The sequence below is a fragment of the Paenibacillus sp. V4I9 genome (assembly GCF_030817295.1).
In the GTDB taxonomy this organism is placed as follows: Bacteria; Bacillota; Bacilli; order Paenibacillales; family NBRC-103111; genus Paenibacillus_E.
Genome location: NZ_JAUSZE010000001.1, coordinates 2651113 through 2708359, shown reverse-complemented (window position 1 = coordinate 2708359; position 57247 = coordinate 2651113). Strand labels below are relative to the sequence as shown.

Here is a 57247-nt window from a genome sequence, read left to right as displayed (position 1 = left end):
GTGCGATAGAAATGCCCATTTTCCGTAAGTAAGTAGCTGTATGTATTCTCTTCAGGCATCGCATCAATGATAATCGGATTCGTCATGTAAGGTACTTTATTGATCTCATAGTATCGGAAACCTTCCACATACGCTCTGATTGTCTTGAGCTTAACCGGATCCTGCTCTCCTGTAATGACGATGGGTTCATTAATGAGATAGGAAATTTGCGGCGTTTCTTTCCAGCTCTTTTTCAATTCTTCTTCGCTGACATAGATATCCTCTGAATACTTCTCCTTCGCTTTCCGCAATCCGCTGGTAGAAACACCCATTCGGTCCAAATCTTTCAATCGGTAATACGTCTGATCCGTCATATTAACGAGAACCGGATAAGTCGCCCCTAAGTAGTCCAAATATTGTGGATACGGGTACTGCAGCACAATTTCTGTATAATTCGTTTCGTTGCCTTCCGCAGGCTGCTGAGGATTAACACGGGAATTCAGATAGATTGTTTTCGTACTATCCTTCCAATTCACAACCGCTCCCAGGTAAGTTCCTAGCTCCTTCACAGGCAAATAACTGGAATTATTATAAATTAAAGGCGGATTCGTCAGCTTCACTTCTTGCCCGTTCACCACGACTTTAAAATCATTTCTTAAGTAAGCATCAACGCGCTGCAGCACATCCTGTGCGTAAACACCTGCTGTGAAACAAGTTCCCATTAAAGTGCCAAGTACCGCAATTTTGGACCATTTTGACATCCTCATAAGTATAAATTCTCCTGTCTTCCTAATGGATAGTTACCACATATTTCGGCATGGTTCCACTTTTTTCCTGCTTTTCTGCCATAAAATCGGTCCAATGGCCTACTTCCTTTCTACGAAACTCGTAATCATTGCGGGAATACGCGAATTGCTTTAGAATAATTGAAAACGTAATTGAAAAGAGGAATTAAACAGATGAGTTTCACTGGATTTGCACAGCATGATTTCGATACCTTTGCTGTAGAGGGTCTTGATGGACGTATGGAAGCCATTCGAGAGCGCATTCAGCCTAAATTCAAAGCATTAGGTGATTCTTTGGCCCAGGATTTGTCCGTCCTTTCCGGTACAGAAATGTTCCTACATATCGCTAAACACTTAAGACGCAAAGTGAATCCCCCAGTTGATACATGGTTGGCAATTTGTCCAAACAAACGAGGGTATAAACAGGTACCTCATTTCCAGGTTGGTCTATTTGATGATCGTGTATTTATTTGGTTAGCACTTATCTATGAGCTTCCGAATAAAAGTAACATTGCGACTACCTACATGAAAGAAATCGACCGTTTGCAGAAGGAGATTCCATCCGATTTCGTTCTTTCCTTCGACCATATGAAAAAAGACGTTACCTCTCTTGCCGATTTAGACCGCAGCGGCTGGAACGACGCACTCATTCGTTTCCGCGATGTTAAAAAAGCGGAGCTGTTAATCGGCCGCAACCTCAGTTTCAAGGATCCAGTGCTAGTGAAACCAGCTGAACTTGAATTGCTTATTAAACAAACCTTTGAGAAGCTTATTCCCCTTTACCAGATGGCTGTGAACGCAAAATAAATCGGATTTATGGAAATTTTTATGTGGGACTAAGGTTCCTTTAAAGTAAAATTAACCCCTCCTGCACAGACTAAGCGCTGTAGTCCTAATCCAACAGGAAAGGAGGGATCCAACAAGTATGAACCCTACGTATATGAAAAAGCTAATGGTGAGCTCAATTGCTCTCACAATCGCTCTTGGCTGCAGTGCTCTTCCCTCCCTAACGGCTGCGGCTCAATCTCCTTCCGAAGATCAGGAGCAAACGATTCGTTTGCATCAGACCGACGAGAAGGAACAAGGCGGTCATCGCCGAAAATGGCCGATTGTCGATGAGTCTGCTACTGTCATCGGCATTGACAAAGAAGCGCTCGTTAAAGCACTGAAGAGCGGCAAAAGCATCGTTGAAGCAGCCGCTGACAAAGGCATCAATGAAGCCGACTTGACGGCCAAACTGCAGCAGCTTCGAACAGGTAAAATTGAAGCGGCTGTCAAAGACGGCAAGCTGACAGCAGATCAAGGCGAACACATGAAGATGAAGCTCAGTGAGCATTTGAAGTTCATCCTCAACGAGAAAAACTTGTTAGATGGTCATGATGGCCGAGGGAAGTGGCATAAGTTTGGACTGAAGCCGGATACAGAGAAGCTCGCTAAGACTCTCGGTCTGAGCACGGACGAACTTCACGCCCAGCTCCGCTCCGGTAAATCGCTGGCTGAGATTGCCCAGTCTAAGGGCATTTCGAAGGACAAGCTTGTGGCGTCCATAAAGGACCAATTAACCCCATCTATTGAGAAATGGGTTGACCGAAAAAAAGACGCGAAAGTCAAAGACTGATAGATGTAAGTGATAGCAAAAAGGCATTCCTCTGGGATGCCTTTTTGCTGTTTTAATTTATAAATCCATTTCAAAATAAATATTAAAAATGAGTGATTACTCACTTCTCAATTTTAATAAGATCGCGTATGATAAGTACATCAATACAAATGAGTGATTACTCACTCTGAAAGAGGTGCAAATCTATGACAACGGACATATCTATTCAAGTGCATAGTGTCAGCAAGCAATTTGACGAAAAGGTTGTTCTGAATGGCATTACTCTGGCTGTACCTAAAGCCCATATTTTCGGATTGCTCGGCCCTTCCGGATCAGGGAAAACAACGCTTGTACGTATGATTGCTGGCATTGATGTACCCACTTCTGGTACCGTTCATGTGCTTGGGCAGCAGATGCCCCAGTTAACGATGCTATCGCAAATCGGTTACATGGCGCAATCGGATGCCCTTTATGCAGAACTAACCGCTCAGGAGAATTTGGAGTTTTTCGCTTCTTTGTATGGGTTAACGGGTACAAAGCGCAATCAGCGCATCCATGACGTCATGGAGCTTGTTGATCTAGGCTCTCATTTGAAGAAGCAGATTTCCAACTATTCTGGAGGAATGAAGCGCCGCTTATCGCTCGCTATCTCTTTGCTGCATGAGCCAGGCATTCTAATTCTTGATGAGCCTACAGTGGGAATTGATCCCTTCTTGCGGAAATCAATTTGGCAAGAGTTGACGCATCTCAGTAAGCAGGGTACAACGATTCTCGTGACTACTCACGTGATGGATGAAGCTGACAAATGTCATCAGCTTGGGATGATCCGTGACGGCAGACTCACGGCTGTAGGAACACCGGATGAGTTGAAACAGGAAACTTCCTCCGCAACGATTGAAGAGGCATTCTTATATTATGGAGGTGTCAAGCAATGAGAATTCGTGCGATTGTGATCCGTATTTTACGCCAGTTCTTTCACGACAAACGAACTTTAATGATGATGCTTGTAGCTCCAATGTTAATTCTTTTTATGATGTCATTAGTGTTTAACGGCAACACCTATGTCCCTAAACTAGGCGCTGTCAATATCCCCGCTCCGCTCATTCAAAAACTGCAGGATCAAAATGCTGAAGTAATTGTCTACACGGCAGATGATGCCCAAACTGAGCTAGAAGCTGTACATTTAGATGCCGTCATTGCGATGAATGGGACAGCGCCGCAAGTGACTCTGGAAGGAAGTGACCCCAGTAAAAATAGAGCTGTGCTGTTCTTGCTGCAAAAAGCATTGCAAAGCGTCGTTCCAGCGAACCCCAACGTTAACTCAATCTCCAATTTACAAGCGCCAATCATCACCTACTTGCATGGCTCTGCCGATATGGCGGCTTTTGACAATTTCGGTCCTGTTCTCATCGGGTTTTTCGTCTTTTTCTTCGTCTTCCTGCTATCTGGCGTTTCCTTCTTGAGGGAACGAACCGGCGGAACCTTAGAACGACTGCTGGCTACACCGCTTCGTCGTTGGGAAATCGTTGTCGGCTATATTCTAGGCTTTGGTATATTTACAACACTCCAAGCAACGCTCATTGCATGGTTCGCCACTAGTGTGCTGGGTCTAATGATGGTCGGCTCTTTCTGGTATGTTTTGCTGATTACGGTCCTGCTGGCACTGGCTGCCCTATCACTAGGAACGCTGATTTCAGCTTTCGCAAACAATGAATTCCAGATGATTCAGTTCATTCCGCTTATTATCGTACCCCAAGTGTTCTTCTCAGGCTTATTCAGTCTCGATACGATGTCTGTATACCTTCGCTGGATCGGTGTCATTATGCCGCTTAAATACGGAGCTGATGCCCTACGGAATATTATGATCCGCGGTGCTGGTTGGGATCGCATTTGGTTGGACGTTCTCGTGTTAGCAGCATTCACGACTTGCTTCATGATCTTAAACATAGTGGCACTCAAGAAGCACCGTAAGATATAATGTTAGGATGTCCTATGTTACAATGCCAGTTTTGCTAAATGAAGAGGTGAATACATTGTCCCAAATCGAGCCATGGTTAACTGAACTTCTGCGTCTAAATGACGAAGAAGAGAAGATGACCGATAAACAGATAAAGATTGTTCAAGCGGCCGTTGAGATTTTCTCTGAGAAAGGGTTTGCAGGCTCCTCGACCAGTGAAATTGCCCAAAAAGCTGGCGTAGCGGAAGGCACCATTTTCCGTCACTATAAAACGAAAAAAGAACTGCTGCTCTCGATCGTTGCCCCCATCATGACGAAGCTCATTGCACCGTTTGCAGTGAAAGACTTTACCAATGTGTTGGAAGCTGATTATCCCGATGTTGAACAATTCTTACGCGCTATCACGGTGAACCGATTAGAATTCGCCCGCAAAAATTTTCCTGTTATTAAAATTTTCATGCATGAAATCCCTTTCCATACAGAGCTGCGTGAACAATTTAAAGAAACAGTTGCCGTATTAGTGCTGGAAAAAGCTTATAAAGCCATTCGTCATTTTCAGGCTGAGGGTCAATTAATCGAACTTCCCGAAGCAACTAGTATGCGGTTGATTGCCTCTACGATTATTGGCTTCCTGATTGCTCGATTTTTGTTAATGCCGGATTCGGAATGGGATGAACCCCAAGAAATCGAGCACACGATTAACTTCATCATGCACGGCTTATCGCCTCGCAAGCCATAGCTAGGCGTTACACAGAAAAAAGCTGCACAGCAGTCTTCCCCTATTCGGGAAAATAGTGTACAGCTTTTTTTGCATTTGTCAGGCGGTTTGCTGCTGCGCGCGCGTCTGACGATCTACAAGTACGAAGCGCTGCAGCAGCAGGATCGCTGCTAAGCAGAGTACGCCGCCGATAATGAACGGCAGCGAATGCGCGATAGCGAATACCGCTCCTCCAAGGAGCGGGCCCGCAATGCGGCCTAGACTGTCCATAGAGGAGCTGAGGCCCGTCGCAACGCCCTGACCGACTTTCGTGCGCTGTGTAATCAGCGACGTCACACACGGGCGTATGAGGGCGTTACCTGCGCCGAAGACCGAGAGATAAATTGCAGCGGTCACCACGCTGCTAGAGTACAGCAGCAGGAAGAACCCTGCTGCCGATAGCAATAACCCAATGCCGATCACACGCTGCTCGGCTCCCTGTTTGACCAAGCGGCGTACAACGCCGCCTTGGATTAAGGCGCCAACAATACCGCTGGCTAAGAACATCATGCCGATATCGAATGGCGTTGCGCCAATCTTGTCCATTTGGTAATACTGCAGTGTCGCTTCCAACCCTGCCAATGTGAAAGATACGAAGAATGATAACACATAGAGATACTTCGATGCCCCAGCGAAAGCTGTCCATCTAGATGGAGCTTTCTCCTTCACGGAGGTGCGTTTGTCAACTGACAGCGATTCTTTAAGTATAGCAAATGCAAAAACAAAGGAGGCTAGTGCGAGTCCAGATGCTACAAAGAATGGAAGGTAGGTCCCCCATCGACTTAAAATCCCGCCGATAGCTGGACCGAAGATAAAGCCTAACCCAATCGACATCCCCACCATACCCATGCCTTTTGTCCGATTCTCAGCAGTTGTAATATCAGCTACATAAGCCACTGCGCAAGCCGTTGCTGCTCCTGAGAATAATCCGCCGAGAATGCGGGATACGTACATGATCCACAGATTACCGTCAGCGAATCCAAATATCAAAAAGCTAACACTAAACCCAAGAAGACCAATTAAAATAATCGGTCTGCGTCCTATGCGATCCGATAGTCCTCCCCAAATGGGGGACATGAGAAAAGAGGCTGCGGAATAAACCGACAATAGCAGCGCGTTATGATATTCAGCGCCTGCACCTTTAACAACTTCCGGCAGTACAGGAATGATGATCCCGAAACCTACGAATATAGTCATCAATAACAGCATGATGATTCCGATCTGTTTATTCATGATGCTTATAATCCTCCAAACGAAACATTTTTCCCTTATCGTACCATACCTTTTTTGGGGATGGAAATGAACATTTGGAGAACAAGCAGCAGTATTAGAACAAGGCCACTCATCAAGAATGGTGCATGATAGCCATACACATCCCAAATCTTACCGGAAACGATCGGCCCAATGATCATCCCCAGTCCTTCAATCGTTAGGAAGAAGCCCCACACTGCGCCTCGTTTCTCCGGTGGAATGGCTGAAGCAATAAGCGCATTCCAAGAAGGAATAATGAAGGCATAGCCCGCCCCAAGCACTGCAACCAAAGCATAAAGCATCATCATTGACTTCGCGAAGGTAAACAGCAGGAGTGCAGAAGCGCTTAGCATAAATCCTGGTACCAAAAATGGGCGAATGCCTAGACGATCAACCAATTTCCCCATCGGAACTAAGAAAATGACAGTTACAGCTCCGCCCGCAATTAGAAACATGCTGTACTGAAAAGATGTAAGCATCAATACCTCTTTGGCATAGAGTGTGAGAATGGGTGTCAGTATACCAAGAGCGAACGTTTGCAGGAACATCGCGGGGAATAACAGCGGGCTAACAGACATAGAGCGCTGTACTTCACTTAAATATGTTGTTATCCGATTCCAGAGTGGCGCAGCAGCATGGTTAGAAACCAACGCTTTCTCTACCCTGCCCTCTCCATCCGTTCTTACCACGCCATTCTTTCTTGGAAGCATGAGCGCAACGATAACGACAACCGTCATACAACCGATCAATAATCGAAATGCGGTGTTGTAGTTATTTTCGCCAACGAAAAAGTTAATAGCTACCGGTCCCAGTCCAACGCCTGAGAGCCAAGCCATATAGACAACGCTCATGATCGTGGCTTTACCATCATCGCCGGCCACTTCCGTCGTTCCTGTGATCACACAGGGCCATAATGGCGCCGTACCAAAGCCAAGAAGCGCACATCCAACGATCATCCATATATACTGGGAAGTCGTTGCAATTAGAATGACCGAAACAAATGTCAGGAGCACACCGGTAAGCATGGTTGTTCGGTAACCCAACTTGTCAATAATCCAGCCAACGGGTGTACGAAGCACATTATCACCAATATATTGAGCAGCTAGCGTCCAGCCGATAATAAATGCGGAAGCACCTAATGTCGTTTTCATATAAACGGGTAAAATCGTTAAAAGTAAAGCTCCCTTCACAAATTCGACGACAAACATAATAATTAACAATTCGATCACAAATGGGGAAAACAAGCGATTATTCCGCCATTTTTGTATCCAAACCATATGATTTCTCCTTATTTTGGCGTATTTTAACAAGTTGCTGTTAGTTTTACCTGAACTAGCACAAACTATTTTGAGAAAACCTTTATCGAGGTAATTCAAAGATGAGCGACCGCGTTTATAATGTAGGTTTTATCGCCAATAAGAAAGTAGGTTTTCGGAACCGAAAACCTACTTTTTCTTATGTGGACAAAAAATTAGCTTGCATGAAATCTCTATTTTGATATACTCATTTTGTTTGTTGCATTGTTCGACAAGCAATCCACTATAGAAGGGAAGCGATAATCAGGTGGATCATACCCGTACCCCCCTGTTCACTGCACTGCTCACACATGCTGAGAAAAATCCAATTCAATTCCATATTCCAGGCCATAAAAAAGGAGTCGGCATGGACCCGGAGTTTCGTTCCTTTATTGGGGACAACGCGCTGTCTATCGACCTCATCAATATAGCACCGCTGGATGACCTTCATCAACCAATGGGCGTGATTGAAGAAGCCCAGAAGCTTGCTGCAGACGCCTATGGAGCGGATCACACGTTCTTCTCCGTCCAAGGGACAAGCGGCGCCATTATGACCATGATTATGACCGTTTGTTCGGAAGGCGATAAAATTATCGTTCCGCGGAATGTACATAAATCCGTCTTGGCCGCGATTATTTTCGTAGGCGCTAAGCCCGTGTTCATCCAACCTGCCCGCGATAAAAACTTAGGTATTGATCACGGAATTCCGACACGTTCTGTTCGCCGCGCACTGGAAAAGCATCCAGATGCCAAAGCTGTTCTAGTCATCAATCCAACCTACTATGGTGTATGTACCGATCTTAAAGAGATTGTTGACCTTGTTCATAGCTATAACATGCCTGTCCTTGTGGATGAAGCACATGGCGTGCTCATTCATTTCCATGACAAATTGCCAATGTCTGCGATGGAAGCCGGAGCCGATATGGCCGCGACCAGCGTGCATAAGCTAGGTGGTTCCATGACACAAAGTTCAGTACTCAACGTGAAAGGGAATCGTGTTAATCCAAAGCGAATCCAGACCATTATTTCGATGCTTACAACAACTTCAACTTCCTATATATTGTTAGCCTCATTAGATACTGCACGCAGACATTTGGCGTTAAATGGCTATGCAATGGCCGAGCGCACGATAGAACTTGCACAGTACACAAGAAAACAGATCAACGAAATCAGCAACCTCTACTGCTTCGGGGAAGAGATTCTGGGTGAAGAAGCGACTTACAACTATGATCCGACGAAAATATGCGTTCACGTACGCAAGCTTGGCATCACTGGCTTTGAAGTTGAGAACTGGCTGCGCGATCATTACAATATTGAAGTCGAAATGAGCGACATGTACAACATACTGTGTCTTATAACGCCGGGTGATACCCAAGAAAATGTAGATACCTTACTGGAAGCCTTACGCGAGCTCTCTCATATGAATGATGATGTTGTTGAGGTGAAGGAAGTCGTCATCAAAGTTCCTGCGATTCCACAATTAACCTTAACACCACGGGACGCCTTCTATGGCGAAACCGAAATACTCCCATTCAAAGACGCTGCTGACCGCATTATTGCTGAATTTATTTATGTGTATCCGCCCGGAATTCCCATTTTGCTTCCAGGTGAAGTGATAACCCAAGAGCTTATTGATTACATTGTGGAGCATGTGGAAGTTGGGTTGCCTGTAAAAGGACCTGAGGACCGCAGTGTTCAAAATGTGAAGGTTATCGTAGAAACACAAGCGATTTTCTAGTATCCTCCTAGAGGTGTGTATATATTGTAAAACCGTTTACATGATGCTATGATGTTGGTGATGTTTAGCGAATGAGGTGAACAAGGAATGGCTCAAAGCGCTTATATTAAATTCGTAACAGGATCCACAGTTGCCGCACTCACCTTAGATGAACTAAAGGAAAGGCTGCTGCATTACCGTGATCAGCTCAGTCAGACAGCCAAGCAGCTTGGCTGGGAGTATGATGAGGCCGGATTCCCTTATACCATTGAGACGAAGCCGGAAGGCGAAGGCAAATGGTTCTACCTGAAAGGTATCAATCCTTTATACAAATATATTGTGATTGGTGTTGGGAATGAGCAGATCCAAGAGAAAGAGCAGCATTATGTGCAAGTCGTGTTGCCCGACGACGCCACGCATGGCGACAAAAGCAAGGGCAATGAATTCTGCAAATACCTTAGTAAACTGCTGAAAGCTGAACTTCATCTATTTAACGGCAGAATCATGTATTTCAATCCTAGAAAATGAATGTATGCAAACAGAAACCCCCTAACAGATTATTCTGCTAGGGGGTTCTTATGTATAGCTCTTATTCTTCGCCTTCTTGAGCTACGATCTCATTGTAAATAGTCACTACACGTTCCCACTCTTCTTCATCTTCAATGTTGACAAGGAAGGCATCGTCGTCCTCTTCTTCAACACGGAAAATAACACCGTCAGCTTCAGGATCGTTGCGATCGAGCAAAACAGCATAAGCCTGCTCTTGAGATTGGAAGGTGTAAACCATCACCATCTCATGCTCTTCACCGTTCTCGTCCGTTACGATAAAAACATCTTCCCCTTGCTCGTGATCGTGGTCACAGTCCGGGCCGTGTACATGATCATGCTTATCATCGCTCACAGGCAGAACCTCATTTCGTCGAATAATTAGTTACCTAATTATCCTAACATTTTCATAATAAGAGGTCAAACCACTTTCGAGTTTGCTTTTCCTACTCGGATTGAATCTGCTTCTCTGATACGACTGAGTAGTCGTTAGAACCATCTTGCTTCATAGCAAATTTAACGACGTACGTACCCGCCTCATTAAAAGAAACGCCATACAAAGGTACTTTCAGCCAAAACGATTCTTTGGATTCTGAGATTGATTTCACAACCGGTGTAATCACGCTCTTCCCACTTGGTGATACAACAGAAACCCGTACAGAATTAATGCTTGTCTTCAAATTATCAACTTGAGCAAAAACGATAAAATCTGCTTCTTTGCCGCGCTCTACAACACCAAAAGGAACGATGGCGGAGTCTTTACGCACCTCAGTCGTAAAGAACATGTGTACATTTGGTTTGTATAAGTAGGCAGTCTTGTTCGAGTTATCCCATTTCACCAATGCTTGAAGCGCATCACTTACTGCGCGCAGCGGCAGAACGGTTTTACCATCAACAATAAGAGGCGGAACATCTGTATCCCCGAATTCCACTGTCTCTTCATTAACGATTAATCGGGCAATATTATTACCTTTAAAATCCCCCCATATCGATGAAGCCACCACTGCAGCCGTACTTAGAACAAAAAACATCAGCATCAACGCTAATATCCGTTGAACTTTCATTCGCGTAACCTCCAGCTCTTGTTAGTAATCTTTGTGTCTGCATCTTTATACTCCAATGATTAAGAAGAGTTGCGATGATTTTATAATTTTGATAAAAAAGCTAGAACACGTTGTGTATAGGCTTCCGGTTGCATGTGATAGGAGCCGACATGCCCCGCTTTTTGTGTGACCCAAAGTTCAAATGTATCCGGATGACGGCTCCACATTCCTTCACTGTTGGACCAAGGAATAGCCTCATCATCTCGACTATGAATAAAAAGAATCGGCCTAGGATAAATGTGATCTACCGCGGCAAGTGCATCAACCCGATGAGGGTTGATACCAATTAATCTAGGTAAAATAAGTAGAATTAGAGGTGTAAAAGGAAACCGAGGGAGCCTAGACCATACAGGCAGATTGTCCTTCAAATAAGGACTAAGCTGACTAAAAGCGCTATCTGTTATGACCCCTAATACAGCTCTTTCTTCGGCTGCTGCTAAGATGGAAGTACTTCCTCCCATTGAAAAGCCAATCAAGCAGATTTGACTTGGTTCGCGCTCCTGAACCCAGTCGATAGCACCGAGTACATCTTGCTTTTCCAAAAAGCCAACCGTCGTTATTTTCCCCTCCGATCTCCCCGAGTTTCGAAAATCAAACATAAGCACATGATATCCTGCTTCGACAATGGATGTAGCCAAGGCCAACGCCGGAAGCCCTTTTTCCAGACGTGTTCCTGCATAACCATGAGACATAATAACGGTCATTGGAATAGCATCAGTTGGCGTATAAGGAGACTTCATGAACCATCCATCTAATTGAACATCTCTTGATCGGCTTGGGAAACTAATATTCTCCATGTGCAACCCATAGTCGTCGGGCGATACATCAACCGGCTTACGTTGCGGATGTGTGAGCTGCCAACCTACATAGACCGATATACCTATTAGAGCTAGAAAGACAAGTACGATCAAAATACTACTAATCATCCAAATCATGAAGTAATCAACACCTTTTAATTAATGGTTGAAATTCCGCAACCTCCCATGCTACATTAGAAAAGATGGTTTTTGTCGAACAATGGAGGCTGCTGAATGAGTTTGCAAATTCAAATGTTGGGAACCGGCAGTGCGTTTGCCAAAACATTTTACAATACAAGCGCATTAATCCGTTCTAATGAACTGAACGTCCTAATCGACTGCGGGGCAACAACGCCTAGATCGCTACATGACATCGGTGTACATCCTGACCAAATTGATGGTATCATCATTTCGCACATTCATGCCGATCATGTGGGCGGATTAGAAGAAATTGCCTTTCGATTGTTATACCAATATAAGAGTAAGAAAACCAAACTTTTCCTAACAGAATCGCTAGCAGGAGTCCTTTGGGAAAACACGCTAAAAGGCGGCATGTATAATCCCACAGACGGCTTCAGCAGACTAGAGGATTATTTCGAAGTCATCCATATCGAAGAAAATGTACCTGCTAACATCCTACCTGGGCTAACCATTGAATTTATTTCCACACTTCACATACCTCATAAGCTTAACTACTCACTTTTTATCAATGGCCGAACGTTCTATAGTGCTGATACCCAATTTAATAAGGAACTTCTCGTTCAAGAAATTGTTAACAAAAGAAACTGTCATACCATTTTACACGATTGCCAACTAAGCGGGAACGGTTTTATTCATGCTACATTGGAAGAACTGCTTACCTTGCCTGACTATGTACAGGAGCGAATCTATCTGATGCATTATGACGATGATATGATGAATTTTGTTGGGAAAACAGGGAGGATGACTTTCATCCATCAGCATGAAGTGATTGAAATTCCAGAATAATTTTTTTGCGATCAAAACCTAGGGATGAATTGTCCTTAAGGTTTTTTTTGAGAAGAAGCGAGATTTCAATTTTGTTTACTATTGTTAGAAGGGATTTAGTTCATAGACAGAGAACATGTCACAAGGTGTAAGAAACCTCTATGGGAGGCCATTCAAAGATGAGCGACCGCGTTTAGTTACATTCAGGAGATGATATGGTGGTTATCAATTGGATTTTTTATGTCTATGCTCTTGTTTTTTGTCTATACACAACTATTTTGCATACTGCACTTAACATACCCTTACTTGTTGTAGGATTGCTCCTTTACATCATCAGTCTTAGGTTTCAAATGCAGCATGCGACATTCCCTTGGCTTCGCTTACTTTTCATTGGATTTTTACATTACATCGGACATTCGAATCTATGTCTTCCCTTGTACATACTAACACTTTCCTTCGATATTTATAAAGAAGAAAGCCGCAAAAAATCTTGGTTGTTAGCTGCGTCCTATGCACTCATTTATATTTGCAACGTTTATCTCATTATTGGTTTTTCCAGTAAGAACATACTATGGATTCATGCTCTTAATTGTATACTTGATTTTACTGCGGTAGCCTTATTCACACGAGCAGCTTATTCTACCATTAGACAAGCAGATTCATTAAGAAATGAACGATATTTATATGCGCAAAAGGATTCGCTAACTGGATTATATAATTACGAAGAGTCACATCGCAGATTGGAACAATACATACAGCAAAAGCAAAGTCTAGTCCTTATCCTTATTGATTGTACGGATCTGAAGGCAATGAATACGACTCGCGGGTTTCAAGCGGGGAATTTCATTTTGAAGCAAATGGCAGACCTCCTGCAAATCTTGTTTAAAGACTCCCTCTTTATAGCAAGATACGGTGGTGATGAGTTCGCTGTCGTCATGCCGCTTCATCCAGATCATGATTCAACCACTTCTTTCAAGCTAAAGCTTGATTCTGAACTCCCTAAATTGACTGGCATTCAAATCACGTATGGGATTGCAAGTTATCCGTTAGAGGGTTTGACGAAGGATGATCTCATTTTATTAGCCGAGCATAACTTATTCATGAAGAAACGCGAATCATGGTTAAAGCGCGAAGAGCATATGCTCAGATCGGAAAAACTGAGAGTCGTCGGTGAACTTGCTTCCGGGATGGCTCATGAAATTCGAAATCCGTTGACAACGATAAAGGGATTTTTGCAAATCTCCAAGGCAAATGGTTACAATATTGAAAATTGGTATGCGATGATCATGGATGAAATTGATCGGATGAGTGAATTAACAGCTGAATTCCTCCAATTCTCAAAGCCCCATCGCATTGATTTCCAGGTCGATTCACTCCATGAGTGTGTACTCAAGGTTATTGCCTTGATGGAATCAGAAGCTACTCGTTTCGGCCACGAAATTCATTATCAAGAATGGATGGATCCGATCCTCGTATGGATGGACCAAGATAAAATGATACAGTTATTGCTAAACATTATTAAAAATGCCTGCGAAGCCATGGAAGAAAATGGCATAATCGACATGAAATTAAGCCGCGATCCGAAGAACGCGACGTTAATTATTGCAGATAACGGCCCAGGTATTCCAAGTGAACGGTTGGAGAAAATCTTCCATCCCTTCTTCACGACAAAAACAACCGGTACCGGACTTGGATTATCTATTTGCTATAAAATCGTTCAAGATCACCAAGGGACCTTGGAAGTTGAGAGCGAACTAGGAAAAGGCACTCGGTTTATCATAACCTTCCCATTAGTTGACGAAAATTCACAGAATGAAAAAACCGCTATTCTTTAAAGCGGTTTTTTCATTCTGACATGTAAGATGCCGGCATCGTAAAAAGGTTCAACCGAGATGACTTTATAGCCAAGTTGGCTATAAAAGCCCTCTGCTTGACATTGTGCGTCGAGGATCGCATTTGTACAATGCTTTTCGCGAGCTTGCTGTTCCATGGCAAGAATCATCTGTTTACCTAGGGATTGACCTCTGTATTCTTTCAAAACCGCTACCCGCTGCAGTTTAGCCGTCTGAGGTTGATATTCATACCAACGAGCTGCTGCAACAGGTTGATCTCCATCTAACATAAGAAAATGATGGCACGCTTCAGGTGATTCATCCTTTTCATCGATTTCCTCGTGCTCAGGTACTTGCTGTTCTTCAACGAACACTTTGTACCGTACTCCAAAACAGGCTTGTAATTGATCTTTCGTTGTGACTCGAATGATTTCCATGTGAACTTCTTCCTTTCTAAGAACATTTCTTGATCTTATCCCATTCAAGAAAAGTTGTCCACATGTACCGTTCATACTATTTCTTGTTTTCCAGCATATAACTAAAAGCACCTATGGCAATACCTAGAAGCGCTCCCCCTACGACTTCTCTAGGTAAATGACCTAATCGTTCCTTTAAAGCTTTTCGTCTTCGTGCATGGTACAAACCTGGATGCTGTTTAGCCAATCTCTCGACTTGCTCATCGAGGTCATTCACTTCAACCGCAATCTCGCCAGCAGCCCGCCGGATCCCCATCGCATCATACATGACGACCGCTCCGAAAACGGAACTCACGGCAAAATCGATCGCAGAAAGACCTCTTCTCATCGCTATATAGGTTGCAAGCGCAGATACCCCCGAGGAGTGTGAGCTTGGCATCCCTCCTGTTTGGGTCAGCTGCGACCAATCCCACTTTCCAGTTTTCAAATAGAAAAGTGGCAATTTCATTACTTGAGCAGTACCAATTCCAATCACTGCTGTTGTCAATGCTCGATTCATTACTTTCACCTCACTTCTAGCATCCATCACAGGTTTAGATTCTATTCGAAAAGTTTGATACAATAGAAATGTTGACCCTGCATGACAAGCAAATAAAGTTTTCCAACGAAAAACTCAGCCTATGCTTACGAAGAAAGTTTTCCTACGGAAAACTCTAAGGAGTGTTAATTAATGAATATTGCTTTTTTCCTTTTACCTAAATCCGAAGTTATAACAACGACAATGCAAGCAACGCTTCGTCAAACATTAGAACGTATGGAATATCACCGTTATACGGCTGTGCCTATTCTTTCCGATGATGGTCATTATGTAGGTACGGTTACCGAGGGAGATTTATTGTGGTTTCTTAAAAATTCAGACGGAATTGGCTTCGAAAATGCTCACCGCCATGTGCTGGCCGAGGTTCCTCTGCGTGTACAAAATAAACCGGTTCATATTCATGCCGAAATGGTCGATCTTATCGATTTGGCCAAAGTGCAAAACTTCGTTCCGATTGTAGATGATTCCGATAAATTCATCGGGATCGTTCGTAGAAGCGAGATTATCGAATACTGCGCGAAGCAGCTCGTGTTTAAATCCCCCTCCGCTGCAGGAGAGAGGTAGTCCAAGCGCTATGAAGTAAGTAAATGACTTGTGTAATCAAATAAGCGCTGCCCAGCATCAGAAATGGAAGCATACCATACACATAGCGATCCACCGGAATAAACACCATATGGACAACTAAGAACAAGAGAAATGCCATTGTCAAATATTGAATCGAAGGCTTGCGAAAGCTGAAAATGATCATCGCTATGCTACCTGCAGCAATTAAGAAAGTATGCAACTGTGTTAATGCATTCGCATACCACGCCGGTACGGAAAAAGGATAAGGTCCCACCCACATCGTTTTAAATAATACAAGCAATTTTCCTATTGTCATCCATTTCATCCATAACAACGGTTCCTCAACCAAACCTTCTTTTATTCGTCTCACACCTTCAGCGAACTGATTATCTGTATCGATATGGTCCCAATCGATTGTTCCTTGGAAGTACGGGTCCGTTCCTCCAAGGAACGGATTGCCCGCTTCCCCTTTGGCGATAAAAATAAAAGAATGAAAAGTCATCCAATTCCGAATCCACCAAGGCATCATGATACAGGCAAAAGACGCAGCTGCAAGCAATCCATAGGCTGCGTCTATTTTCTTCGTTCTCACCCAAAGAAATATATAGGGAACAACAGCTAGGGGAAGTACATTCGGACGAATGAGGACGCAAACCCCAAGTAGAGCCCCCATCCAGAGATGATCCCGCCATTTGTTATCTTGTATGATGCGCACCTGCATGTAAAGTAGACCCGTAAAAACAGTCAAAAACGGAACCTCCGTCAAGATGAGTGAAGTTGACCAGACGTAGGAAGGATATACCGCGGCAAAAGTACCGGCGATTAGCCCTGTTATGGGGTTAAACAACCTTTTTCCAATTAGAAATATGAATAGAATCGCTCCTAGTGAAATAAAGCAGTTCATGATACGAACGACCATTAATGCCGGCTCCAGTTGTTCATGGCCTGTAAGGCTAAATACAGCCGCTAAGAGCAGCGGAAATCCGGGTGTCACGAGTGAGTTAGACACGGTATCGCGATAGGCAAATATGCCTTTTTCGAGCAATTGAATTGCTGTCTTCGTGTACTCTAATTGATCCCACTCTAGTGGTGGGTATTCAGCTTCAAGCACATAGTGTAAGCGTATATACAAAGCTGCAGCCATGAGCACCAGCAAGCCAAGCCAAACTCCGCGTTTCATAAGACCCTACTCTCCTTAATGGACGAACCTATCTAGCTAACAGGAAGGCGCCTCCAACTAAGAAGAGCAGCCCTAACCATTGCGATGATGTAAACGTTTCCTTTAATACCAACCAACCGAACAACGCGCCTAGTACATACGCAATCGATTGGAGCGGGTAAACACGACTTAGATCAAATCGGCTAAGAGCATAGAACCATATCAACGTAGAAATGCCATAAAGTAAGCATCCCACGAGTATATAAGGCTGCATCAGTACGGTTCCTAAATTATCTATCCCTGTTAATGGCGTTCGATTGAGCGCTATTTTCCATACAATTTGACCACACACCAGTAAGCATACATTTAGGAGTACTATGAGAATCGGAGCCGTCATCAGGATCATTCAGACCCCTTTCCTCGTAATTGTTCCTGCAGCAGCGCAACTTCCTGAATCAATCGGGTTAATTTGCGATGAAGCTTAGAAATAACTAGTGTCAAATGCATGATAAATACAAGTGAGAATAACAATCCCACCAGAAAAAGCAACGAAGGCGCGTAGTAGATATGCATTCTGTGCGATACCAGATCCAATAAGCTTGGAAATACACTAAACAATGCCATGATAAATCCTAGTACTAGCCAGAGAATGGCGTACTGCTCCTGTAGTTTTTGCCTACGAATAAGCTCTACGGAAATGAAAATAAACACCAAACAAAAAGAGATTGCCCAAACATACACATCCACGAATCATCAACTCACATTACGAATTCTTGTCATACATACCGCTAGAGATACTTTAACCATATAGTAAAGCGATTTCACAGGGGTAATGGACGATTGCCCCGCTTTCCTCGCATGCATTAAAACAGATACTTCTTTCACTCTGAATTGCTGCCTTTCCAGTAAAACTACAGCCTCTACCTCCGGATAATCCTCCGGGTAATAGCTGGCAAAAAGCTCTATTATGGGACGGTTCACCGCTCTAAAGCCCGATGTAGGGTCAGTGAAGGTCTTACCAATCATCCAACTAATCATCCAGGTAAAAAAGAGAATGCCTAATCTTCGGTTCCAAGCTGAACGATAAGCGGTCATCTCCAGAAATCGAGAACCGATGCAGCAATCAACATGCCCAGTCAAAATTGGCTCCATAATTTGAGTCAGCGCTTTTGGATCATGTTGACCATCTGCGTCGATCTGAATAGCGATATCATAGCCATTCCTTGCTGCGTACATGTATCCCGTTTGCATAGCGCCTCCGATGCCTAAATTAACAGGTAAATCGATTACAGCCACACGCTGTAACGCACGGGCAACCGCTGAGGTACGATCCGTTGAACCATCATTGACGATGACAATATCCATTTCAGGCTGCTCCCGTTTTATGGAAACCACCACGCTTGCTAGCGTTTTTTCTTCGTTATAAGCCGGAATGATGGCAAGTGTCTTCATTAGGTCATTCCTTCCCTCGCTAAGATCATCCATTCTTAACCATTTCTATTCCCAAGCATACCCGCTTCTCCATCTGGTTAAACCAAATGGCAAGAACGCTAATGGATAGGGCCCGACTTAAAGAGACAAACTAAGAGGAAAACTTTGCTTGGAAAGGAAGGATATTCTTATCTCACAAGCCAGAACAAACAGTGGCTTTCGTTTCGGAATATTTATTCGATTTTTACCACAAAAAAAAAGAATGGGGTTTGGATCCTATCCTCCCCATCATCGAAGTATCTATTATACGATCAACACTTCCTTCATTTTCGATTAAGAAAAAGCCAAACTCCATTTGGACTCTGACGAAACACGACTATATAATGTGATGAAAGTAGAGTTAGAGCTTCATGTGAATATTCAAGTTAAACTTGATGGCGTGGGGGTCATTAAGTAATTGGGAAGTTTCTATCCTTGGGTCGATAGCGTATGTACGTTCAACTTCATTTTGCTGATTTTGTTTATCTTGAAGTTCTTGCCATTGATTTGGCTGAATTCCAAGCTGACTCATGACGTGATTAATATCGATTTCTCTCACGATTCCAACACCCCATCCACGGTTTTTCTCTTTCTTTTTGTCTACACTTTACTTTATCGGTCATTCTGCCATCTGTAAATATGGACATATTGTCGAATCGCCTAAAAAATCAATAAACCTTTTATTAAGTTCAATTAATGAATTAAGTTGAAATTCGACAAAAAAGACAAAAGAGCTGTTTCGCGGCTCTTTTGTCTTTTCATGGACATTTTCAACTATTGTACTTGCCCATTCGACGACGCTCTAGATGAAACAAATTCGCTCGCCCAATCTACCATACCATTCATTAATGTCAGTATAAGATTAACCGCATCTTTCTCTGTTAATGTACCATTGGACTGACTGCTTACATATTGGGACGTTTTTTGTTCTAATTTTTCAACGAGATCCTTAATTTTCAATAAATCATTGGCTAAGTCCGTTACTTGTTGACTGTTCGCGTCACCTTGACCAGCCTTTTTATTTTGATTTTGATCTTGACCCTGTGCCTGTTGATTAGAGTCAGAGGTTTGCTGGTCACTGCTGCTATTATTAAATTGTTGCTGCCCTTGGCTTCCTTGTGTGCTTTGTGAGCTGTTAATCAACATCTTCTTTACTTGCTCTAGCTCGATGAGCACCATATCATTTTGTTTGGTTAGTTCATCCATTTGCAGCTTGAGATCCTGTGTTTTAATCATGTTGTCAGACAGCTCCTTCCATTATTTCACAGCACCGCATGCAATTCGTTTCCCCGAATTACCGGATGGATCCGTCTTCAGATCATCTTCTTTCTCATGGATGACCAGACTAGTCCCCCCTTGCTTCAACAATGAATTAGGCTTGTCTTGAAGCAGCACTGCAGACTTTGTAATGGCATTGAACTTCCCATTTCCCTGTGCATCCACAACCAAATTAGGGAGATCCCCTACATGGAAACCTTTAGGATTGTGAAAACCATGTTCCTTCTTAAATGGATTGAAGTGGGCTCCTGCCGATTCAAAGCTAGGGGCTTCACAGATTGCTTTTTCGTGAAAGTGTAAGCCATGATTTCCTGGTGTCAGTCCGCTAACTTGGAGATCAATTTGAACGCCATCCTGAACAGATGTTAAATGGGCAGTCCCTATGGGTTGGCCGCTCGAACCGATTAATGAAACTTGCAGCTCTGATGGTGGTGATGCGGCTTCTGTCGCTACAGTGCTCTTCACAATTTGACAAGCGGTAAGTACAAGCAACCCCAGACTGGCAGTCATGATGATCTTAATTGATTTCATACAATATTATCCTCCCGAAAACTTGGCTTTTACATAATCTACCCTTAGGATGCACAACTGCATTACACTGTAACCGCATTAAAAGAACAAATTTTTCATAATTAGCGTTATATAGCAAAAAGCCCGCAATCTCTCGATTGCAGACTTAATTCGTTTCATTATCTCCTTATAGAATCGTCATGAGTTTCGCAATGATCTGTAGATTCTCTAGCTTCCTTTTGTAGAAATGGAACTCAACCTTCGTATGCTCGACGGCGTCTTCCATCCTTAAAACTTGCTGCTGTAAATCTTTGGTGTATGGCCACATCTCCGCTTGCCGGTGAAGCTCGTTTTTCCCCGTAACCATTCCGTCCCCAATTACTTCACATTCTTTGGCTAGAAGCTGATGCTTTGCCCAGGCTAATTCCGATACCGCATCCACATAGATGGCTTCTGCTTGTTTAAGTAATTCCGGTACAAGCTGTAACTCCAAAATAACATCCGACCGATTCATTCGGATTCCTCCTAAGAGTTTTCGTAAGAAAACTAACTTCGTAAGCATAAGCTCAGCTTAACAAATCATGAACTTTTGCTGCTTCGCCTCATGTATATTCATATAAAAAATAAAACATGCTTAATCGTGCTATCTGGTGAAAACAAAGCATTTTCTCACAGGAAACGACTTATATTGCTATAGGAATTCAACAAGGAATGACAAACTGATTAAGGTTATATTAAATCTATCAAATCCCCCATTCTCCTACTTGTTTAGCCTGCTAGAAGGAGCTAAGATGATACTATACGTATCAGAGGAGGTGACCAAAAATGAGCCAAGAGGAAGAAGTTATATCCCAAAATGAAGAAGAAATCGCCCCAGAGTCCACCGAAGAAGTGGTGAACGAAGAGGCGTCTGAAGAAGTTGCAGAAGCTACCCAAGAAGCTGCTGCTGCGGAAGAAAGCACGGAATCCGAAGAGGAATAATCATTTTTATTATATATTCCCCCCAGCCTTCTGGTTGGGGGTTTATTGGTGTTTGGAAGACAGTAAAAAAGTTGTTAAATTTTTTTTATTTGCATGTATAAATAAACTGAACATTCAAATAATACTGGTGTACCAAAAAAAAGGAGATGATTATGAATGGCTAGAAACAACACTTTAGTCGTACAACAAGCAAAGGCAGCATTGGATCAACTGAAGTATGAAGTCGCTCAGGAAATTGGTGTCCCTCTCTCCCCTACTGGTTACAACGGTAATTTGGCAACACGTGATGCTGGTGCAATTGGTGGCAACATCACGAAGCGATTAGTGCAAATAGCTGAGCAACAACTTTCCAGCTTCAAACGCTAATCCTTTGATGTAGGAGCAAGCAAAAAAGACTGATTCACTCGATCCTCCTTAGAGTGAAAATCAGTCTTTTCTTTTTTCCCTTCGAAATAATCATGTATTCCTTCAATTTCCTCACCAGTTTCCACGGAAGTATTCTATTCTGAAAATAGTTCTAGTATGATTATGTTGTCCGTTATCCGATAAAGGAGTGTTTACCATGACTGAACAATATGAAATATTCCGTGATCCCTATCGCATGCTAATTCTTTTGGCCACATTAGTTAGTGAGCAAAAAGGCGAAAAAGCTCTCCAATTTGACAATGTACCTTATTTCGAGAATGATACATTTCTCATCCAGAACGAAAAGTTTGTATACAAAAAAATCCCCACCGAAATCACTTGGTTTCAATTCCTAGGAAGAGACATTGCCTGCAATAAAGACTATACCCGCGAAGAATATAACAAAATGTTCGTTGATTGCCTTGCTTCTCTATACAACATCACCTAATACATACACGGAGGCTGTAAAGTGCAGCCTCTTTCTAATGCAAAGAGAACAAAAAAACGCCATCTATCGGAATCATCCGACTAGAATAGCGTTCACGTTGAACCATTATTTCTTTTTCACTTCTTCTACAAACACGTCGCTTGCGTCACGATTACTCCCAAGCTCGAGGATCGTATATTTCTTCTCGCCAATCATGATGACATCTTCGACTTCTGGAAGTGGATCCCCTAAATATACGGTGCCTAAATATACATTACTGCTCTTCAAACGTAAATTCCATCGATGCTGTTGTTTCGTCATTTCCTTGTTCCTCCCAAGATCTACTGTCATCAAGTTACCATAAATCAAGCCAAGATGAAAGCCCCACTATCAAACAAGCTCCTAAGTATGGTACAGTAGTATTAAGATTGTCCGGAAAGGTTGAACACTACTATGACAGCACAAGGTGTCTCAAAGGAAGAACTTTCTATCCTGCTCCCAAAAAATAACGAGACATTTCACGGTTCACTGGCGAACATATCCTACATTCCCAGGTCCAAAAAGAAACGAGCGACGTATCCGTTTTTCCAAAAGCTGTTCCGTTATTGGCGTAAATAAGAATGATAACCATGTGTTGACAATCACATAAATCCTTGGTATATTACTAATTGTCTTCAAAAAACGACTTGTTAGCTCAGCTGGGAGAGCACTATCTTGACAGGGTAGGGGTCAGTGGTTCGAGCCCACTACAGGTCATCAATTTTTCAAACGAAAAAAAGCCCAAGTTGGGCTTTTTTCTATTTTATTATTTTTCGCCCTAGGACACAAAGGGTAATTATTTACCAAGGTAATTCTATCATTTGCATGATCAATAGGATGCATGGGAGATTTAATCGTATATGTCGTTGACAACCAAATCTTCGGATTCCGTTATACGAAACTAAAGATTGTCGATAGAAAAAGGTACATCGAAACGCCTTCACGACTGCTCCTCACTCACCACAACTGAATCTCGAATCTGTTCAAAAGAAACTGGCGTATAATCCCAGTGCTCCACACTCACATTAAAGTAATGGCGTCCCTCATATTTCTGGCTGTGAATGTGGCCGTGTACATTGACGTAGGGCATTTGTTTGTTCATATACATTGGCTCATGGGATAGGAAAAAGAAATTCTTAAAAATGATCGGATACTCACTAACTTCGTCAAAACCGACTTCAAGCCACCAGGTTCTCGACCTTCCCCGATCGTGATTGCCTAAGATGAGGATTTTGTAACCATTTAACTCCGAAACAATGGCTTTGGTTCGCTCTTTATTCAAAAAGGAAAAATCCCCTAGATGAAAGACTTTGTCCTCTTTTTTGACGACAGCGTTCCATTTGGCAATCATGGTCGCGTTCATTTCGTCTGTATCAGCGAAAGGCCTAGCTTCGAAATCAATAATGGATGAATGACCAAAGTGATGGTCCGAAATAAAATAAGTATTAGCCATCGTATCCCACTCCTCTTCTACTTCTTAAACTTCCACTGTCCTTCCACCATAAAGACCATATCACGGTACTTACAGGCAAAGCCCAAAGAAACGGGGCATAGCCGACATAAGCTAGCACCGGTACGTCTACTATTGTTCCACAGACGATGGCAAGCATGTTCCACGGAATCATTGCAGCTAGAATGAGGCTTGAATCAGCCACAACTCTGGCAAGTTGACTGCGAGGAAATCGCTTTTCCCAAAAAGGCAGTAAGTTCCGCCCTGTCATCATAATTGGCAATGTTTGCGTACAAGAAACAAGCCCAAGCCCTAGGCCAAACAATGATGTACGTACAGTCGCAGAAAGGAGTGAAGCGGATGTTTCCCCTAGCAGCTTTTGCATATAAGTCTCTAGGATACGATACTTTTCTAAAATGCCACTGTAAGCACCTGCGAGTGCGATAAGAGCAATCAGTTCGATCATGTTAGAAAGCCCTTTGGTTTGCAGCGAATTAAATAAGCTAGATTGGTAGCCGAACCACATATCGTGCAACCACTCATTCCAAGTCATTTGTTGCAAGCTCATGCCAATTAGGATGGCACAAGCAATCGATAAGAGGAAGCCATCTCTTGTTTTGAACCTTAAAAGGATTGAAATCAATAAAATAAGTACTGGCAGCAAGAGCCACAAGCTGTACCTAAATCCCGAAGCAAACTGCTGATTGTGTAAGGTGATGTCACTATGATGCCATTCTCCACTAAAATCGCAAACTAAGAAAAACCCAAGCGCGACACCTATCGCACCTATAGTTGTGGGTAGTAATGCTTTAAAAAGGACCTGCATGGAAACGCCTGTTGAAGAAGCCACAAGTCTGTTTGCACTGGAAAATGGTGAAGTCCGATCACCAACGAAAGCACCCGACACGAGTGCACCAGCAACCATCGGAAGCGGGATTTGCAGCAGCAGCCCCAGACCAATTAATGGGATACCCGCTGAACTTAGCGTTCCCGTAGATGTGCCCAGAACCATAGAGATGCAAACGGAAAGTACAAATGAAAATGTTAGAAAAAAACTAGGATCAATGATACTCATGCCCAAATCAATCATAAATGGGATCGTACCGCTCATTGTCCATGTAGGGATAACCACGCCAACTAGGGCAAGAATCCAAATGACCTCTTTGGTGTGTTTGACACCTTCCCACATGCTTTTTAGGATGCCCCGAAAGGTTGTTCCCGTTCGCCAAATGAGGGCCCCCAAGATCAAAAGCCCCAATGAAAATCCAATCACTAAAGGAATATGTAGAAAATATGCGGCAGAAAGCCCTATAATCGTTATCGTGAGTACTGCACTAAGTTGTCTAATTGTTAACATCGTTTAGGCTAACATCCCTTGAATGGTTCGTTTGGTTTCACGAATTGCTTCCTGCAGCGGCTTCGTCTCCCCTTGATACGGGTGAACAGACCCAAAGGTATGGTTGCCCTCAGGAATTCTAACCCATGCAATGGCGGCATTTTGCTCAACAAGCCTCTTTGAACCTCGGATTCCTCTCTCTCCATCTTCCGTTCCCTGGATAAGGGCGATTGGGAATTTAGCACCGCTAATCCTACCTACAATATCGAAGCGCTCACGATTATGCTCCATATCTTCTAAAATTTCGAGGTCCAGCGGCATGTTTTGCTTCGTGCGCCCGTTCATCGTGTACGTTCGCCCTGCTGCCCGCATCTCCGCTTTATTTTCCTCTGTAAACAAATCGACATTCGCAATCCCGTTCCAGCTAATCACACCGGCAATGTGTTCAGGATGATCAAGCGCATAGATCAAGCACACTGCCGCACCCCTGCTATGGCCTAAAAGAAGAATGGGTTTCGGAGTGGCTGAGCCTTCACGGTTACGAATATCATTCACAACAGCATGCAAATCTTCTAAATCTTTGGAATAAGTTTCTCGAGCAAACTTCTCAAGCTCCGTAAACTCAAGTAAGTCCGGGCCCACGCCGTTGTGAGAAAAATTAATCGAAATCACATCAACCTCTTCGGCTAACGCCTGTGCCACATGCGGGAACATCCCCCAATCCTTGAAACCTTTATACCCGTGACAAATAATTAATGTCCCTCTAGCCGGCTGTGATACCGCTTCGTAAAAGTCCCCTCTCACAACACGATCTGTTTCTTTACATAGTTCAAACGGTTTACCCGCGCTTGGTTTCATTCGTATTACCATCCTTTCTAAATCGTGTTCTAAACGCTGCATACTTCTGTTATTTTATCACAAATCTAAATAGGACAGCTTTAGCAGGACTACTGTTCATAAATTTAAGACATTTAGTAAAAACTTGATTATGTGCTTATTAAACTGAATGAGGAGGAAGCTAACCTATGCATCCACTCCGAGCAAACAGCTTGCTCCGAAAGCTGTTTTACACGCTGTTGTTTACAAGCCTATTAACAGCGGCAACAAGTATCAACACACAGGCTCACGGCGGTATGCCACAGATTGAAGAAACCGCGAGTTCTGGGAAGTTCCAGCTGGTTGTTAAAGTTTCACCTCATGCCGCTTATCAAACTGATGCTATATTTGTAGATAAAAAATTACAACGAGAGCTAGATGATGGAGGGATAGGTACACCATTCGTCGCCCCCCTCCCCCCGGATACCACGCTTTCCTTTGACAAAAAAGGTGTGCAACAACGCTATGGTGTCACCACGAATGGTGAAGTGATAGATCTCTCAGCGGGACTTACGTTGAATATATCAAGCACCGCTCAAGAAACGCTGCGCTCGCAAGTTCAAGTAGTTAGAGCCAGGCACTATGGCGAAATACTTCCCTGGGAGGAGGCGAGTGAAGTCCTCCCCAAATACAGTAAATTCACCATCGTAGACGTGGAGAGCGGTCTCAGCTTTGAGGGGCAGCGCCGCGCGGGCTCCCATCATGCGGATGTACAGCCGCTGACCAAATCCGACTCCGCGACGCTCAAAACCATCTACGGCGGCGCCTGGAGCTGGGACCGCAAAGCGGTCCTCGTGAAGCTGAACGGCCGCACGCTGGCCGGGTCCATGCACGGCATGCCGCATGGGGGTGATGGTATACCGGGAAATGACTTCAACGGTCATTTCTGTATTCACTTCCTCGGGAGCGTGACGCACGGCTCCCGCTCCGTTGACCCGGCGCACCAGGTCATGGTGCACCGAGCGGCAGGCTTGCTGACGGACTACATCAGCAAGCTCTCGCCCTGGGCGCTGATCGACGTGTGGATCAGCGCGGCGAACCAAGGTGACCTGCAGCTGCTGCAGGTCACTACAGGGCAAGAGCAGGCGCTGCATGTGCGAAGCATGCGACGCCTGTCTAAGCTCCCGGAGCGGGACGTGTCCCAGCTCCTGCAGCTCGACACCGCGGTTGACATTTCGGCTACGCCGGTACGTCCTTCCGCGGTTGCGAACAGGCGAGTGCTCTTTCGCCTCGAAAGAGCTTCGCTCGATGAGCGCTGGTATATCCGCAGCGCTGTCATTCAATAATAAAGCCCGGCATCTCAGAGCTAGTCGAGAGATGCCGGGCTTATAATCTTTATTTCACGGTAATTTTACCCTTCATGAAATTCTTATGAGGTTCACAGAAGTACGTATACTCACCTGCCTTAGCAAACGTAACACTTTCCGATTCACCCATCGCCAAAAGCGCTGTTTGGAAACTGCCATCATCAGCGACAGCATTGTGATTCACTTTATCCTTATTCGTAAAGATAACAGTGGAGCCTGCTTCAACGGTGATATCCCCTTCTTTGAATGCAAAGCCCTCAATATTCACATAATACGTTTTAGCCACCTCTTGTCCGGATCCGGAAGTCCCTCCGCTAACGAGATTTACTGTCCGCGTTGTTTCATCATACAAGACCCTAATCCCGAAAACTTCAGCCAAAAAACGGGAGTGAACGAAGGTTGAACTGTTAATTAACTGAGCAGGACCGACCATGGAAACTTTGGCGCCGTCCACATTGGCTTCAGAGGATCCGATCATGAGCTTAACGGTTTTTGTGTCCTTCTTAACGGTTACTGTTTGTGTAGCGGCATCATAGCCTACTTCTGATCCAATGCCTTCTGCAAAGGCACGATACGGTACAAACAAGGAGTTATCAATGAGGTAGGACTCATCGAGCTGCAAGGGTTTACCATTCAAAGTGAGCTTCATATCCGACTTTACCTGCTGTTGTACCGCTGCTTTCATACTCATTTCAGCCGCCATGCTATCATGCCCAGGCTCATGTTCATTAGCCGAAACCGATAAGATGCTTGTAGTGAGCAAACCGAAACCGAGAACAACCGCGAATAAACTTTTTTTCATATAAAAAATCCTCCTTTGAATTTGTACATCTACTCTATAGAGTAAACGTATCAATGGAGGATTCGGTTTACTTTCGGGCGATTATTGTTCTGGTTGACCCGAAACTCTGCGCAGCTCATTGGCAAGTCGATGAAATTCTTCCCTAGCAGCAGTGGATGACGTCGCCTCATATCCGGCCGAAAGGAAGGGTATAATCACATTGGCATCTTTAGGAGACAGAGGATACGACACGGGTGGCTCAGGTGGTGCTATCGTATTCCACCAACCTTCATTTCCATACGATTCATCGTAATCCACACCAATCCCATGCTCAACCACATCGTTCAAGTATTGATAAATATTTATGAAACTGGACTTTTTACCACCACTCCAAGCATACGTCTGCCAAAAATGAGAGCAAGCTCCAGCGTTCCAGACGGCTTCCATCACGGAATAAGAACCATATACACCAGTCGTATACTCGGGTGTCGCCTCACTTGCTGCCCGGATATAGGCAATAACGGTTGGCATTTGAGCACTTGAGGCATCAAAGTCGACAGCAAAGTAAATACAGCTGCCAGGTGGTTGGCCCAGATTATGAGCAACCTGCACAGCTGTTGCCCCATCAGCCAATCCAGCGCTTCTTCCTCCGAGAGCTCGGTTAGCGGTTGTTTCGAAAACAGATACGATTTGCAGTCCTGCCTCGCTGATCGTGTCCGCTTCGCTTTTGGTTAACGCCTTGTAACCACTCGGAACGAGATATCTGGCTACAAACAAGTAGCCATCTTTGACGAAAGCAGCGGCAGTTTGCGCCGTTAAAGGCGTTGAACAATCAAAACCTTTGGTCACTTTCTATCACCTAATTTCTACTAGTTTCATACAGAATATGCGTAACGAGGGTTGAACGCTACAAGGACAAGTTGAAAGCCTAACCAGGTAAATACAAAAAAGGCTCTTTCCCCTTAAGAAAGAACCCGTACTTCATCTATGATGTCATTCATCTTCTTTTGTTCCAAACCTTTTTGCATTCCTAGCACGCGCACGTTCGATTTCAACCTCACGATTACGGGGCTCAGCGTTGGTTACCAGCGAGTCCAACAGATTCCGAGCAATTATACTAACCTCCTTGACAGCTTGATTAAACGCCGCCTCATTCGCTTTTGAAGGCTCAGTAAAGCCTGAGATCTTTCTCACAAATTGCAGCGAGGCCGCCTGAATTTCATCATTGGTAGCCAAAGGATCAAAATTGAATAATGTTTTAATATTTCGGCACATAACTTTCTCCTTTTGAATCGTTATAAAATTAATTTTACAATAACATCCGAAAATAAGCACACTATCCAATCATCGCTGCAGATAACCATCGCTCCTGACTCATTTTACTCGATTTTATAAAATAACGAATAAAGGCCGACGAATATCGTCAGCCTCTATCCTTTTTCATCTATGCATGCTTGGTATTATTGATAACCGCGGGACGATGAACCATATGAATTGGCATAATTCGTTTGTTGTTGAGGTTGCATCATATTTTGAGACTGAAAGCTGCTTTGAGCTGTTTGTTCAAGCTGTCTGCACAGCTGGGAAACTTGTTGTAATTGTTGAATAGCCATTTGGTGGCCTTGCAGCGCAGATTGAATGATTTGGACGGCTTTTTGTTCCCGTTGTGCTAGCTCTTCAAGTCTCATTGCATTTTGCTGCTCTTGTTGAAGCATCTGTTGATACATCTGCGAGGATTGTTGCGTTTGGTTTATAAGTTGTGCAATGATACCTTGCGTTTGTTGAAATTGGTTATTGATATTTTGGTCTTGATACATTGTAAATCCTCCTCATATTTTGGGTCTTAAGCTTCTACTAAATCGGGTCTTTTGATTTGTAGAGGCGGGGGGACAAGCCAGCCCTTTTCTTTGCTTAGTCGAAGAGCTTTTAATCCGATGGCAGCTTTGGTGACATGGTACTTTACAAAAAGAGCACCTACATCTTCACGAATAGACTTGCCCATTACCTGACTGCAAGTGATCAGACCTGCCGCCAAATCTGCCGATACCATAGCTGCGATCTCGGGATCAGTGAATCTTGCTCCGATAGGTATCTCCTCTAATTTCGCTTTTGGGCGGTCAGGATGTACCGGATGAGGAACGATACCATTACTATTAAGAATTTCGTCGCACTCTCTGACTTCTAACTCGGCTTGGTTGATGACATCTCCGATGATCTCTTTTAAGTCTTTATCTCCAGCATGATAGCTCAAGGCTCTATAACCCGAAATACATCCCTTTGCTGCCATGGAGAACTGCCAAACATCATAAACCTCCCCGTAATGCAAGGGCTCGTCTTTGGGTTTCCCACTTAAAATCCCCATCCAAACCTCTCCTTTCTTATCTTACCTTTAGCAACCTTGTATAAGATTTCTCATCGGAGTGACTTTTATTCCCACAAAAACAAAAAACCTGATTTCTCAGGTTTTCATCGATTACTGTATAGGTTGTTTCGTGCCTATTAAGGACTGGTTAAACCACTCACTCTTTTGAACAATTCCTTATTGCATTGATATAACTCTCTAAAGATTGCGTACTGCTCTTCATAGACGGATCTGTTCTTCAAAATAGGCGCAATCGGTCTCTCCGCTTGCTTCACCACGATCTCACACGCTTCCTCTATAGATGCATATACACCTGCCCCTACTCCTGCCATCATGGCCGCACCAATGCTGGCCTGCTCTTTCATAACGGATGGATATAACTCACAAGTTAGCACATCTGCAAGTATTTGCAGCCATAAAGCACTTTTTGCTCCACCACCAGCCATTACGATTCGGTCAACTCTCACACCCAATGCTACCAATACCTCCAACCCATCGCGCAGCGCAAAAGCCACTCCCTCCATCACAGCCCGAACCAGATGTGCTTCATTGTGCTTCAGCGTTAAACCGAACATGGCGCCTCTAGCAAAAGGGTCCATATGCGGGGTTCGCTCGCCTGTTAAGTAGGGCAGGAAAATAAGACCTTCTGAGCCTGGGGGAACATGAGCAGCGCTTTCATCGAGTGACCTGACGTCCTTATTTTTGAGAATGTTCTCTGTTAGCCATCTATGTGATAGGCCAGCATTCAGCATCGCCGCCATCAAATACCATTTGCCTGGTGCTGCGTGGGTAAAGGTATGTGTTCGCAGCAAGGAATCATAGGTAGGCGTATCTACAGGGACAAACCATTGTCCTCCTGTGCCCAACGTACACGAAGCTTGCCCCTGATGTAAAATCCCATTACCAATAGCCTGCATGGGCTGGTCTGCGCCGCCAAAGACGACAACAGTACCTGCTGGAATGGCACAATCGTTTGCTGCCTCAGTTGTCAGCGTTCCTGCAACCTCCCAAGGCTCACGTACGGTTGGCAGCAGTTCCGGATCAATTCCAAGCTGCCCCAACAGTTCACTTGACCAACACTTATTGGCTACATCATAAGCTAATGTGCCTGATGCATCCGTTGACTCGGTTCCTACTTCGCCGGTTAGCCTGTACCTGATATAATCCTTCGGCAGCATGACTTTCCAAATCTTCTCATAGGTATCCGGTTCATTCTGCTTTAACCACAACAGCGATATAAGCAGAAAGCCAGTCGCAGCCCCGTTCTGTACTAGCTTGCCAAGCTGCTCGATAGAATACATCGCCTCAAGCTGTTCTTTCTGTTCAATTGAGCGCTGATCACACCAAATAATCGCAGGCCTAAGCACCTGTCCATCCGTCCCGATTGCAACAAGCCCATGCATCTGTCCAGATAAGCCAATAGCGTAACGGTCGCTGTTACCTGCGCCTGCTTGCCTGACAGATTCAGACAAGGTTTGTCGTACTGCTTCCCACCATAGCTGAGGCTCTTGCTCCGCATAGCCGACCAAGGGCGAATGAATGTCATAGCTTTGTTGAGATAAGCCTACCATCCGTCCCGCAGGGTCCATGGCAGCTGTCTTCACACTAGAAGTCCCTAGATCTATTCCGAGCAGTGTTATCATTCTATATCCCACCCATTTCTTAAGCGTTCATCCTGTTTTTGCTGTCCAATATGCTCATATTCTATGTGTCCCATTATCGTGCATGAACAATTCTTCGACACTCGAGGTCACTGTCCCTTTAGGAGAATTGGATAAGCATGCAATACTTCGGACAAAATGTAAAAAAGCCTCTCCAATTCATCGTGAAGAGATGAAATCGAGAGGCTTATTTGATGTTATAAAATAATAAAAACCCTTATACGAAGGGTTTCCGTGCTATGGGCCCAGAGGGACTCGAACCCCCGACCAATCGGTTATGAGCCGACCGCTCTAACCAACTGAGCTATAGGCCCAAAATAAAATTTGGTTGCGGGGGCAGGATTTGAACCTGCGGCCTTCGGGTTATGAGCCCGACGAGCTACCGGGCTGCTCCACCCCGCGTCATTAGCTGCCGCTCAACAGCGACAAAAATAAATATACACTAAATGCGAGGTCTAAGTCAAGCGTTAATTTCTAGGTTATTTCGTACGAATTACGTGTTATAACGAACGCCAAATCGCCCTTTTTTGGACTTAAATACTTCCACTTCTTGTGGACATTCATAGCCGTAAATCCACCAGTCCTCTTCCATTCTTTTCGCCAGGCAGCCCGCTTGAAACTTGGAATCGTATAATTTAGCCCAATATATCCAGTTCATTGCATTCACTCCGTTATGTTCATATCGTTAATGCTATCTTATCCAAAATAAGGCCTCCTTATGAGCACTCCTCCACAAAGCAAAGAGTTACCTCTCGATATATAGCAAAAAAACTACTAGGAGGTGCTCTAGAGCACGAGTCCAAGTAGCTATTTCGTTGAGTTAACTATTGTTTGAATGTAGTCAACAACCGTTTCACGGATTCACCATATTCGTTCGTGAATGTCTCAAATACTTTGACCTGAATCGGGAAGTCCAGTTGGTTGGATTTCGCATTTAGGTTAATTGTGTTTGTTCCATTGTATAAACGTCCTTCGCCTGACAAGGCTTCAACTGATTTTCCAACCGGATTTCCAACATTATCGAATAATTCGAATGAGAGCTTACTGTTAAACTTATCTACCGTTACTTGCTTATCCGGCTTAATTTCCAGATCAAGCTTCAGCTTATAATCATAAGTCATATTACCTTGGAATATAGCTGAAATTGTCCAATCTTTAATCGTAATGCCATACGGATACACGTTTAGAGTTTTGCTCGTTGGATCATTCTTCTGAACAGGTACTTTCGCCGTCGCAAGCAGTGATTTATAGGTCGTATCTCCACTAACTTGTTGGCTGTAAAGGTTCATTTTCAGGCCTTCGCCATTTTCCGATGCTGGAAGTGCATACGAATAACTAACCACATACGAGGCATTAGGAACAACACTTAGTGCTGTAGCTTCCTGTCTTCTTCCTCCATACGCATAACCATCTTTACTAACAAGCTCCGTTTGGATCGCCGGAATTAGGATCGGACGGTCACTGTTGTTCGTCAGTTTAAACTTCGCCACAGCTGTGTTAAAGCCATCGTCTTCATTACTTGTTACATGTAATTCAACCAGCGAAACATCGACATTAAAAGGAACGAATTTATTCGTAGAATCCAGTTTAACTGGTGTACCTAAGGTATATTCTGGGGCAGGGATGACTCCCTGCGTCGCAGCACCTGTAGGGAGAAGAATATTGATACGTCCTACCCGATATGTGTCTTCGTGGAACTTACCCTCACCCGACGCAGTGGCAAAACTCTCCGGTGTTACGACATTCAAGCTAGTAAATTCCGTATCCAGATCAGTTGGAATGACAATATGGATATATTTCTTCTCACCTGGATCTAGCATGACGGAAGCTTCGGCGCGACTGCCGGAATAAACGTTATTTTCTGTTTTCCCATCAATCCCAAAGTTAGGTACGGTTTGACGTTCTTTGGTCGGATTTACGACTTGAATTTGAACAACTGTGGAAACGCCTTTGGCTGTAATTTCCTTATGAATGTCCACAGGTATGAACCCAAGGGATGAGCGCAAAGAAGGTAAGGTAAACGCTTCTCCCCATTTAAGGATAGCGGTTGGTTTCGTTATGGTGCTGTCACTGCCATTCCATACGATGCCCGAGTCAACTGCCACGTTAAGAAGTGTTGTTTCTTCTTTTGGATACACCTCAAGATCTACATCTACAAAGCTGAGATCAGTAAGAGCAACATCGTCACTCCGTTCAACCGTCGTCAAGTAGCTGAGCTCCTGCTGGCTCTTGGCTTGTATGGATTTAGGGTTTTTGGCACTTGGCTGCAGCGTATATTCGACGCCATCTGCCATGCGAACCCGCAGTTCAAAGTCAGGTACACGCGAGATTTTACCACTCGTATTTCTAATTCGAATGACGGCACCCAATTTCGTTGAATCCGACTCGTGCTCATTGAGAATGCTTTTAATTTCGACCTCAATTTTATCCGTCAGTGTATAGCTTATATTGGTATTTGCTGCAGCTACTGCTGCCAAGTTCAGACCATCCGCAGCCCATGCAGGAAAAGATGCTGTAGTTAAAAGTGCAGCTGATAGAACAATGGTAGCTAGTGATCTCTTCATCGTCTTATTCACTTATTTCTCCTCCTCAAGTTTTTGTTAGTTACCCACTTTTATTTTATCTTGATCTTTTAGTTGATGTTGACCAGATATGACAAGAATTTCGTCTTCTTTAACTCCGGAAATAATTTCCTGATTGGTCTCATTCAAACGACCAAGTTCAACTTTACGCTTCTGTACCGTTTCACCATTTACAATATAGACAAAGTTATTCCCGCCCTCGCGAACGATGCTAAGACTTGGAACGACAGGTACATTTTGTTCATCATCTTTAGTAAGTTCCACTTGTGCCTTGGAGCCTGGTTTCAGCTTGCCATCCGGATTCGGAACCTCCAATTCCAGATCATAAGCTTTGGATTGCCCGTTAATTACATCCGATAAGTAAATCACTTTGGCTCCAGCTTTCGTCGTTACCCCAGGTATGTAGAAAGTCAATTCGCTCTTGCCTCTAACAAGGTTAGCCGATGCTTCGGTAAGCTGGGCTTTGATTTTGACCGGATTCGTCTGTTGAACTTCCCCTACGCGGCCGCCAGGCGCTAACGTTTGGCCGACAGTCACGTTGAGATCTGTTAACACGCCGGAAGCTGGCGCTTTTACCTCAAGATTGCTAAGAGTCCTCTCAATATTCCTCGCACTTACTTGCGCCGATTCTAAACTAGTCTCTACTTGTGCGAGCGAATTCGTCTCTTGCAGTGTTTTCAGTGATCTACGTGCGCTTGCTAAATCTTTCTTTCTATTAATAAGCGCCGTTTCCGCCTGCTCTAATTGAGATTTTGTTGCTGTGCCTAGATCATATTCATTGCGAACCGTGTTGTAGGCTTTCTCTAGATCAGTAACGGCGGTCTCCAACTTAGAAACACCATCCTTGGCATCTTCTATGCCGTTCGATGTCTTCTGTTTAGCCTCCGTAAGCCCTGCCTGCGCCCCTTTAATATTAACGGAATTCAAATCCTTCTGTATAAGAACATCCGTTGGATCCAAACGGAAAAGCACATCGCCCTTCTCTACAATATCTCCGCGTTTCTTCACGATTTCAATGACTTCGCCACCAGACTTCGCGACAATATCTAATTGTACGGATGATACCACGTCACCGACTTGTTCAACAGGCTCACCAATCTTTTGCTTGGCTATCTTGGCCGTTTTGACTACCTTGACCCCTTGCTCGGCTGCAGCAGTTGTTGCTGCTGGGCTTGCTACTGGTGATGCGGAACATCCTACGGCTATCGCCGCGCTAAGCGCGACGACACCGAATAATTTGGTACTCTGTTTAATCATAAACAACTGACGTTTCATATTCGTTTTCTCCTTTTCCCTTGTTTAGCTTATTGGAGGGCAGATGCTGCTTGCTCCGATTGGATAGAATTCGACTTTCCTTTTCTCTTGAAGAGGCGGCCTTCTCTTTTCTTAAATAAGATCTCATATATGATAGGCACAATTACGAGTGTTAGTAGAGTTGAAGTCGTAAGACCACCAATAACTACGACAGCCAAACCTTTGGAAATGATCGTTCCTTTGGATAATCCAAGTCCTAAAGGCATCAGTGCAAGGATAGTAGCACCTGCCGTCATGATAATAGGTCTTAACCTCGTAATACCCGCTTCAATAAGTGCGTCACGAATCGAATAATCTTGCTCTCTCAGCTGCTGTACGCGGTCTACGAGTACAATCGCGTTTGTTACAACGATACCGATCAGCATTAGGAAGCCGATGAGCGATGTTACATTGATCGATTCGCCCGTTATTAGGAGTCCTAAAAGGCCCCCAATCGCAGCAAGCGGCAGTGAAAACAGAATCGCAAGCGGTGCTCTAGCGTTTCCAAAGGCAATAACCATGACCATGTAAACAATGAAGATGGAAGCGATGATGGCCATAAACATTTGCATGAAGCTTCTGTTAATATCATCGGATACGCCCTTCACTTCACGAGTAACGCCTGAAGGAAGTTCTAACTTAGCTAACTCTTCCGTAATTTTCTTGCTGACGCCGCCTTTATCCGTGGCATCAATTTTCGCTCTTACACTGACGATTTGTTCTTGGTCTTCACGACTAATGCTATTTGGTGCTTCAATCTGTTTGACTCGAGCGACTTCATTTAACTGAATCGTTTGACCGGTAGGAGTCTTAATTAAGAAAGTACCCAGTTTATCCACAGAGTTTTTGTAAGCGGGATTTAACATAACTTTGGTGGCATAGGTGACGTTATTAAATTTAAGATCGCCAAGCTTCTCTTCCGCAATCCATGCGTTGACCGATTGTAAAATTTGAGCACTGGAGAGTCCATACAAGCGTGCTTTATTTTGATCTACCGTAATCTCTACTTCGGTTTTGGAATCACTCAAGCTGTCTTTAATGTCGTTCAGCTCAGGGAACTCCTTCATTTTATCTTTAACCAGCTGCGATGCTTGCTTAAGATAAAGCTGGTCATCCCCTTTAAGGGAATAGGAGAAATCGGATCCAGTTGAGGTAGGAGGCCCACCTGTAAACAATTGTATATTCGCATCGGATCCTGGAGGCATCAGTTTCAACATATCTTCCTTATACTTTTTGACACCTTCTGTCGCATCGGTTTCTGCTGTTAGCTCGAAAAACATCATCGCTCTATAAGCAAATCGGTCACTGCTCTGGTTGTAACCTACAAGGGATTCAATGTACTTGAATGCTGGTTTGCCGGCTTTGTCCAAATGTAATTTCAAGTCTTTTTCAAGCTCTTTGGCCTTCTCATTCATCATTTCGATGGATGTTTCTCGCGGCATTTTAATCTCAATAACCCCTTGTTTAACGGCTTCACTATTGGGCATGAAAGCCACCGCTAAATTAGGTACTGTAATGATGATCGAGAGAATAAGGGCAGCACCAGCCATCAATAATGTTTTGATGCGGTTATTCAAGGACCATATGATCGCTTTTTTGTATTTCTCACCCATAGGTCCAACATGATTATCATCGTGATTGGTAAGCTTCTTGCTTCGAAGTACCATCAGCTTCGCCAGCATCGGGATTACCGTTAATGCAACGATCAATGATGACATTAAGGCAACGACTAGTGTAATGGCAAAAGGACGGAATACTTCACCAACAACCCCGCTAACAAATCCGATGGGACCAAATACACCCACTGTTGTAATTGTAGAGGAAGTAATCGCACTAGAAACCTGTTTCGTTGCTAATTTGATAACAGATTCGTTACGTTCTTGTGCTCTTTGCAATTGACTATAGATATTCTCAATAACGACGATACTATCGTCCACGACCCGCCCGACTGCAATGGCCATTCCTCCTAACGTCATGATGTTAAGGGAAATCCCTAGAGGTCCCATGACTAGTAACGTAACAAGAATCGAAAGAGGAATCGAAACGAGTACGATGATCGTCATACGTATATTACGCAGGAAGAGCAAGATCATTAATGAGGCAAGCACTGCGCCTAATCCGCCTTCTTGCACCATACCATGGATGGAATCTTTAATATCGTTGGCTGAATTGTAAATTTTGTGGAATTTCACGCCAGGCAGCGTTTGTCCCCAGTCTGTCATAAGCTTATCTGCACTATCTGCAAACTCTACAGCATTCGCTGCTTTCGTTTTGTAAAGCAGTACACCGATGGCTGGTTGATCATCTAATCTTGCAATGAACTTGGACTCGCTGATAGCTTCAACTTTGGCAATTTGTTTGAGAAGAAGCGTATCGCCTGTTTTCGTTGTGATTTTCAAATTGTCTAAATTGTAAATCGTATCCATTTCACCTTTGACTCGAACCATCTGCGTGTTTCCATTGAAATCTACCGTACCCGCAGGACTAGATACCAATGAGGCTTTGATCAAACCCGAAACATCTGCCGGCGTTAGGCCATAATTATTCATCGCAGGAGCATCCAACTTAATGGTAAGTACAGCATCCTGATTGCCTACAGAGTCAACATGGTCAATCCCTTTGAGCCCATTAAAGCCGGGAAGAATCGTATCCTTGTAGGCTTTATCCAGCTCGGTTTGGTTCATTCCTGCCTCACCGTAAACCGCTAAATAATAGACCGGTTCGGAAGAAAAGCCTGCTGTTAACACTTTAGGCTTCTCAGAGCCTTGAGGCAGCTTAACATTGGAGATCAGGCTCTCCACATCTTTCTTAACATCTTCAGGCTTTTTATCTTGGTCTAACTCCAAAATAATCTGTGAATAATTGTCCTGTGATCCGGAGCTTAGGGTTTTGAGTCCATCCAACCCTGCGACAGCCTTCTCTAACGGCTTTGTAATTTCATCCAGCACATCCTTCGGAGGTGCTACGTATGTAGTGCTAATAATGACGACCGGAAATGTAATATCTGGCATACTTTCTACCTTTAGTGTGGTTGTAGAATACGTTCCTCCTACGACCAACAGCAGCATGACGATGAAAATCGCTGCCACATTTTTCATTGAAAACTCGGTTAACTTGGACATTCTCACTTCTCCCCTATCACCAGCTTTAATACCTACATCCTTCGTGCTCACTCACTCAATCATCATACTTGGAATTTCTTAACAAAATATAAACTAGAATTGAAAATTTTATGTTTTTTCTCGGTCAGGATTTATTATAGCTCTTCATTTTGATAAAAACAGGTGAGGGAAGTCATATTCCAGTCATATATTGGGTCATATGAGCAGCAAAACGGCTATGACTTCATGTGACTTAAATGAAAAAAAGCGAAGGCTGAATGCCCTCGCTCCAAATAATGAATTAGTCCGTTGTGATAAACCAATCAGCTTTCTGTGTGGCCAGCAGCTTTCTCTGACCTTGAAACTCGTCATAAATACTGAGTGTATACTTCTGTAAGAATTTGGTGTTATAAATGAGGCCCGGATCAGGATTTGTAATCTTGAAATTCTCCCGCTTGCCAAGACGCATCTTCGTATCTTCATCTGCGGTTGAGTCTCCGTTAATAACGTCAAAGTCTTTGAAATCAAACTTTTTCTCAAATCGTTTAATCCCGCCGCCATCTTCAAAAACCAGCAGCAAGTTATGACCTTCGGTATTAATTTCCGTCAGTTTTTCTTTGGTTAATTCGTAGTTGAATTTTAAAGTAAAGACGTTATTATCAATCGATGTCCCAATTTTATCAATCGTAATCGTATAGGGGAATAATTCGACATTTTTAAGCGTTGTGGCTACATTCGTCTTCTCATCAGGCAGCCAGTAGGAAACTGGATTCACATAGGAATCAGCAACGGCTTTCTCACCTTCCGACAGCTTCCCTTCAGTCACTGCTTCTCCAAGAAGTAAGTTCATATTCGCTGTCGTGTAGCCTTTTGGCACAGAAGCCCATACATTTAATAACGCTTTTCCTGTTGGACTAATCTTGTTCTTTACTTCAGCAATAGTTGCCGGGAAAACCGTTCCATCCGATGATCGGAAATTGGCGACGAACTTGGATACATTCGTGAAACGCTTCTCCAAATTGGTTGCTTCCACCATAGCAGAGTACATGATATTCGTTTTATCCTCATATGTGGATACACTTCGAACTACATACTTCGCTTTACGCCCAATATCATTGGATGTATAGGACTGCCCCATACCAATGAAAGGGATGGCCTGCAGCTCTGCCTGTGTGGAAAACTCCAGCACATCCGTTGCTGTAGCAGTGCCCGTACCAGTACCCGCCGGCGGCGTTTCTCCCTCATTCTCTTGAAGAACTAATTTAATTTGAGAAAATTCATACGTATACGGGACCTTGCCTGCTATTTGCAAATTGACGCTCGCTCCTGCTCCCAATCCAATTACTTTAGCTGTCTGAATGAGCTTGGCATCAATTTTCACTGCGCCATCAAGCAGGAAATACCCTGATAATTTCGGGATCGGAAGTGACTCCTCACCTTTATTACTTAGTGTCAAATCGGCCGTTAATAAGTCTTGATCTTCCCAAGGCAGTCGGTGCAGTCCATTAAGTTGAGTTGTATAAATACCGGATTTACTTGTGAAGGAATACTCCTTACCTACAGAGCCTCCTTCTTGCTGCGTAACGGCAGGCAGCCCAAAATTCGCAACGGAAACATTCAATTTCAAGTCAGGAATTGTTTCTGCTACCGCCAACTGCCAATCGTCCGTTGAAACAGCTACCGGAATGGAACCGGATAGCTGAATTTCTTTGCTTTCTTTCGGATTGATCTTCAAATCTTTCAACCCTTTGGCTTCCAGCGGATAAAGCAGACCCTCTTTCGTGCGAATTGAGAAGAGGTAAGCAGGAATCGTAACGGTATGATTGCCAGCATTCTCTAAAGTCACATATACGGTGGGAACGTGATATTTTTCATTCTTATTGCTGACAAACTTTTTAATTGCAGCTTTCACGTTGGTTCCATTTACAGAAATTGCTGCAGCACCATCTGAAGGCGTTACATCTGTATAGGTATCCGGTACTGCGATTTCTCCCAGCACACGCTCGAAATTGGACTGGCTAAAATCCCATTTGATAAATTGGACAACGAGATCATGCAGGTTCGTGCTGGTGTTAACAGTCGCATAGAACGTTAAATCTGTCGTTGAACCGGGAGCAACCCGGTTCTTATCCTTATCTGCGGGCAGCAAGCGTGCTGAAAATTGATTGCCAGATTTGCTTTTCAACCGAACCCAATAATCAATAAATTGCAGCTCACTGCTCCCCTCGTTGTGAATAGTAATGGTAAATGTCGCGAGCTTTCCGCTTTGATCAGGCAAAACATGGATCTGTTTTAATTCAAAGTAACTACTGCCTGTGATGGAAACCTTACCAATGGTTGCAGTAATAGCGGATAGACTGCTATCCGCCCAAGCGGGCGTTACAGCTCCGAGCGCCAATGCAGCAGACAAGGCAATCGTTGCCAAGCGATTATTGCGTTTCTTGATATACATGGTAATGAGCGTCCTCCTTCATAATATCATCCTATTAGAAATTCCAGCCTGCCTTAGCCAGCAGGTACAGCCTGTTGTATCATCGGGTTCATAGGCGTATTCGGATTTTCCTTCATTTGTTTGAGCATCGCATCCCCCTGGGTTTGCCATTGCTTGAGCGCTTCGCGAGCTGTTGTTTTCCCTTGAAGGACACTCATAAACTGCGTTCGACCGATTTCCTGTACCTGATAAATGTTAGGATTATTGCGATAAATTTTCATGTTATTATCCATTGGAGCTGGTGTCACATTGTAGAAAGCTTCCATATGAAATTCCAACCCATCTTTGGGCTTCAAATATTTGGAGCGGGCAACCAAGTTATAGGAACTGTGAGATTTCAATTTTGCCCAATCTTCGCCATTAATGAACTTTATGAATTTCCAAGCATCATCAGGGTTTTGCGCTTTGGCATTTATACCCATAATACCATTCATATAGATGGATCCGCCAACACCTTTTGCTTCCGGGTGGGAAGGAATCGTTACGACATCCCATTCAATTGGTGTGTAACCTTTAAAATTGGCTGCATTTTTGTTCGCATTCGTAAGCTGTTGAATTTGACCATAATTGATTATCGCCATGGCCAACCGGCCTGACATGAAATCATCATACGCAAAAGGATTATTTTGATCATACTGACGATTCATTTGCTTCTGCGGATCCATCATCTCTGGGAACACATTCTCTTTTTGCATCTGAGCCATTTTTGCCCAAACCTTTTCCCATTGGTCCGTATCCACTGTCATTTTCTCACCGGAATCATCGAACATTTTCAATTGCAGGGGAGCTGTATACATTTGCATACCATAGAACAAATCTCCGCCTTGAGATTGCGTATTAAACGAGAAACCATTGATGCGGCTCTCCCCTTCGCCTTTAACAAGGCGTTTGGAAAGATCGAACGTCTCATCCCATGTCATCCCATCCTTAGGAAAATCGACACCCGCATCTTGGAACATTTTCTTATTATAAATGAGTGCCGAGGAGCTGAATGTTGGAGCAAGTGCGTAAAGCTTCCCGCCGCCTGCATTTTTCATGCCATCGATAACCGCTGGAACGATTCCTGCGGTGTCGAATTTATCTTTCGTTATTCGTTGATCCAGCTGTGTGAGCATGTTGCTTTCAATCATATCCGGCAGCTGTTCATATCCAAGCATAACCACATCCGGCGGATTATCACCCTGCATCACTTCCTTCAGCTTTTCCATAGGATCGGGCATTTTCTCTCCAGGCTGAATGTTGCCATAACGGTACTTCTCATCCATCGTTGGAATCATTTCAATCTTGATATTCGGATTGGCGAATTCAAATAATTCGGTAAATTGTTGTCTGAAATACTCGTCCTCACCGCCGTACATCATAGAAGCCGCGATCTTAAGCACGCGCTCCTGTTTATCATCTGTTTTTTCCCCTTTGGTACATGCAACAGCTAGTGGAGCTACCATAGCCAGTGTTAGGGTTGTAGCAAGCATTTTACGCGAGATCATTTTCATTTTGATTTTCCTCCAACGGTTTGTGAATTTGATTCAATTCGTTCAATACCTTCATTCGCAGATAAATCTTTCGGTGCTTTAATCATAATTTTCTCGCCATCAAACTCCATCGTAGCTTTACCGTCAATTTGCAATGCGCTCAAGTAAGCCTTCGGAACCTGCAATCGTCCCGCTCGGTCTAGCACCACATACTCCTCATGGTCTTCACCCGTGAGCCCTGCCGAGGTTCCATCAAGTGCCGAAATCGAAGGATTGCGGGCAATAAACTCCGAACTTGTCATGCCATCTCGAATGGCAACGACTCGCCCTACTTTGCCTGCCATGGACATATCGTGGGTAACAATGACAATCGTCACACCTAATTCCTTATTCAGCCGTTGGAAAATAGAAAGGATCATATCCGCCGTCTTCGTATCCACCGACCCCGTCGGTTCATCCGCAAGCAGTAAACGCGGACGGTTTGCAAGCGAAATCGCAATCGCCACGCGCTGCTGTTCACCACCGGACAGTTCTTGCAGCTTGTTGTTCAAGCGGTGGCTGAGGCCCACCCATTCAAGCAGTTGTTTCGCGTAGGCAGGGTCATAGTTCCCGCTGAGCATCATTGGCATTTCTACGTTCTCGAGCGCAGTCAGGTAAGAGACGAGATTTCGCGCATTATTTTGCCAGATAAAGCCAACTGTATGTCGTTTGTAATCAACGAGCTGCTTATCGGTAATCTTCAGTAAATCCCAATCGCCGACTTTCACTTGACCTGCAGAAGGGCGATCAAGCCCTCCTAATATGTTCAGCAATGTGGACTTGCCGCTTCCGCTATTCCCAATAATGGCCATAAGCTCGCCGGCATCGATCTGAATGTTTAGCCCTTGCAAAGCGACAACTTCAATCTCGTCTGTTTTATAAATTTTGACTAAGCCCTCGCAAGTAATCACGCTATTTCTCCTCTCCCAGCTTCACAGCTTGATGAACGCGCAGCCTTCTAATGTGTAAGAACAGCAGCAGCGCCCCTGTTATCATCATGAAAGCAACTACGAAATATAGCTGATAGGTGTCTTTGGAATCGAAAACAACTCGGAACGGCGGCACCTGCGTCTTCACATTCTGGGAGGTTTGAAGGAAAGGCAGGAAGAAATAACTCGTTAATTTACCAATTCCGATGCCTAGCGCGATGGACAATCCAGCCGTAAATCCTTGCTCGAGGAGCAGCATACCGGTCAATTGTCTGCGGGAAAGCCCCATGGCGCGAAGCACCCCAAACTGTACAACTCTACTAGATAAATTAAAGAACCAATACAGCATATAACCGATTAAGGACACGATCACAGAGACAAGAAAGCCCAGGCTAAGAATACCAAAGACGCCGCCTCTTGCTGGAAGCTTCTTCTGAATAATGAGCTCGTTACGAACATCCTTCACGGAAGCTAGCTCAATCCCTTTGGCCTGCAAGGCTGTAACAATCGGTGCAACTTTAGCGTCCGGTTTCATTTTGAGCCATACTTCATAAGGAGTAATAGGTGCCTGATCGTATATATAATCCAAATTTGCAATGAAAAATGGTGTCTGATCCGGATATTGACTCGGCCAATACGGCAGGATACCAACAATCACGAATTCCACGGGCTGCTGCCCAATGGTAATCGAAAGCAGGTCTCCCGCTTTAAGCGCATATTTGCTTGCATAATTCGCAGGTATGATGACAGCTTGCTCATAGCTTCCTAGTAAATTCAGGTATTGATTCGGATGTGCTGGGAATAAATCGGGCCGGAACCACGCTACTTTAGCAAAATCGGCATTATCGATCCCCATGATCATTCCCTGGCCGGTTGATTTACCAGAAACAACGACGTTTCCTTTCATCTGCAAAACTCTGGCCGCAGCCTGAACGCCCTCTAGATCACGGAACATTTGGAAAGGCGGTTCGACGTAACGAATCTTGGAGGGTGTCTCCTCTCCAGGTTTCGGGCCATCTTGACCTTGGCCTCCACCCGCACCGGAGCCACCGCTGCCGCTGCCACCGTTATTACCTCCGGCACCAGATGTCCCGCCTCCCGGAGCTCCGCCGCCGCTTTTCCCTGCGTTCGGATCTTTCGGCAGGTCGTCCGAGAAACCTTCCCATACGGTTTGCAGCACAACATCGGTACCGTATTGATACAAGATCCGCTCCGTCGAGTTCAGATCAATCGTTCGTGCAGCCGAAGAATTGTACACACCGAGGCCGAGCGTAAGAATGAGCAGCAGCATGAGCGGGTAGTAGGCTTTGGCTGAGCGGGAAAGCTGAACAAGCGTCAAAAATAGCGGCACGGGCAGGAATTTCCGTCCAAGCCAGCCGAACAATCGCAGCAGCCATGGAAAGATGCGAAGAAAGAAAAGTCCTAGCGCGAAGATCGAAAGTGCTGGAACGAAAAACAACAGCGGATGCACCTGTAGTTGATCGGTCGTTAGCCCTGTTTGTACGGATAATACTTGGCGTTGATCAAACAAGTAGAAGCCGTAGCCAACAAGTCCTAACAATACAATATCGATGAACCACCGCTGCCATAGTGGCGAACGGTCTGACCTTGCGAGCTGCTGCTTATAATTGACGATCGAAGATCTTGCGAAAAGGACAGCTGGAATCACACTGGCAAGAATTGCAATCAGAACAGCGAGTCCGCCGTAGAGCATCGCCTCATTTGTAAAGCTAACAGGAATCGATTTACGATCAACGAACGTTAGAAATCCACTGGAAGAGCCGATACTTTTCGCCATGAACCAGCCCATGAAGGGTCCAATCAACAGCGCAATCGCCCCAAGCAATAAACCTTCCAGAAAGTATATGCCTACAATTTGCTTCGTACTGCCTCCACGGCTTCGCAAGATGGCAATCACACCACGCTGTCGATCAAGCGATTGTCTGGCATTCATCACAATGTAATAGAAAACCATCGCAATCATCGGGGCCGCTAATGTGAATAATAAAATCTGCATCTGTAAGCTTTGGGCTTTAAATTCAGAAAGAATTGGCTTAAACGAAACATCTACCTTTGTATTCTTGAGTTTTTGGAACAAATTGATATCCAGACGCTCCAAACGGTTCTCAAGTGGCGATAATTGACTGGTTTGGATGTTCCGCAGATCGAATGCATAATACCAATTGGCGAGTTGAAGCGGAATCTTCTTCTCCGTCAACAAGGTCTTCATGAAAACATCATCATGAATAATAAGTGCGTTTACTAACCCTTCTAAGCCTTGAAACCAATAAGGACTCGTTTCATTTTTAGGTTTGAAGGAACCAACGATCTTCACTTTTAACAATTGACTGCCGCCGCTACCTGCAACCGAATAACTGAATACGTCCCCGACATGCAGATCGTTTCGAAACAAAGCTTCTTCTAAGACCACAGCTTCCAATATGCCATTCTGCACTTGCCCAGAAGCCATCTGGCCGATTGACCATTCAACCTGATCGGTTAGTCCGCTTAACGTCGTTAGTGTCATTTGTCGACGTTTACTTGGGTCTGCTTTTGTCCCATCTGTGGGAGTTAGCTGCGCTCCTTTGATGGTATAGCTTCTTGCATAGGTCTGTAATGGGAAACCAACATCTTTCGGAATTTCATCTTGTATATACACATTGACGTCTTTGAGTTCTTCCAACCCTGCACGTTCTGTCCCAACAGCTTGATAGCGCATGAGCAGTGAGCCTGCTGGAAGTCCCTCGCTCTTTTCTTCTAACGATTTGGCGACAACTCGCTTCAGCGACCCATCGGCATACATCGGAATGCTCGTGGTGAAAGCAACAGCCATCACTAGTCCAAGCAAGGTGCTGAGCGTTAGCCAGCGGGTATTCCACATTTTCCGAAATAAAAACCGCAGCATCGGCATGGACATTAGCGACCCACTACTTTCTGTCCAGCTGTGAGACCTTTTACAATCTCCACATCCGTTGACGTCTGCTGACCGATTTCCACGTCCACTTCCTTCTTATTTCCTTGATTATCAATGACTTGGACATAATTCCGACCCGAGTACGAGCGAAGTGCAGCCTGAGGGATCGTCGTGGCGTTTTCTTTTCTTTGTGTAATAATCGTGACACTGAGCGGTGTTCCTCGATTCAGCCCTTTCGGAAACTCACTAAGCTGAACGACCAAATAATTATCGATCGTATCCTGCTCACCTTGTTGTCCTTGACCAGGAAACCCGCCGTTATTATTGTTGTTCCCAGCTTGCGGGTTCGGAAGCTGCTTCACTTTCCCTTTGTGCTGGCCGGCCGAATTAATATCCACCTGCACGTCCATGCCAATGGCTACTTTCTTCGCATCATCTGCACTAATACTAGCGGCCACAGTTAGCTCATTCAAATCGGCGAGAGTCGCAACGGATTCTCCGGTCTTCACAGTATCGCCTTTCTTGGCTGTTACTGTGACGATGGTTCCGCTGAACGGAGCGAGCAGCTGCGCTTTGCCAACTTGTGTTTCAAGCTTGGTCAGTTCTTCACGCTTCAACTCAAAATCAATCTTTGCCTGCTCGATTTGCTCAGGCGACATTTCATCCGCTTTACGTAGTGTTTCGATCATCGTAAGCTCATCCTTACGTGTTTGAAGCTTCTTTCGCTTCAAATCGCTCGCCATATCCGATACGTCAAGCTCCGCGATCTGCTGCCCTTTTTCGACGGAATCCCCATTCTTCACAAGAATGGCACTGATCCGTTTGGCGGACATATCTTCTGAGAAAAACAATTTCTCTTCTTGCAAAGCCATTAAGCGCCCACTCCCTCTCACTTTCGTTTCAAGGGTTTCCGTTTTCACCGTATATTCAGGCTTTTTGGAAAGTTTAGGTGGATTAATCGTCGGAAGCGATTCTTCTTCCTGCTCCTGAGGCAAAAGCGAACACCCAGAAGCAAATAGTAATGTCGAACATACAAGCAGTGCAGCTAAAGGCTTCATCGTCCAATTACGTGACGAATCTTCCGTCCACCATTTCGTAAACATGATCGGCAACCTCCAAAATTGTAGGGTCATGTGTTGTCATACATATCGTGACTTGCTCTGCTTTCATGATGCTGCGGAAAACGGACATAATCTGCGCACCCATCTGAGAATCTAGCTCAGCAGTAGGCTCATCCGCCAAAATAAGGGAAGGCCGATGCGCAATCGCCTTTGCAATCGCGACACGCTGCTGCTCACCACCGGAAAGCTCATAAGGACGATGGTGCATCCGCTTGCCAAGCCCAACGAGTTCCAGGCAATGCTTCACTCGCTCTTTCCACTGGGAACGCGGAATCCCCGCCATTCGCAGCGCTAGCTCCACATTTTCCCAAGCAGACAACAAGGGCATTAACGCATAGGATTGAAAGATAAAACCAATTTCCTTGCGACGTATCAACGTCCGTTCATCGTCACTGCTGAGATGAAAGGCATGCTTTTGAAACAAAATCTCCCCCTCATTCGGCTGATCGAGCCCCCCAATTAAATTAAGCAGCGTTGTTTTCCCAGAGCCGGATCGGCCTTTGAGCATGACAAGCTGCAGCGGTTTGAGCTCCATCTCAATTCCTTTCAGTACCTCTAACTTCTGGCCTCCAACTTGAAAGGAGCGGTGCACACCACTAACCGTTAATAACGGTGAATGTAGTAGGCTGAGACGAGAGGAATGTTCATCAGACTGCGGCTCCTCATCGATAGCCAAAGCGTCAATTGCGCTTCTTTTACGAAACCAGCTTGCCATTTGGTATGTCTTCCTTTCATTTCCAAACTGTATGTATGATAAAATAGACGGCACATCTTTCCAAAAGGTTTCATGAAACTGAAAATTTGCTGAAAGCTTTTAAGCGATAATCCCGTTTGTATGAATCTATTAAAATATACTATGAAATGGAAAATACATCCATACAACGAATTGCCTATTTTTATACATACCAATCACCCCATCTACATTATTTCCGGAAATCTCAAAAACCCCACTTCTTCATTCTCAGTTTCCTCCTTCCATTCATACATTTAGAATAGGGGAAACTGTTAAAAGAAGAAGTAGGGTAAACATAAATTTTTCATTAAATGATCGGCACAATAGTTAACCGAGTCCTTCGGATGCCATTTTTTGCGGGAAACGGACTTCAAAAAGTGTACGAATTAAACTGCTTTGGGCTGTAATTGTACCTTGATGCTGCTCTACAATATTCTTCGCAATGGACAAACCAAGGCCAGTGCTCCCCTCGCGATGAGTTCGCGCTTTATCGCCGGTAAAAAACATATCGAAGATATGCGGCAGCTCTTCCGGGGGAATACAATCCCCATAATTGACCACTTGAATTGCCACATCTTCTGCTTCAATATGGCAATTAATATCAATAAACTGGCCATCTTTTCCATATCGAATGGCATTCGTCAGCAGATTTTCAAATACACGTGCCAACAGCTCACCGTCACCCCAAACAGTCAAGTATGGAGTCACATTCAATCGAGTTGTTACGTTATTTTTCTCAAAAACAGGGTATAATTCCTCGTTTAATTGAATGAGAAGCTCGCTTATATCGATTGGTTTTTTTTCAATGGTAAGTTTTCCATAGTTCATTCGAGTGATTTCGAATAGTTCGTCAATGAGCTTTTCTAAACGTTGAGACTTGGTAAAAGCAATGCTCGTATAGTGCTTGATTTGTTCTGCAGTCAATTGATCGTTCTGAAGAATGAAATCCAAATAACCTAAAACGGAAGTCAGCGGCGTACGCAAATCATGAGCCAAATTCAAGACTAATTGTTCCTTGCTGTTTTCTGCAAAATCTCCTCTCTCCAATGCTTGCTGCAATTTTTCACTTGCCAGATTGATATCTCTCGCAATATCCCCGAATTCATCATTGGATGGAATACGTATCCGACTGTTAAAGTCGCCATTCGCAAGCTGATTAATTCCGCTGGATATCTCATGAAAATAAGCCGCATATCTTTTGGTGAGGAGAAAGAAAAACAAAATCGAGAGAGGAATGAAAATAAGCAAAAAGAAGTTAATATCTCCAATATCTCTAATAAAAAAACGTACTTTAGTTAATGGATTTTCCATCTTTGTCGAATAATAAAAGAGTTGGAGAGCTTTATAGAGCATATAGGTAATAGCAGCGGAAAAAAACATGCTTAAACCAAAGTACTGAATCATTTTAAATCGAAAGCTTCGGATCATTTCAGCCATTGAATGTATATCCCACCCCCCAAACTGTTTTGATCAGTTTATTTTTATGATCGTCTTCTCCAAGCTTTTTACGTAAGGTACGAATATGTACCATGACCGTATTGCTGCCTTCATAATAAGCATCGCCCCAGACCTGTTGAAAGATATTTTCCGCGCTATAAACTTTCTTAGGACTACTGGCTAACAGATACAAAATATCAAACTCTTTTGGAGTTAGTTCAATAGGCTTGCCATAAACGAATACGGTTCGTTCTTCGGGAAAGATGACCAGTCCGCCTGCCTCCAAAGTAAGCTTGCCCGCTTGCTTTGGTTGATTAAACTGTGTGGAACGCCTCAGCTGAGCATTCACGCGAGCAACCAATTCCATCGGGTTGAACGGTTTGGTTACATAATCATCCGCTCCGCTTACCAGTCCTGTAATCTTATCAAGGTCCGTCGTTTTGGCGCTTAAAAAAATGATAGGCAAATGATACTGAGCTCGAATTCGCCTTGTTGCTTCATAGCCATTCAGTATAGGCATCATAATATCTAAAATCGCCAAATCAATGGAATAGGTTTGAATAGCTGAAATAGCTTCCTGCCCATTAGCTACTTTCACGCAGCGGTAACCCTCTTTTTCTAAATACAACTCAATCAGATCAGCGATTTCCGCCTCATCATCCGCTATCAGAATTGTGATCGACTTCATTCGTTCCACCCCTGTATGACCTTAATATTGTTTTTATTGTATCAGATGGAGCTACCTCTTGCTTGGTTAGCACTTGATGTAGAAACTGTAGAAACTAACATAGCGAATAATTTAAAAATAATGAAACCGATCAAGCCCCCGCTTGAATTTAGTATGAGATCATCTACATCATAACGTCCAATAGAGAAAAAAGCCTGCGCTAATTCCAAGATTAGACTTAAACCTAATGAAAAAATGAACGCGTCTATCCATGATACTTTTTTGTTTCTTAACATTAAACCAAGAAGAATTCCGTACGGCATGAATATCGCAAAATTCCCAACCAGGTTAATTAGACCATGACTCGAGATATCATGAATGGTTCTGGATATTTCTTTAAAGGGAATCAGATTACCTTTTTGAATCTGCCTGCTCATATGATCCGTGTTCCCCAGACTTATCTTAAGCTGATGCCAGAGAAATGTCATGTCGATTGAGCTGAACTTAAATAGAATAATTTTGAATAAAGTGTACACATAGAGGGTAAACAGCACTTGAATTGTAATATCTTTCAACATTATTTTATGTTTCATACGCCATTCCCACCTTCTTGAGACTCATAAGCCCTGATCATGGATACATGGTCACAATGATACCGTCCATATTGTTGCCTGATATCTGATAGCGACCATTTGCTGGCACAAGTATAGTTGTGTTTTTGGAGACAGGATAATAAGAGATTTGATAGGTTTGGTGATCTACAATAGTCGTAATGGTCTTCTTTTCTTTCAAGAAATCCAAGTATTCTTCCAGGACAAAATTCTTTTCCTGCATAATTGAGCTATGCGGCAAACCAACATAGCGAAAATGCCAGGGTTCAGATTGAATACCTGTGATGGCAGTTTTGTCAGCCGGATAACGCAAGATAAACCCGTATCTCCTCCATGCGTTTTTTTTCAGCCACTTCCCTTCAGGTGCTTGACTCATCTCCGCTTGCGTAGATCCAATATCAAGCGATAAACCTAAATTATGTTCGCTATAGCCTGCTGGTAACGCATAATCAGCACCCATTTGTTTATAGAGCTGGTTTTGTTCTTTATTGTCCCGATAACCGCTGCTGATTAAAAATCGATTAACCCCATCATTTGCTGCGGCCCCAATCATTTTTGAGAATTTTTGCACCAAGCTCGGCGACAACCGAATCGTATTATCCATCACAATGAATCCATTCACCAATTCCTTATGCTTAAACAGATTCACCGCTTCGGACTCTTCACCACCGGTAGGTACAGGATGGTCCTTATTGACCAATAACAAATTACCTTTATAAATCTGATCTTTTGTTACTTTAATCTCGTTCATTTGAGGAGTCACCTCTTGAGCTTGATTGTTTTCTTCCGGTGGTTTCTCGTTAACGACTTTCAGTTTGTGTTGAGCAGCGCCATAGCCGAGCAGTATAAGTATAACAAGCCAAAAAAACCACTTCTTCATCCTTAGTTCCTCCTAACCATTCATTCAATCCTAGGATAAAGAAAACTAATGAAAAAGAAATGGGGTTAAAAATAAAATTTTTCTTAAGCTTGTACATCACCACCCAAATAGAAAAAGACCGCTCATCGCCACCTTCAGCAATAAACGGTCTCTATTTATGTATTAAACATATTTCACAAACTCACCAATCGGTTTACGATAACCGCGCGGCCGCTGGCTGGACGTGTCTTCTTTCCCAATCGTAATTAACATAACTGGAACAAAACGCTCCTCTAATTGAAGAGCCTCAATGAGCTTGTCTGCCTCAAAACCGATCATCGGACAAGTATCCCAACCTTGCTCTTTCGCCGTGAGCATAAATAACATGGCTGAAAGACTTGCATTCCGAATCGCTTCATCTCGCTTGAACGGCTCTCCCCGTTCTTCATAGAAATGTGTCACTTGCTCTACTTCGGAATCTAATTCTTGTTTACTAAAGAATCCCAAATGGAAAAGTCCTTCATTTATTCTAGCAGAATCCTTATATGCTTCCAAATCGCCAAGGACCACAATAACTGCGGACGAGCTCTGAATTTTGTACTGCTTATAAGACGCATCATACACCTTCTGTTTCATCAAAGGGTCTGTGACAACAACATAATTAGCATGCTGTAAGTTATAAGCGGATGGGGCAAACTTAACAAGGGAAAAAATTTGCTCTAATTCTTTTTGTGAAATATCGATCCCTTGCGTGAATTTGCTTGCAGATCGTCTAGATTTTACAACCGATTCAAAATCATTCAACGTAAAGTCCCCCTAGTAAATATGTTATGTATTAGTACATGCTCAATACTTTATTCTATTAGAGTAAGGACTTGATAGCAATATGATATGGCTAATTTTTATTACATTTTTCGACATTTCTCTACGATTCCCCTGATTTTTATTCCATTGCTGTATTGCGCAGTACCATATGAATATGGTCCTCCCAAACACCATGAATTTGTAAATATTTGAGCGCCAAGCCCTCCTCATAAAAGCCCAACTTTTCTACGACCTTCAGGGACGCCACGTTTCTAGGCATGATATTGGCTTCAATGCGGTGAAGGTTCATTTCGTCAAAAGCGTAGGCAATGATCGCTTTCAGTCCCTCTGTCATGAGACCCCGATTAAGAAGCTTCCCGTCCATTCGGTAGCCCAAATGGCAAGATTGAAATGCACCTCTGACGATATTACTAAGAGCGATTGACCCTACAATTCGTTCTTCAAATAGCATCCATACCTTAAACATCTGACCTTCCTCGATCTTGATTCCTTCTTGTTCCAACTGCTCAGCTTGATAATCCTTCATGAAATACGTATCAGTACGTTCTAATTCCCACGTTTCGAGAAACGTTCGATTACGAATCACATAATCCAGAACCAGATCTACGGAAGAACGATCCAATATAACTAAAGACATTCGTTCAGTCTTAACCAATAGTTTCATTAACTTTACCCCTTTTAAATAGCAGGATTTACCTATACAATAATACCCACTTCTATTTACTTCGTGCAACTCTCTTATAAAATGTGTGTCTGCATCACTTATTTGCAGGAATTTACTTGCATTTGGGGAACTTAAAAGAAGCAACAATCTAAATGGCTTACAAAGAAGGAGAAATCAAACATGATTGAAACGATCAAAACCTATTTGAATGAGCAAAGGGATCAACACATAGAGGAATTAATGCAGTTTTTGCGGATTCCAAGTATTAGTGCTGTCGCCGAGCATCAACCAGACATGATTCGCTGTGCAGAATGGACCGCTCAGTCTTTGAAACAAGCCGGTCTTGAGAACATTGAAATTATGGCTACTGGGGGACATCCCGTTGTCTATGCAGATTGGTTGCATGCTCCGGGTAAGCCAACTGTACTTGTATACGGACACTATGATGTTCAACCGGCCGAGCCATTAGAGCTGTGGAACACCCCTCCATTTGAGCCTGTGATTCAAGATGGCAAACTATTTGGCCGCGGAAGCACGGATGATAAAGGTCAACTGCTGCTTTACGCCAAAGTGATTGAGGCTTTTTTAAGAACGCACGGCAGTCTACCTGTTAATGTGAAGTTTTGTATTGAGGGTGAGGAAGAGATTGCGAGTAAGCACCTGCCGGCATTCGTGGAAAAATATAAAGATAAATTACAAGCCGATACCATTGTTCTTTCCGATACTCAAATGCAAGGGCCAGGAAAACCTGCACTTATGTATGGTCTTCGCGGGCTAGCTGGGTTCGAAATTACGATTGATGGCGCAAATAGTGACCTTCATTCTGGTCTGTTTGGCGGAGCGGTTCAGAACCCGATTCACGCTTTATCGAAGCTGCTGAGTTCCTTCCATGATGAGAATGGTCGTGTAGCGGTGGAAGGCTTTTATGATCGAGTCATTGAGCTCTCGGACAAAGAGCGTGAAGCCTTTAAACAAGTAGAACCTGACGCGAATAAGGTTCGATCGGACTTACATGTTGAAACGTTATATGGGGAAAATGGGTTCTCGTTCTATGAACAAACGACTTCCAGACCGACCTTGGAAATCACATCCGTAAGCGGCGGCTTTCAGGGTGAAGGTATTAAACCAATCATTCCTAACCGTGCCAGCGCTAAAATAGCTTGCCGTCTCGTTGCCGCACAAGTTCCCGAGGAAATCATGGATGCAGTTGAAAATCATATCCGTGCCCTCTCCATGCCTGGCGTAAAAGTGACCCTCGACCGCCAGCTGCGCGGAAACCCATTTATCACGCCAATTGACGAGCCAGTAATGGTAGCAGCTGCGGAAGCTTATGAGGATACCTATGGCGTATGGCCTGTATATACAAGAAGCGGAGGCTCTATCCCTATTGTTGAAGTGTTAGGACGTGTGTTAGACGCACCCGTAGTACTGCTTGGTTTTGGATTGCCAGGTGAAAATCTGCATGCGCCGAATGAGCATTTCCATTTGGTCAATTGGGACAAAGGAACAGAGACCATCAGCCGTTTTTGGCTGAAACTTGCCGCAATGAATGAATAACCACTGAAAGGAATGAGCCAAAACATGAGTACGAATCCCCTAACGATCCGCAATGCGAGCTTGGAAGACTTAGCAGACATTGTACGAATTTATAATTCTACCATTGAAGGACGCATGGTTACAGCAGATACAGAGCCCGTGACCACAGCCAGTCGCGAAGGCTGGTTCTATGAGCACTCTGCTGATTTCCGCCCTTTATGGGTATTGGAAAACGGCAGCGGCATCTGTGGATGGCTCAGCTTTCAGTCCTTTTATGGCCGACCTGCCTATAACGCTACAGCGGAAGTCAGCATTTATGTCGATGAAGCTTTTCGCGGCCAAGGCATTGGTCGTTATCTGATGGAGCATGCGATAGACGCTAGTCCAAGGCTAGGACTGAAGACGTTGCTCGGCTTCATATTCGGTCATAACGATCCAAGCCTCCACCTTTTCCGTAAATTCGGATTCGCTAACTGGGCACATCTGCCTGGCGTTGCTGAACTTGACGGAATCGAACGCGACCTCATCATTCTTGGTAAACGTGTAGGATAATATGTAAACAAAAAGCGCTTTCCCCTTATGCCCGCGATTTCAAATCGCCTTCTAAGAGGACAAGCGCTTTTTTTACAATTAAATGCCTTGCCTTACCTCAAAGCCTTTCTCAGTTTCATCGATCAACAGGGCTTCAACCTCAATCTCTATCAACTACAGAGGATCTATTAAAGCCTTCACTTCAACCATCGTTGCCACGGGCTGCACGTCACGGAAATACTCCCCATGTGCCCGGCCGAATTCCTGCCATAACGAAATATCCGTTACATACATTCGCGTTCGAATCACATCTGACATTTGACCCCCGATTTCTTGCAGCGCCTGCTCGATCGTCTGGAGGACGAATCGCGCTTGCTCATACGGATTACCTATGCCAACGACCTCGCCATCCTTCATTGCTGTTGTGCCTGCAACCTCGATCCGGTCCCCCACCCGAATCGCACGGCAATTGCCTACAACAGGTTCCCAAGGTGAGCCTGTAAATACCCTAGTCCGATTCATCAATCTCTCCCTCTCATTTTTGCAAATAATAGGCTAACTTCTCTTGTAAGCCTTTTGTCACGGAAAGCAGCGGTAATCGAAGTGCTCCGGATTCAATGACACCTTGCTGCTCAAGCAGCCATTTGAGAGGCGCTGGATTGGGCTCTTCGAAAAGCAATCGAATGAGTGGTTGCAGCTCATCGAATAGTTGTTTGCTCATCTCGTGTTGACCAGCTGCAAAATGCTGATAAAACGATACAAAACGCTCAGTCATTACGTTCGCTGACGCGCTCATAACCCCTTTAGCACCGGAGCTAAGCGCCTCAAATAGCAGTGAATCTTCCCCACACAAGACGGGCTTCGAGCCTAGACGAGTAAGCTCAGACACCAATCGGGTGTTCGGCGTACTGTCTTTCATACCTATAACACCATCGAGTTCAAGTATCGTACGCACGGTATCAAGTTCCAACGTCACGCCCGTGCGATGCGGTATTTCATATAAAATGACAGGCACACCAACGCTGGCTGCCCGGCGAAAATGTTCAATAATCCCTTGTTGACTCGGCCTATTATAGTAAGGCACAACGACTAGAACGGCATCAGATCCTAATTTCCCGGCAGCCTCCGTCTTTTTCACCGTGGACAACGTATCATTCGTTCCTGTACCTACAATGAGCGGAACATCTACTTGCGCAGCCTCGCGAGCTGCTTGTGCCGTAGCGAACAAGATCGACATCTC

The 57247-nt window shown here is 44.1% G+C and carries 60 protein-coding genes and 3 tRNA genes (2 of these 63 running past the window's edge); 17 read left to right on the top strand and 46 right to left on the bottom strand.

The genetic code is table 11. The features are described from left to right. Window positions 1-746 carry the 5' portion of a stalk domain-containing protein gene (locus QFZ81_RS12370; RefSeq protein ID WP_307443942.1) on the bottom strand. It extends 100 nt beyond the left edge of the window, so 746 of the gene's 846 nt are visible here — the first part of the coding sequence; its start codon is at window positions 744-746; its stop codon lies off the left edge, out of view. Window positions 747-938: 192 nt separating this feature from the next. On the opposite strand from QFZ81_RS12370, the gene QFZ81_RS12365 reads away from it, so the two are divergent. From QFZ81_RS12365 to QFZ81_RS12345, 5 genes are all read left to right on the top strand, one after another. Further along, window positions 939-1571, top strand: coding sequence for a YktB family protein (locus QFZ81_RS12365; protein WP_307602928.1), 633 nt, complete (start codon window positions 939-941; stop codon window positions 1569-1571). A 118-nt stretch (window positions 1572-1689) separates the two neighbouring features. Further along, window positions 1690-2382, top strand: a complete 693-nt coding sequence (locus QFZ81_RS12360; protein ID WP_307602926.1) for a hypothetical protein — start codon at window positions 1690-1692, stop codon at window positions 2380-2382. Between the two features lie 185 nt (window positions 2383-2567). Further along, entirely contained in the window at window positions 2568-3296 is a 729-nt protein-coding gene (locus QFZ81_RS12355; protein WP_307602924.1) for an ABC transporter ATP-binding protein, read from the top strand. Continuing rightward, window positions 3293-4339, top strand: a complete 1047-nt coding sequence (locus tag QFZ81_RS12350; RefSeq protein WP_307443951.1) for an ABC transporter permease — start codon at window positions 3293-3295, stop codon at window positions 4337-4339. The genes QFZ81_RS12355 and QFZ81_RS12350 overlap by 4 nt, the downstream gene beginning before the upstream one ends. 22 nt (window positions 4340-4361) lie before the next feature. Next, on the top strand, window positions 4362-5057 hold the full coding sequence (locus QFZ81_RS12345) for a TetR/AcrR family transcriptional regulator (RefSeq protein WP_307602921.1): 696 nt from the start codon (window positions 4362-4364) through the stop codon (window positions 5055-5057). Between the two features lie 78 nt (window positions 5058-5135). On the opposite strand, the gene QFZ81_RS12340 is transcribed toward QFZ81_RS12345, so the two are convergent. Together QFZ81_RS12340 and QFZ81_RS12335 are read right to left on the bottom strand one after the other, a co-directional pair. Beyond that, the gene (locus QFZ81_RS12340) at window positions 5136-6308 is read right to left on the bottom strand and encodes an MFS transporter (protein ID WP_171688374.1); all 1173 of its coding nucleotides are present in this window, start codon (window positions 6306-6308) and stop codon (window positions 5136-5138) included. Window positions 6309-6343: 35 nt separating this feature from the next. Continuing rightward, window positions 6344-7603 (bottom strand): MFS transporter, encoded by a 1260-nt coding sequence (locus QFZ81_RS12335; protein WP_307602919.1) that lies wholly within the window; start codon window positions 7601-7603, stop codon window positions 6344-6346. Between the two features lie 286 nt (window positions 7604-7889). On the opposite strand from QFZ81_RS12335, the gene QFZ81_RS12330 reads away from it, so the two are divergent. Then, window positions 7890-9359, top strand: coding sequence for an aminotransferase class I/II-fold pyridoxal phosphate-dependent enzyme (locus QFZ81_RS12330; protein ID WP_307443959.1), 1470 nt, complete (start codon window positions 7890-7892; stop codon window positions 9357-9359). A gap of 87 nt (window positions 9360-9446) precedes the next feature. Then, the gene (locus QFZ81_RS12325; RefSeq protein WP_171688377.1) at window positions 9447-9866 is read left to right on the top strand and encodes a DUF1885 family protein; all 420 of its coding nucleotides are present in this window, start codon (window positions 9447-9449) and stop codon (window positions 9864-9866) included. Window positions 9867-9927: 61 nt separating this feature from the next. On the opposite strand, the gene QFZ81_RS12320 is transcribed toward QFZ81_RS12325, so the two are convergent. The 3 genes from QFZ81_RS12320 to QFZ81_RS12310 all read right to left on the bottom strand — a co-directional run bounded on the left by QFZ81_RS12320 (window position 9928) and on the right by QFZ81_RS12310 (window position 11922). Beyond that, window positions 9928-10239 carry a DUF1292 domain-containing protein gene (locus QFZ81_RS12320; RefSeq protein ID WP_047672482.1) on the bottom strand — a complete coding sequence of 104 codons (312 nt, stop codon included), beginning with the start codon at window positions 10237-10239 and terminating at the stop codon, window positions 9928-9930. A 91-nt stretch (window positions 10240-10330) separates the two neighbouring features. After that, complete coding sequence (locus QFZ81_RS12315; protein WP_307443965.1) at window positions 10331-10948, bottom strand: stalk domain-containing protein; 618 nt, start codon at window positions 10946-10948, stop codon at window positions 10331-10333. 80 nt (window positions 10949-11028) lie between these two features. Further along, window positions 11029-11922 (bottom strand): alpha/beta hydrolase, encoded by an 894-nt coding sequence (locus tag QFZ81_RS12310; RefSeq protein ID WP_307602916.1) that lies wholly within the window; start codon window positions 11920-11922, stop codon window positions 11029-11031. A 96-nt stretch (window positions 11923-12018) separates the two neighbouring features. Here QFZ81_RS12310 and QFZ81_RS12305 point away from each other — a divergent pair, with 96 nt between their 5' ends. Both QFZ81_RS12305 and QFZ81_RS12300 read left to right on the top strand, forming a co-directional pair. Next, on the top strand, window positions 12019-12771 hold the full coding sequence (locus QFZ81_RS12305) for an MBL fold metallo-hydrolase (RefSeq protein WP_307602915.1): 753 nt from the start codon (window positions 12019-12021) through the stop codon (window positions 12769-12771). A gap of 194 nt (window positions 12772-12965) precedes the next feature. Further along, window positions 12966-14585 carry an ATP-binding protein gene (locus QFZ81_RS12300; protein ID WP_307602913.1) on the top strand — a complete coding sequence of 540 codons (1620 nt, stop codon included), beginning with the start codon at window positions 12966-12968 and terminating at the stop codon, window positions 14583-14585. Here the strand turns inward: QFZ81_RS12300 and QFZ81_RS12295 are convergent. Beyond that, window positions 14582-15019 (bottom strand): GNAT family N-acetyltransferase, encoded by a 438-nt coding sequence (locus QFZ81_RS12295; protein ID WP_307443976.1) that lies wholly within the window; start codon window positions 15017-15019, stop codon window positions 14582-14584. The genes QFZ81_RS12300 and QFZ81_RS12295 overlap by 4 nt on opposite strands. A 76-nt stretch (window positions 15020-15095) precedes the next feature. Next, window positions 15096-15557 (bottom strand): divergent PAP2 family protein, encoded by a 462-nt coding sequence (locus QFZ81_RS12290; RefSeq protein ID WP_307443978.1) that lies wholly within the window; start codon window positions 15555-15557, stop codon window positions 15096-15098. A gap of 171 nt (window positions 15558-15728) precedes the next feature. On the opposite strand from QFZ81_RS12290, the gene QFZ81_RS12285 reads away from it, so the two are divergent. Next, window positions 15729-16160, top strand: a complete 432-nt coding sequence (locus QFZ81_RS12285) for a CBS domain-containing protein (RefSeq protein WP_307443980.1) — start codon at window positions 15729-15731, stop codon at window positions 16158-16160. Here the strand turns inward: QFZ81_RS12285 and QFZ81_RS12280 are convergent. From QFZ81_RS12280 to QFZ81_RS12245, 8 genes are all read right to left on the bottom strand, one after another. Further along, window positions 16129-17340 carry an ArnT family glycosyltransferase gene (locus QFZ81_RS12280; protein ID WP_307602911.1) on the bottom strand — a complete coding sequence of 404 codons (1212 nt, stop codon included), beginning with the start codon at window positions 17338-17340 and terminating at the stop codon, window positions 16129-16131. The two genes, QFZ81_RS12285 and QFZ81_RS12280, sit on opposite strands and share 32 nt — an antisense overlap. A gap of 28 nt (window positions 17341-17368) precedes the next feature. Further along, on the bottom strand, window positions 17369-17725 hold the full coding sequence (locus QFZ81_RS12275; protein WP_307443986.1) for an EamA family transporter: 357 nt from the start codon (window positions 17723-17725) through the stop codon (window positions 17369-17371). Further along, the gene (locus QFZ81_RS12270) at window positions 17722-18066 is read right to left on the bottom strand and encodes a DUF2304 domain-containing protein (protein ID WP_307443988.1); all 345 of its coding nucleotides are present in this window, start codon (window positions 18064-18066) and stop codon (window positions 17722-17724) included. Before QFZ81_RS12270 ends, QFZ81_RS12275 begins: the two co-directional genes overlap by 4 nt. 6 nt (window positions 18067-18072) lie before the next feature. Then, window positions 18073-18771, bottom strand: coding sequence for a glycosyltransferase family 2 protein (locus tag QFZ81_RS12265; protein WP_307443991.1), 699 nt, complete (start codon window positions 18769-18771; stop codon window positions 18073-18075). 379 nt (window positions 18772-19150) lie between these two features. Next, window positions 19151-19348, bottom strand: a complete 198-nt coding sequence (locus QFZ81_RS12260) for a hypothetical protein (RefSeq protein ID WP_307443993.1) — start codon at window positions 19346-19348, stop codon at window positions 19151-19153. 215 nt (window positions 19349-19563) lie between these two features. After that, the gene (locus tag QFZ81_RS12255) at window positions 19564-20025 is read right to left on the bottom strand and encodes a hypothetical protein (RefSeq protein ID WP_307602909.1); all 462 of its coding nucleotides are present in this window, start codon (window positions 20023-20025) and stop codon (window positions 19564-19566) included. A 21-nt stretch (window positions 20026-20046) separates the two neighbouring features. Further along, entirely contained in the window at window positions 20047-20598 is a 552-nt protein-coding gene (locus QFZ81_RS12250) for a superoxide dismutase family protein (protein WP_307602907.1), read from the bottom strand. A gap of 166 nt (window positions 20599-20764) precedes the next feature. Further along, on the bottom strand, window positions 20765-21091 hold the full coding sequence (locus tag QFZ81_RS12245; protein ID WP_047672455.1) for a hypothetical protein: 327 nt from the start codon (window positions 21089-21091) through the stop codon (window positions 20765-20767). Window positions 21092-21402: 311 nt separating this feature from the next. On the opposite strand from QFZ81_RS12245, the gene QFZ81_RS12240 reads away from it, so the two are divergent. From QFZ81_RS12240 to QFZ81_RS12230, 3 genes are all read left to right on the top strand, one after another. After that, a complete protein-coding gene (locus tag QFZ81_RS12240) occupies window positions 21403-21558 on the top strand; it encodes a hypothetical protein (RefSeq protein WP_307602905.1) in 156 nt (51 codons plus the stop codon). Window positions 21559-21714: 156 nt separating this feature from the next. Beyond that, window positions 21715-21924, top strand: coding sequence for an alpha/beta-type small acid-soluble spore protein (locus tag QFZ81_RS12235; protein ID WP_029196083.1), 210 nt, complete (start codon window positions 21715-21717; stop codon window positions 21922-21924). A 196-nt stretch (window positions 21925-22120) separates the two neighbouring features. Further along, window positions 22121-22411: a hypothetical protein gene (locus QFZ81_RS12230; RefSeq protein WP_171648541.1), complete on the top strand. Its 291-nt coding sequence runs from the start codon at window positions 22121-22123 to the stop codon at window positions 22409-22411. Between the two features lie 105 nt (window positions 22412-22516). Here QFZ81_RS12230 and QFZ81_RS12225 read toward each other — a convergent pair whose 3' ends face one another. Beyond that, window positions 22517-22711, bottom strand: a complete 195-nt coding sequence (locus QFZ81_RS12225; RefSeq protein WP_029196081.1) for a hypothetical protein — start codon at window positions 22709-22711, stop codon at window positions 22517-22519. A 362-nt stretch (window positions 22712-23073) separates the two neighbouring features. Between QFZ81_RS12225 and QFZ81_RS12220 the strand changes: the two genes are divergently transcribed. Beyond that, window positions 23074-23146 (top strand) — tRNA-Val (locus QFZ81_RS12220). Window positions 23147-23369: 223 nt separating this feature from the next. On the opposite strand, the gene QFZ81_RS12215 is transcribed toward QFZ81_RS12220, so the two are convergent. Genes QFZ81_RS12215 through QFZ81_RS12205 form a run of 3 tightly spaced genes read right to left on the bottom strand, consistent with a single transcriptional unit; the run spans window position 23370 to window position 26073 of the window. Then, the gene (locus QFZ81_RS12215; protein WP_307444009.1) at window positions 23370-23882 is read right to left on the bottom strand and encodes a metallophosphoesterase; all 513 of its coding nucleotides are present in this window, start codon (window positions 23880-23882) and stop codon (window positions 23370-23372) included. Beyond that, the gene (locus QFZ81_RS12210) at window positions 23875-25236 is read right to left on the bottom strand and encodes a Na+/H+ antiporter NhaC family protein (RefSeq protein WP_307602903.1); all 1362 of its coding nucleotides are present in this window, start codon (window positions 25234-25236) and stop codon (window positions 23875-23877) included. The genes QFZ81_RS12215 and QFZ81_RS12210 overlap by 8 nt, the downstream gene beginning before the upstream one ends. 3 nt (window positions 25237-25239) lie before the next feature. Then, window positions 25240-26073 carry an alpha/beta hydrolase family protein gene (locus tag QFZ81_RS12205; protein WP_307444014.1) on the bottom strand — a complete coding sequence of 278 codons (834 nt, stop codon included), beginning with the start codon at window positions 26071-26073 and terminating at the stop codon, window positions 25240-25242. Window positions 26074-26240: 167 nt separating this feature from the next. Between QFZ81_RS12205 and QFZ81_RS12200 the strand changes: the two genes are divergently transcribed. Further along, window positions 26241-27377: a hypothetical protein gene (locus QFZ81_RS12200; RefSeq protein ID WP_307602901.1), complete on the top strand. Its 1137-nt coding sequence runs from the start codon at window positions 26241-26243 to the stop codon at window positions 27375-27377. Between the two features lie 49 nt (window positions 27378-27426). Here QFZ81_RS12200 and QFZ81_RS12195 read toward each other — a convergent pair whose 3' ends face one another. From QFZ81_RS12195 to QFZ81_RS12080, 24 genes are all read right to left on the bottom strand, one after another. Beyond that, window positions 27427-28200 carry a stalk domain-containing protein gene (locus QFZ81_RS12195; protein ID WP_307444020.1) on the bottom strand — a complete coding sequence of 258 codons (774 nt, stop codon included), beginning with the start codon at window positions 28198-28200 and terminating at the stop codon, window positions 27427-27429. A gap of 81 nt (window positions 28201-28281) precedes the next feature. After that, window positions 28282-29028 carry a DUF1906 domain-containing protein gene (locus QFZ81_RS12190; RefSeq protein WP_307444023.1) on the bottom strand — a complete coding sequence of 249 codons (747 nt, stop codon included), beginning with the start codon at window positions 29026-29028 and terminating at the stop codon, window positions 28282-28284. A 144-nt stretch (window positions 29029-29172) separates the two neighbouring features. After that, a complete protein-coding gene (locus tag QFZ81_RS12185) occupies window positions 29173-29454 on the bottom strand; it encodes a DUF2277 domain-containing protein (RefSeq protein WP_307444024.1) in 282 nt (93 codons plus the stop codon). A gap of 185 nt (window positions 29455-29639) precedes the next feature. After that, on the bottom strand, window positions 29640-29996 hold the full coding sequence (locus QFZ81_RS12180; protein ID WP_307444026.1) for a hypothetical protein: 357 nt from the start codon (window positions 29994-29996) through the stop codon (window positions 29640-29642). Between the two features lie 26 nt (window positions 29997-30022). Beyond that, window positions 30023-30541: a DUF3231 family protein gene (locus tag QFZ81_RS12175; protein ID WP_307444029.1), complete on the bottom strand. Its 519-nt coding sequence runs from the start codon at window positions 30539-30541 to the stop codon at window positions 30023-30025. A 137-nt stretch (window positions 30542-30678) separates the two neighbouring features. Then, entirely contained in the window at window positions 30679-32184 is a 1506-nt protein-coding gene (gene xylB, locus QFZ81_RS12170) for a xylulokinase (protein ID WP_307602899.1), read from the bottom strand. Window positions 32185-32442: 258 nt separating this feature from the next. Further along, window positions 32443-32516 (bottom strand) — tRNA-Ile (locus tag QFZ81_RS12165). Between the two features lie 11 nt (window positions 32517-32527). Continuing rightward, a tRNA-Met gene (locus QFZ81_RS12160) sits at window positions 32528-32604 on the bottom strand. A 91-nt stretch (window positions 32605-32695) separates the two neighbouring features. Beyond that, complete coding sequence (locus QFZ81_RS12155) at window positions 32696-32860, bottom strand: hypothetical protein (RefSeq protein WP_164484139.1); 165 nt, start codon at window positions 32858-32860, stop codon at window positions 32696-32698. A gap of 166 nt (window positions 32861-33026) precedes the next feature. Beyond that, window positions 33027-34778 (bottom strand): hypothetical protein, encoded by a 1752-nt coding sequence (locus QFZ81_RS12150; protein ID WP_307602897.1) that lies wholly within the window; start codon window positions 34776-34778, stop codon window positions 33027-33029. Window positions 34779-34802: 24 nt separating this feature from the next. Beyond that, the gene (locus tag QFZ81_RS12145; protein WP_307602895.1) at window positions 34803-36059 is read right to left on the bottom strand and encodes an efflux RND transporter periplasmic adaptor subunit; all 1257 of its coding nucleotides are present in this window, start codon (window positions 36057-36059) and stop codon (window positions 34803-34805) included. A gap of 29 nt (window positions 36060-36088) precedes the next feature. Beyond that, window positions 36089-39199: an efflux RND transporter permease subunit gene (locus QFZ81_RS12140; protein WP_307602893.1), complete on the bottom strand. Its 3111-nt coding sequence runs from the start codon at window positions 39197-39199 to the stop codon at window positions 36089-36091. 280 nt (window positions 39200-39479) lie between these two features. Continuing rightward, complete coding sequence (locus QFZ81_RS12135; RefSeq protein WP_307444173.1) at window positions 39480-41630, bottom strand: hypothetical protein; 2151 nt, start codon at window positions 41628-41630, stop codon at window positions 39480-39482. 53 nt (window positions 41631-41683) lie between these two features. Further along, window positions 41684-43162, bottom strand: coding sequence for an ABC transporter substrate-binding protein (locus QFZ81_RS12130; RefSeq protein ID WP_307602891.1), 1479 nt, complete (start codon window positions 43160-43162; stop codon window positions 41684-41686). Beyond that, window positions 43159-44091 carry an ABC transporter ATP-binding protein gene (locus QFZ81_RS12125; protein ID WP_307602890.1) on the bottom strand — a complete coding sequence of 311 codons (933 nt, stop codon included), beginning with the start codon at window positions 44089-44091 and terminating at the stop codon, window positions 43159-43161. Before QFZ81_RS12125 ends, QFZ81_RS12130 begins: the two co-directional genes overlap by 4 nt. Window position 44092: 1 nt before the next feature. Beyond that, window positions 44093-47026, bottom strand: coding sequence for an ABC transporter permease (locus QFZ81_RS12120; RefSeq protein WP_373463667.1), 2934 nt, complete (start codon window positions 47024-47026; stop codon window positions 44093-44095). After that, complete coding sequence (locus QFZ81_RS12115; RefSeq protein WP_307444183.1) at window positions 47026-48126, bottom strand: permuted SH3 domain-containing protein; 1101 nt, start codon at window positions 48124-48126, stop codon at window positions 47026-47028. The genes QFZ81_RS12120 and QFZ81_RS12115 overlap by 1 nt, the downstream gene beginning before the upstream one ends. Continuing rightward, window positions 48089-48859 carry an ABC transporter ATP-binding protein gene (locus QFZ81_RS12110; RefSeq protein WP_307444184.1) on the bottom strand — a complete coding sequence of 257 codons (771 nt, stop codon included), beginning with the start codon at window positions 48857-48859 and terminating at the stop codon, window positions 48089-48091. Before QFZ81_RS12110 ends, QFZ81_RS12115 begins: the two co-directional genes overlap by 38 nt. Before the next feature lie 345 nt (window positions 48860-49204). Continuing rightward, complete coding sequence (locus tag QFZ81_RS12105; RefSeq protein ID WP_307602888.1) at window positions 49205-50314, bottom strand: sensor histidine kinase; 1110 nt, start codon at window positions 50312-50314, stop codon at window positions 49205-49207. After that, entirely contained in the window at window positions 50307-51002 is a 696-nt protein-coding gene (locus QFZ81_RS12100) for a response regulator transcription factor (RefSeq protein ID WP_307602886.1), read from the bottom strand. The genes QFZ81_RS12105 and QFZ81_RS12100 overlap by 8 nt, the downstream gene beginning before the upstream one ends. Window positions 51003-51043: 41 nt before the next feature. Then, window positions 51044-51574 carry a VanZ family protein gene (locus QFZ81_RS12095; RefSeq protein ID WP_307444189.1) on the bottom strand — a complete coding sequence of 177 codons (531 nt, stop codon included), beginning with the start codon at window positions 51572-51574 and terminating at the stop codon, window positions 51044-51046. 37 nt (window positions 51575-51611) lie between these two features. Continuing rightward, window positions 51612-52472: a M15 family metallopeptidase gene (locus QFZ81_RS12090; protein WP_307602884.1), complete on the bottom strand. Its 861-nt coding sequence runs from the start codon at window positions 52470-52472 to the stop codon at window positions 51612-51614. Between the two features lie 162 nt (window positions 52473-52634). Continuing rightward, on the bottom strand, window positions 52635-53255 hold the full coding sequence (locus tag QFZ81_RS12085) for a nitroreductase family protein (protein WP_307444191.1): 621 nt from the start codon (window positions 53253-53255) through the stop codon (window positions 52635-52637). A 139-nt stretch (window positions 53256-53394) separates the two neighbouring features. Beyond that, window positions 53395-53940 (bottom strand): GNAT family N-acetyltransferase, encoded by a 546-nt coding sequence (locus tag QFZ81_RS12080; RefSeq protein ID WP_307602882.1) that lies wholly within the window; start codon window positions 53938-53940, stop codon window positions 53395-53397. A 180-nt stretch (window positions 53941-54120) separates the two neighbouring features. Between QFZ81_RS12080 and QFZ81_RS12075 the strand changes: the two genes are divergently transcribed. Further along, the gene (locus QFZ81_RS12075; RefSeq protein WP_307444194.1) at window positions 54121-55497 is read left to right on the top strand and encodes a dipeptidase; all 1377 of its coding nucleotides are present in this window, start codon (window positions 54121-54123) and stop codon (window positions 55495-55497) included. Window positions 55498-55521: 24 nt separating this feature from the next. Continuing rightward, window positions 55522-56028: a GNAT family N-acetyltransferase gene (locus tag QFZ81_RS12070; RefSeq protein WP_307444196.1), complete on the top strand. Its 507-nt coding sequence runs from the start codon at window positions 55522-55524 to the stop codon at window positions 56026-56028. 153 nt (window positions 56029-56181) lie between these two features. Here QFZ81_RS12070 and QFZ81_RS12065 read toward each other — a convergent pair whose 3' ends face one another. Both QFZ81_RS12065 and dapA read right to left on the bottom strand, forming a co-directional pair. Beyond that, the gene (locus QFZ81_RS12065) at window positions 56182-56529 is read right to left on the bottom strand and encodes a RidA family protein (protein ID WP_307602880.1); all 348 of its coding nucleotides are present in this window, start codon (window positions 56527-56529) and stop codon (window positions 56182-56184) included. A gap of 13 nt (window positions 56530-56542) precedes the next feature. Continuing rightward, a protein-coding gene (gene dapA, locus QFZ81_RS12060; protein WP_307444200.1) for a 4-hydroxy-tetrahydrodipicolinate synthase crosses the window boundary here: on the bottom strand, window positions 56543-57247 show its 3' portion. Its footprint extends 177 nt past the window's final position; 705 of the gene's 882 nt are visible here — the last part of the coding sequence; its start codon lies off the right edge, out of view; the stop codon is at window positions 56543-56545.

Coding starts and splice junctions, on each gene's coding strand:
- QFZ81_RS12345 (WP_307602921.1), top strand. CDS start 4,362: ATGCCAGTTTTGCTAAATGAAGAGGTGAATACATTGTCCCAAATCGAG.
- QFZ81_RS12140 (WP_307602893.1), bottom strand. CDS start 39,199: ATGTCCAAGTTAACCGAGTTTTCAATGAAAAATGTGGCAGCGATTTTC.
- QFZ81_RS12135 (WP_307444173.1), bottom strand. CDS start 41,630: ATGTATATCAAGAAACGCAATAATCGCTTGGCAACGATTGCCTTGTCT.
- QFZ81_RS12230 (WP_171648541.1), top strand. CDS start 22,121: ATGACTGAACAATATGAAATATTCCGTGATCCCTATCGCATGCTAATT.
- QFZ81_RS12290 (WP_307443978.1), bottom strand. CDS start 15,557: ATGAATCGAGCATTGACAACAGCAGTGATTGGAATTGGTACTGCTCAA.
- QFZ81_RS12200 (WP_307602901.1), top strand. CDS start 26,241: ATGCATCCACTCCGAGCAAACAGCTTGCTCCGAAAGCTGTTTTACACG.
- QFZ81_RS12280 (WP_307602911.1), bottom strand. CDS start 17,340: ATGAAACGCGGAGTTTGGCTTGGCTTGCTGGTGCTCATGGCTGCAGCT.
- QFZ81_RS12175 (WP_307444029.1), bottom strand. CDS start 30,541: ATGGGGATTTTAAGTGGGAAACCCAAAGACGAGCCCTTGCATTACGGG.
- QFZ81_RS12145 (WP_307602895.1), bottom strand. CDS start 36,059: ATGAAACGTCAGTTGTTTATGATTAAACAGAGTACCAAATTATTCGGT.
- QFZ81_RS12240 (WP_307602905.1), top strand. CDS start 21,403: ATGAGCCAAGAGGAAGAAGTTATATCCCAAAATGAAGAAGAAATCGCC.
- QFZ81_RS12210 (WP_307602903.1), bottom strand. CDS start 25,236: ATGTTAACAATTAGACAACTTAGTGCAGTACTCACGATAACGATTATA.
- QFZ81_RS12355 (WP_307602924.1), top strand. CDS start 2,568: ATGACAACGGACATATCTATTCAAGTGCATAGTGTCAGCAAGCAATTT.
- QFZ81_RS12205 (WP_307444014.1), bottom strand. CDS start 26,073: ATGAAACCAAGCGCGGGTAAACCGTTTGAACTATGTAAAGAAACAGAT.
- QFZ81_RS12100 (WP_307602886.1), bottom strand. CDS start 51,002: ATGAAGTCGATCACAATTCTGATAGCGGATGATGAGGCGGAAATCGCT.
- QFZ81_RS12090 (WP_307602884.1), bottom strand. CDS start 52,472: ATGAAGAAGTGGTTTTTTTGGCTTGTTATACTTATACTGCTCGGCTAT.
- QFZ81_RS12110 (WP_307444184.1), bottom strand. CDS start 48,859: ATGGCAAGCTGGTTTCGTAAAAGAAGCGCAATTGACGCTTTGGCTATC.
- QFZ81_RS12350 (WP_307443951.1), top strand. CDS start 3,293: ATGAGAATTCGTGCGATTGTGATCCGTATTTTACGCCAGTTCTTTCAC.
- QFZ81_RS12285 (WP_307443980.1), top strand. CDS start 15,729: ATGAATATTGCTTTTTTCCTTTTACCTAAATCCGAAGTTATAACAACG.
- QFZ81_RS12295 (WP_307443976.1), bottom strand. CDS start 15,019: ATGGAAATCATTCGAGTCACAACGAAAGATCAATTACAAGCCTGTTTT.
- QFZ81_RS12265 (WP_307443991.1), bottom strand. CDS start 18,771: ATGAAGACACTTGCCATCATTCCGGCTTATAACGAAGAAAAAACGCTA.
- QFZ81_RS12115 (WP_307444183.1), bottom strand. CDS start 48,126: ATGTTTACGAAATGGTGGACGGAAGATTCGTCACGTAATTGGACGATG.
- QFZ81_RS12305 (WP_307602915.1), top strand. CDS start 12,019: ATGAGTTTGCAAATTCAAATGTTGGGAACCGGCAGTGCGTTTGCCAAA.
- QFZ81_RS12080 (WP_307602882.1), bottom strand. CDS start 53,940: ATGAAACTATTGGTTAAGACTGAACGAATGTCTTTAGTTATATTGGAT.
- xylB (WP_307602899.1), bottom strand. CDS start 32,184: ATGATAACACTGCTCGGAATAGATCTAGGGACTTCTAGTGTGAAGACA.
- QFZ81_RS12235 (WP_029196083.1), top strand. CDS start 21,715: ATGGCTAGAAACAACACTTTAGTCGTACAACAAGCAAAGGCAGCATTG.
- QFZ81_RS12250 (WP_307602907.1), bottom strand. CDS start 20,598: ATGAAATCAATTAAGATCATCATGACTGCCAGTCTGGGGTTGCTTGTA.
- QFZ81_RS12065 (WP_307602880.1), bottom strand. CDS start 56,529: ATGAATCGGACTAGGGTATTTACAGGCTCACCTTGGGAACCTGTTGTA.
- QFZ81_RS12070 (WP_307444196.1), top strand. CDS start 55,522: ATGAGTACGAATCCCCTAACGATCCGCAATGCGAGCTTGGAAGACTTA.
- QFZ81_RS12155 (WP_164484139.1), bottom strand. CDS start 32,860: ATGAACTGGATATATTGGGCTAAATTATACGATTCCAAGTTTCAAGCG.
- QFZ81_RS12325 (WP_171688377.1), top strand. CDS start 9,447: ATGGCTCAAAGCGCTTATATTAAATTCGTAACAGGATCCACAGTTGCC.
- QFZ81_RS12245 (WP_047672455.1), bottom strand. CDS start 21,091: ATGAATCGGTCGGATGTTATTTTGGAGTTACAGCTTGTACCGGAATTA.
- QFZ81_RS12215 (WP_307444009.1), bottom strand. CDS start 23,882: ATGGCTAATACTTATTTTATTTCGGACCATCACTTTGGTCATTCATCC.
- QFZ81_RS12335 (WP_307602919.1), bottom strand. CDS start 7,603: ATGGTTTGGATACAAAAATGGCGGAATAATCGCTTGTTTTCCCCATTT.
- QFZ81_RS12300 (WP_307602913.1), top strand. CDS start 12,966: ATGGTGGTTATCAATTGGATTTTTTATGTCTATGCTCTTGTTTTTTGT.
- QFZ81_RS12365 (WP_307602928.1), top strand. CDS start 939: ATGAGTTTCACTGGATTTGCACAGCATGATTTCGATACCTTTGCTGTA.
- QFZ81_RS12275 (WP_307443986.1), bottom strand. CDS start 17,725: ATGATCCTGATGACGGCTCCGATTCTCATAGTACTCCTAAATGTATGC.
- QFZ81_RS12130 (WP_307602891.1), bottom strand. CDS start 43,162: ATGAAAATGATCTCGCGTAAAATGCTTGCTACAACCCTAACACTGGCT.
- QFZ81_RS12120 (WP_373463667.1), bottom strand. CDS start 47,026: ATGTCCATGCCGATGCTGCGGTTTTTATTTCGGAAAATGTGGAATACC.
- QFZ81_RS12340 (WP_171688374.1), bottom strand. CDS start 6,308: ATGAATAAACAGATCGGAATCATCATGCTGTTATTGATGACTATATTC.
- QFZ81_RS12360 (WP_307602926.1), top strand. CDS start 1,690: ATGAACCCTACGTATATGAAAAAGCTAATGGTGAGCTCAATTGCTCTC.
- QFZ81_RS12095 (WP_307444189.1), bottom strand. CDS start 51,574: ATGAAACATAAAATAATGTTGAAAGATATTACAATTCAAGTGCTGTTT.
- QFZ81_RS12310 (WP_307602916.1), bottom strand. CDS start 11,922: ATGATTTGGATGATTAGTAGTATTTTGATCGTACTTGTCTTTCTAGCT.
- QFZ81_RS12315 (WP_307443965.1), bottom strand. CDS start 10,948: ATGAAAGTTCAACGGATATTAGCGTTGATGCTGATGTTTTTTGTTCTA.
- QFZ81_RS12185 (WP_307444024.1), bottom strand. CDS start 29,454: ATGTGCCGAAATATTAAAACATTATTCAATTTTGATCCTTTGGCTACC.
- QFZ81_RS12105 (WP_307602888.1), bottom strand. CDS start 50,314: ATGGCTGAAATGATCCGAAGCTTTCGATTTAAAATGATTCAGTACTTT.
- QFZ81_RS12255 (WP_307602909.1), bottom strand. CDS start 20,025: ATGATTAAAACACAGGATCTCAAGCTGCAAATGGATGAACTAACCAAA.
- QFZ81_RS12075 (WP_307444194.1), top strand. CDS start 54,121: ATGATTGAAACGATCAAAACCTATTTGAATGAGCAAAGGGATCAACAC.
- QFZ81_RS12180 (WP_307444026.1), bottom strand. CDS start 29,996: ATGTATCAAGACCAAAATATCAATAACCAATTTCAACAAACGCAAGGT.
- QFZ81_RS12195 (WP_307444020.1), bottom strand. CDS start 28,200: ATGAAAAAAAGTTTATTCGCGGTTGTTCTCGGTTTCGGTTTGCTCACT.
- QFZ81_RS12225 (WP_029196081.1), bottom strand. CDS start 22,711: ATGACGAAACAACAGCATCGATGGAATTTACGTTTGAAGAGCAGTAAT.